This is a genomic window from Ramlibacter sp. P4_H7 (assembly GCF_056400765.1).
In genome coordinates this window covers 1-55,186 of the sequence record NZ_JBFUKP010000013.1, presented here as the reverse complement: position 1 = coordinate 55,186, position 55,186 = coordinate 1, and the positions used below count along the sequence as shown (strand labels likewise).

The following is a 55,186-nucleotide window of genomic DNA, read 5'->3' as shown; positions in this document are numbered from 1 at the left end:
GGATCGGTCCCGGGGCTGAGCAGCCACAGCGGCTCCCGGGTGCCGTTGCGCACTTCGATCCAGACCGACTGCACGCCGGTGGCATTGACGTCGGCGCCGAACATGCGCCGGCTGTCCTCGGCGCTCAGCACCGCCGCGGCGACCCGCACGTCCTCGCGCGTTTCCGTGACGGCGCGCGCACGCAGCGCGCCGTCGTCGACCTCGGCGGGCGCGTGCCAGCCGGCGCATCCGGCGACACCGAGCGCCAGCAGCGCCATCGCGAGCAGGCGATGCGCCGCACTCATCGGGCGCCGCCGCCCTGGGCCTGCGGGGCGTCGTCGTTCGTGCCGCGCTCCCACGGGAAGAAATCGATCGCGGACAGGGAAGTCGGATGGCGGTCGAACACCAGCACGCTGCGCAGGCCGTCGGTGAAGTAGGGATCGGTGGTCAGGTTTTCGCGGGGGGCGCTGCTGGGAGCCGCGCCCACGCCTTTCACGTACCCGATCTTGGCGAGGTTCTGCGAATACGCCATGTCCTGGGTCAAGGCGCTGCGCGCTTCGTCCACGTCCGGATCGATCTTGTGGGTGGTGAACGTCGCGGTGTGCCACGTCAGGCGGCTGCCGATGTCGCGGCTGATCTGGCCGATCCAAACCTGCCTGCCCTGCCAGCGCATCGGGCTCAGCCAGAGCCGCAGGTGGTTGCGCTGGTGGATGTTGTCGCGCGCCTTCTGCAGGGCGAGGTCCTGGGGGCGGCCGAACAGGTAGAGATCGCTCACCGGTGCATAGCGGTAGCGCTCGCCCGACAGCGCGGAGGTCATGATCTTCAGGATCGACCCGGTCCACTTGTCTTCCGTGGGCCGCCAGCCGCGGCGGGCGAAGGCGGGGAACGCATCGTCCAGGCCGCCCACGACCACCAGGTTGAGCGGGTCGCCGTTCTTCGAGCCGTTCTCGTTGACCACGCAGCAGGGCAAGGCCTGCAGCGCGGCGCGGAAGGCGGCCTCGTCGGTGTAGTCGACCACCTGCCCGGGCGGGTAGATGTCGCGCCGGAACACCTCGCTGACGGCGTAGTCGGCGCGGAAGCCGGGCACGGTGACGAGGATCGCGAAGGTCCGCGCCCGGCCGCTGCTGACCAGGTCGAGCTGCACGAACTTGATGCCTTCGTCGAGGTTGGTCAGCACGAAGCCCGAAGTCGTGGCGCCCGGCAGCACCGGATTGCGGAAGGCGAGCTCGCGAAAGCGCCGGTCGAGGGCGGCGGGCCGCTGCTGCCGCGACGGGTCCGCAGCCATCGTTTCGGCCGCTTCGGAAGCGGGGAAGAAGTTCGGATCGAGTCCCGGCGACAGCAGGTAGTAGGGACGGTCTTCCCGGTTCTCCACGGTGATCCACACCGGCTGGATGCCCTTGCTGGCCAGAGGCACCCCGTAGAGCGCGGCGCTTTCGTCGGCCGACAGCACGGCGGTCGCGACGCGCAGTCCGCCTTCCGTGCGTGACACGGCGCGGCTGCGGTAGTCGGGGGTCGCAGCTGGCGGCGGCGGCGCCGCGCAGCCCGCCAGCGCCGCGGCAAGGGCCGCGGCGGCCAGGCCAGCAACGGGAAGCCGGTGCATGGGGCGGATCCTTTCGGGGAAAAGCGCAGCCCGACGATAGTGCCTGGCCGCTGCGGCGTCCATCGTCCATGAGGGCCGGCGGCGCGTAATGCCGGTGCTTTGCCGTAAGCTTGCCAGCCTCCCGCAAGATTCGACCCCATGCTCACCAGATCCCTCGGCCCCTTCACCGTCCCTGCCATCGGCCTCGGCTGCATGAACCTCAGCCATGCCTACGGCGTCCCTCCCCCCGCGGAGCAGGGCGAGCAGCTCCTGCGCGCGGCGCTCGACGCCGGCGTCACGCTGTTCGACACCGCTGCGCTGTACGGCTTCGGCAAGAACGAGGAATTGGTAGGCCGCGTGCTCAAGCAGCACCGCCGCGAGATCACGCTGTGCAGCAAGGGCGGCATGGCCGGCGTGGCGGGCGACGATGGCGTCATGCGCCGCGTGATCGACGGCCGGCCGGAGGCGATCCGCCGAAATTGCGAGGACAGCCTGCGCCGTTTGCAGACGGACGTGATCGACCTGTACTACCTGCACCGCTGGGACAAGAAGGTGCCCATCGAGGAGAGCGTCGGCGCCATGGCACGGCTGGTGGAGCAGGGCAAGGTGCGCACCATCGGCCTGTCGGAAGTCTCCGCCGCCACCGTGCGCAAGGCGCATGCGGTGCATCCCCTCACGGCCGTGCAGACCGAGTATTCGCTGTGGACCCGCAATCCCGAGATCGCCGTGCTCGCGGCCTGCCGCGAACTGGGCATCACCTTCGTGGCTTTCAGCCCGGTGGCCCGCGGTTTCCTGTGCGATGCCGTGCCCGACGTCGCCGTCCTCGACGCCAAGGACATCCGCAAGACCATGCCGCGCTTCGCACCGGAGAACCACGCGCGCAATTTGCAGCTGCTGCCGCCCTACAAGGCGCTCGCCCGCGAGGCGGGCTGCACCCCGGCGCAGCTGGCCCTGGCCTGGCTGCTGCAGCAGGGCGAGCACATCGTCCCGATCCCGGGCACGACCCGCGTGGCCCACCTGAAGGAGGACCTCGCTGCGGCCGACGTGAAGCTGTCCCCCGAGCTCATCGGCAGGCTCGACGCGCTGATCAACGAAAAGACGGTCGCCGGCAACCGCTACAGCGAGCAGGCCAACCGCGAAGTGGACACGGAAGTCTTCGCCGGCTGAGACAGCTCGCCGCGCCGGCTAACTTTCGGTTGCCCGGCTCATTGAGGAAACTCCTATGTGCGTTGGCATGCCACCTCTCTAGAGTGGCCTGCTCGACGCATGCGGCGGCTGCCGCGGGAGATGGCGATGAAGCAGACCGTGCTCAAGTGGATGCTGGCAGGCGCGGCGGCGTGCGCTACGGCGGCGCCTGCGCTGGCGCAGATGCAGCCCTGGGAGAAGGCGCTGTACGACGCGGCCAAAAAGGAAAAGCCGGTCACCGTCTACACCGCGCACTACAACACCGACGAGGCCGCCGCCCTGTGCGCCGCCTTCGAGAAGAAGTACGCCGACCTCAAGTGCAACTTCGTGCGCACCACCGCGCAGGTCGCCTACCAGCGGCTGCAGCAGGACATCCAGGCCAACGCGCCGGTGGCCTCGGTGTTCAGCAGCACCGACGTCAGCCACTACCCCGAGCTGAAGAAGAAGGGCCTGCTGCTGGACTACAAGCCGCACAACGCGGCCAACATGGTCGACTCGCTCAAGGGCTACAACGACAAGGACGGCCAGTACTGGGTGACCGCCGCGGCGCTGATGCTCCTGACCTACAACACCAGCGTCATCGCTGAGAAGGACGCGCCGAAGAACTGGCCCGACCTGCTCGATCCCAAGTGGAAGGGCAAGGTCTCCATCGGCCATCCGGCCTACAGCGGCTACGTGGGCACCTGGGTCGTGCTGATGCAGAAGCTCTATGGCTGGGACTACTTCACCAAGCTGGAGAAGAACCAGCCGCAGATCGGCCGCTCGGTGAACGACACCGTGACCATGCTCAACTCCAAGGAGCGGCTGGTCGCCGCGGGGCCGGAGGCGACGACGCTGCTGTCCAAGGACAAGGGCAATCCGCTGGCCGTGGTCTACCCCACCGACGGGGCGCTGCTGATGGTCTCTCCCAGCGCCATCCCCAAGAACGCGCCCTCGCCGAACGCAGGCAAGCTCTACATGGAGTTCCTGCTGTCGAAGGAAGCGGGCGAGGTGCAGGTCAAGACACACTCGCTGGCGGTGATGAAGGGCATGGCGCCCGCGCCCGGCGCCAAGCCGCTGGAGCAGATCAAGGTGGTCCGCCCGACGGAGGACGAGATCACCAAGGGCATCCCGGAGGTCAAGGAGAAGTTCCGCGACACCTTCGGCGTCTGAGCCGCGGCCCCGGGAGTGCATGGCCTACGTCAAGACCACCCTCGAACCGGCGGCGCTGGACAGCGACGGCTTCGCGCGGCGCTGGCGGCACTGGGACAAGTCCGCGCTCGTCTGGCTCGTGGCCATCGCGGTGCTGGTGTTCCTGGTGGTCAACCCGCTGCTGCGCCTCTTCATCGTCAGCTTCCAGGACGGCAACGGCGACTTCACGCTGGCCAACTACGCCGCCGCCTACGGCCGCAGCCGGCACCTGGAGGCGTTGCTCAACTCGCTGATCCTGGGCGTCTCGGCCGGCGCGCTGTGCCTGGCGTTCGGCGTGCCGATGGCCTGGGCGCTGTCGCGCACCGACATGCCGGGCAAGTCGTTGATCTGGATCGCGATCCTGGGGACCTTCATCATCCCGCCCTACCTGGGCGCGGTGGGCTGGATCCTGCTGGCGGGACCGAACGCCGGCTGGCTGAACAAGGCGGTGGTCGCGCTGACCGGCGCGTCGCACGGGCCGTTCAACATCTATTCGATGCCGGGCCTGGTGCTGGTGGTCGCCTGCTACAGCTTTCCCTACGTGTTCGTGCTGACGAAGTCGGCGCTGGACCTGGTGTCCTCGGAGATGGAGGACGCCGCCAACATCCTGGGCGCCGGCAACCTGCGCACCACGCTGCTGATCACGCTGCCGCTGGTGCTCCCGGCGATCCTGGGCGCCTTCATCCTGGTGTTCCTGGAGGCGATCGCGCTGTTCGGCTCGCCCGCGTTGCTGGCGCTGCCGGGGCGCTTCCACGTGGTCACCACGCAGCTTTGGCAGTTCTTCGAGTTCCCGCCCAAGGTGGGGCTGGCCTCGGCCTATGCGATGCCGCTGCTGGTGATCACCGTTCTGCTGTTCTGGGTGCAGCGGCGCATCACGCACCGCAAAGGCTACGTGGCGCTGACCGGCAAGGGTGGCGAGCGCAGGCCGGTGCCGCTGGGCCCGTGGAAGTGGCCGGTGCTGGGCTGGTGCCTGTTCGTCTGCACGCTGTCCTTCTTCATGCCGCTGGTGGTGATCTGCCAGGCCGCCTTCGCCAAGGCCTGGGGCCGAGGCTTCTCATGGGACAACCTCACGCTGGGCAACATCACGGCCGTGGTGTTCGACAACGCGCTCACCCGCACGGCCACGCTGCACACCTTCCTGTACGCGGGGACCGCTTCGCTGATCGCGCTGGTGCTCGCCCTGTGCATTTCCTACGTCGTGCAACGCGAGCTGGTGAACAAGCACGTGGGCAACGTGCTGAGCTTCCTGACCATGGCGCCCTTCGTGGTGCCCGGCATCGTGCTGGCGATCGGCTTCTACGCGGCGTACACGCGGCCGCCGCTGGTGCTGTACGGAACGGCCTGGATCCTGATCCTGGCCTTCACCACGCGCTTCCTGCCGATCGCCTTCGTCAACAGCAATGCCGCCATCCGCAGCATCAACCCGGAGCTGGAAGAGGCCGTGCGCACGCTGGGCGGTTCGCGGCTGACCGCGATCCGGCACGTGGTGATGCCAGTCCTCAAGCGCAGCCTGGCCGGCGCCTTCATCCTGGTGTTCATCCCCGCCACCCGGGAGCTGAGCACGGCGATCTTCCTGTACTCGATCAACACGCAGGTGCTGTCGGTGCTGCTGTTCGACAAGAGCGACGAAGGCAACTTCGAGATGCTCGCCTCCATCGGCCTGGTGCTGGTGGTGATCACGGTGGTGCTGATCCTGGCGGGCTTCCGCCTGATGGGCCGCGACTTCATGCTGAGGAGGCAGGTGGGATGAGCGCCGCGTCGAAGACGGAGACTGGGGGAGGTCATTCATGAGCCAATTGGTGCTGCGGAACCTGACGCGCGTGTTTGGTGACTTCACCGCCGTCGATGGCCTGAGCCTGTCGCTGCGCGATGGCGAACTGGTGTCGCTGCTGGGGCCGTCCGGCTGCGGCAAGACGACCACGCTGCGCATGATCGCCGGCTTCATCACGCCCTCGCAGGGGACCATCGAGCTGAACGGCCGCGTCATCTCGTCGCCGCAGTCCAGCCTGCCGCCGGAAAAGCGCGGCATGTCCATGATCTTCCAGAGCTACGCGATCTGGCCGAACATGACGGTGGAACAGAACGTCGCCTTCGGGCTGAAGCTGCAGAAGGTCAACGCGGTGGACGCGAAGAAGCGCCTGGACCAGATCCTGGATGTGGTGCAGCTCAAGGCCCTGCGCGACCGCTACCCGGCGGAACTGAGCGGCGGCCAGCAGCAGCGCGTGGCGCTGGCCCGTGCCATCGTGGTGAACCCGGCCGTTCTGCTGCTCGACGAGCCGCTGTCCAACCTGGACGCCAACCTGCGCGAGGAGATGCGCTTCGAGATCCGGCGGCTGCACGACGAGTTCAACATGACCATGGTCTACGTCACGCACGACCAGGCCGAGGCGATGGTCACCTCCGACCGCATCGCCGTGATGAACAAGGGCCGCATCGAGCAGCTCGACGCGCCGTTCGACCTGTACCGCAATCCGCGCACGCGTTTCGTCGCCGGCTTCATTGGCCGCACCAACTTCCTCACCGGCGCCCGCCGCGACGACGCGGTGGACTTCGGCGGCTTCCAGCTGCCGGCGCGCGCATTGGCCGGCGGCGCTGCCTTGCCGCAGGAGGTGCAGATCTCCATCCGGCCGCAAGGCATCCAGCTGTCGCGCGACAAGCCGGCCGAGCGCGACCAGCGCTGCTGCGTGGAGGCCAGCATCCAGCGCCGCTCCTACCTGGGCGAATCCTGGGATTACCACATCTCCGTGGCACCATCGGCGGAACCGCTGCGGGTGAGTGCCCGCCCGGGCGACGTGTTCGAGGTCGGGCAGAGAATCTATGCCGAGATCGACACGTCCCAGATCACCGTCCTCCACTGAAAGAAAGACCGAACCTCCATGCCGCTTCCCCTCGAAGGCGTCCGCGTTCTCGACCTCACCAACGTCATGGCGGGTCCCTACTGCACGATGGTGCTGGGCGACCTGGGCGCCGAAGTGATCAAGCTGGAAAGCCTGGACGGCGACAGCACCCGCAATTTCGAGCCCAAGGTCAACGACGAGTCCTACTGCTTCGCCGTGCTCAACCGCAACAAGAAGAGCATCGCGGTGGACATGAAGGCGCCCGCCGGCAAGGACATCGTTCTCAAGCTCGCCGCGCGCAGCGACATCGTGATCGAGAACTTCCGCCCCGGCGTGGTGAAGAAGCTCGGCATCGGCTACGACGACCTGAAGAAGGTGAACCCGGGGATCATCTACGCGTCGATGTCGGGGTTCGGACAGACCGGGCCTTATGGGCGCAAGGGCGGCTTCGACATCATCGCCCAGGGCATGTCCGGCATCATGATGATGACCGGCTACCCGGGCGGACGGCCGGCCAAGGTGGGCATCGCCATGAACGACATCGCCTGCGGCGTGACCACGCTGTACGGCATCCTCGGCGCCTTCATCGGCAAGCTGCGCCACGGCGAGGGCCAGTACCTGGAGACTTCGCTGCTGGAGGCGGGGATGGCCTGGAGCATCTGGGAATTCGGCGCCTGGTTCGGCGGCGGCGAGAAGCCCACCGCCACGGGCACGCGTCATCGCCGCTCCGCGCCTTACCAGGCGTTCCGTTCCCAGGACGGCTACGTCACCGTGGGCGCCAGCGGCGACAAGCTCTGGCGCGCCTTCGTCACGCAGGTGGTGGAGCAGCCGCAATGGCTGGACGATCCGCGCTTCGAGAAGAACCCGTTGCGCGTGAAGAACGCGGACGCGCTGCAGGAACTGATCGAGGCGGTGCTCGCCACCCGGCCCACCGCGCACTGGGTGGAAAAGCTGGACGCCGCCGGCGTGCCGGGCGGGCCGGTCTACACCTACGAACAGACGCTGTCGGACCCGCAGGTGCAGCACCGGCGCATGGTCCACGACATCGACCACCCCAAGATCGGCGCCATGAAGACGCTGGGGCTGCCAATCAAGTCCAATGGTGACCTCACGCAGATCCGCAAGCCCGCGCCGCTGCACGGGCAGCACACCGAAGAAGTGCTGCGCGAGATCGGCTACCCGGACAGCGAGGTGCGCAGCCTGCTCGCCGACGGCGTGGTGCGCGCCACAGGAGTTCCCGCATGAAGCTGCAGACCGACCGCATGATCGCCCACAAGGACGGGGGGATCGGCTGGATCACCTTCAACAATCCGGCGCGCCACAACGCGGTGTCGCTGCCGATGTGGCAGGGGCTGTTCGACGCGGTCACCGCGTACGCCGAGGATCCGGAGGTGCGCGTGCTGGTGCTGCAGGGCGCGGGCGGCAAGGCCTTCGTGTCGGGTGCGGACATCTCCGAATTCGAGGAGAAGCGTTCCAGCGCGGACACCATCGCGGCGTACAACAAGGTGTCGCACGCGGCCAGCGCCGCCTTGACGGAAGTGAACAAGCCGACGATCGCGATGATCCGCGGCTACTGCGTCGGTGGCGGCGTGGCGGTGGCGCTGTGCTGCGACATGCGCATCGCCGCCGAGGGTTCCACCTTCGCGGTGCCGGCGGCCAAGCTGGGGCTGGGCTACGAGTTCGACGGCGTGCGCAAGCTGGTGGACATCGTCGGTCCCTCGTTCGCCCGCGAGATCTTCTACACGGCACGCCAGTTCACGGCCCAGGAGGCCGTGACCATGGGGCTGGTGAACCGGCTGGTGCCGGCGGAGGCGCTGGAATCCTACGTGCGCGACTACGCGGGCACCATCGCCGGCAACGCACCGCTCACGGTGGGCTCGATCAAGACGCTGGTGGCGCAGGTGATGAAGGACGAGGGCGAGCGCGACATGGCGCTGTGCAAGGCCGTGGTGGACCGCTGCTTCGCCAGCGCCGACTATGTCGAGGGCCGCACCGCCTTCATGGAGAAGCGCAAGCCGAAGTTCACCGGGAAGTGATGCCAAAGACGTAGGCCGGTGGTGAGCGGACGGACGTAGGCTGGTGGTGAGCCGCAGGCGAACCCCAGCTTGCTGCGCATCGCTGTTCGCTGGGGTTCGCATGGCTCACCACCAGCCTACGAAACCCCGCGAGCCCGCGTACGCGCCAGGGAACCGCATCAATCCGGAATCGGTTCCAGCTCCGGCCGCGCGGCCCGCGCGCGCTCGCCGTGCAGCACGTACAGGCCCGCGGCCACCAGCAGCGCGATGCCGGTCCAGGCGAGGGCGTTTGGCACGTCGCCCCAGACCAGGTAGCCGAGCACCAGCGCGAACAGCAGTCCGGCATAGCGGAAGGGTGCGATCAGGCTCATCTCGCCCCCGCGCATGGCAACGGTCAGCAGGAAGTAGCCGCCGCTGAGGAACACGCTGGCAGCCGCGAGCAGCCCCAGCTGCCCGGCGCCGAACGGCCGCCACTCGGAAAAGAGGCTCATCGCGCCGGAGAGCAGCGTCACCGCCACCGCGGTGCTCAGCGTGATCAGGATGGAGGGGATGCCGCGGGCTATCGTGCGCGTCATCAGGTCGCGGCTCGCATGCAGCACCGTCCCGCCCAGGCACAGCAGGGCATAGGCATTGAAGGCCGCGCCCGTCGGCTGCACCACCAGCAGCACGCCGGTGAAGCCGGTGGCGATGGCCAGCCAGCGGCCCGCGCCGACCTGCTCCTTGAAGGCCACCACGGCGAACAGCGTGATGAACAGCGGCGTCGCCATGTTGATGGCGGTCGCGTTGGCGATCGGCAGGTGGAACAGCGACGTGAGGTAGGTCAGGGTCGCGAACGCATCGAACAGCGCGCGCACCACGACGCGCCGGTCGAGCAGGGCGCCCAGTTGCCGGATCGCGCCCAGGCGCTGCGTGATCGCTAGCAACAGCGCCGTGGCGAACAGCCCCCGCAGGAAGATCAGTTGCGCGGCCGGCAGGGACTCGCTGACGAGTTTGACCAGCGTGTCGTTGACGACGAAGCAGCCCATGCCGCCCGCCATTGCCAGGATGCCGCGGCGGTTGGCGGCGCGGAGGGGGTCCGTGGAATGCATGCGAGGCGGCATCTTAGCGGCAGGGCGCGGCGGGATCGCAGGATGTTTGACGATCGTCAAACGCACGGGCTTCCGCCCATGCGAACTTCATGCGCGCGCCTTCTTCTTCCATCCGGCGCGACACGAGGAGACGGTCGACATGCAGCAACGCACCAGCATCCCGGGGACCATCATCTTCGACGGAGAACAGGCGCAGAAAGGCTACGCCCTGAACCGCATGTGCTTTTCCTTCAACAACAAGGACAACCGCGAAACCTTCCGCAAGGACGAGGCGGCCTACATGCGGCAGTACGGCCTGGACGCGCGACAGTCCGAGGCGATCCGCAACCGCGACGTGCTGGGCCTGCTGAAGGCCGGCGGCAACGTCTACTACCTCGCGAAATTCGCGGGCATCCTGGGGCTGGACGTGCAGGACCTCGGCTCGCTGCAGACCGGCCTGAGCAAGCAGGAATTCAAGGAGCGCCTGGTGCGCCAGAACGAGCAACCCGAGCGCTTCGGCGCCTGAGCGGAATTCCCATGGCCACGATCCTCGGTGGACTCACCACCTCCCACGTGCCCGCCATCGGCGGCGCGATCGCCAAGGGCCAGCAGGGCGAACCCTACTGGAAGCCCTTCTTCGACGGCTTCCTCCCGGTCCACGACTGGCTGGCGCAAGTGAAGCCGGACGTCGCGGTGGTCTTCTACAACGACCACGGCCTGAACTTCTTCCTGGACAAGATGCCCACCTTCGCGGTGGGCGCGGCGCCCGAGTACCGCAACGCGGACGAAGGCTGGGGCATTCCCACGCTGCCGCCGTTCAAGGGGCAGGTCGACCTGTCCTGGCACATCATCGAACACCTGGTGGACCAGGATTTCGACGTGACCACCTGCCAGGAGATGCTGGTGGACCACGCGTTCACGCTGCCGCTCAAGCTGTTCTGGCCCGGCGGCGTGCCGGTGACGACGGTCCCGATCTGCATCAACACCGTGCAGTTCCCGCTGCCCAGCGCGCGCCGCTGCTATGCGCTCGGCCAGGCCGTGGGCCAGGCCATCCAGTCATGGGACAGCGACAAGCGCGTGGTGGTGATCGGCACCGGCGGCCTGTCGCACCAGCTCGATGGCGAGCGGGCGGGCTTCATCAACAAGCCCTTCGACCTGAAGTTCATGGACAGCCTGGTGAACGATCCCGAATGGGCCACCCAGTACACGATCCACGAACTGGTCGAACAGACCGGCACGCAGGGCGTCGAGCTGCTGATGTGGCTGGCCACGCGGGGCGCGGTGCCGGGTCGCGTCCGCAAGGTGCACACGAACTACCACATCCCCATCTCCAACACCGCCGCCGGGATGATGGCGCTGGAGGCGGTCGCCTGAGCTGCGCCCGCGCTTGAAGGAGGAGGGGCGGGGGCGCATACTGCACGGGTCCTTTTTCACGAGAGGAGGACCCCATGGCCCAAGCAGTGGAACCGGGCACCCCGGGCTCGCTGAGCGTCTTCGAGAAGTCCTGCACCTACTGCGGCGCGCGCTTGCGCGTGGTCGCGACGCATGTGACCGACGACCCCCACCAGGAAGAGTACGCCTGCCCCGAATGCGGCAAGGGCTACGCCGTGGCGGCGAGCAGCGAGCCCGAGGTGCAGCTGCTGAAACCGCGCAGCGACGGCAAGGGCGACCGCTACCAGGACACGTTGTTCTGACGCTCAGCGCAGCCGCGCGGGGCTGAGCATCGCCGGCGTGAGGCCGAACTCCGCGATGTGCCGCGGCAGCGGCAGTCCGCGCGCCAGGGCGGCGCAGGCCTCGCCCATCGCCGGCGAGGTCTGGATGCCGTAGCCGCCCTGCGCGGCCAGCCAGAAGAAGCCGGGCGCATCGGGATCGAAGCCGCCGACCAGGTCGCCGTCGGGCACGAAGGAGCGCAGGCCGGCCCAGGTGCGCGCTGGGCGTCGGATCTGCAGCGTCGTCATCTGCTGGATGCGGTCGATGGCCAGCGCGATGTCCAGCTCCTCCGGCTGCACGTCCTGCGGCGGCACCGGGTCGGCGTTGGCCGGCGAGCCCAGCAGCATTCCGGCGTCTTCCTTGACGTACCAGGTCTCGTCGGCGCTGACGACGCAGGGCCAGTGGCGCACGTCGTTGCCTGCGGGCGGCGCAAAGGTGAAGGCGGAGCGGCGCTTGGGTTGCAGGCCGATCGCCGTCACGCCGGCCAGCGCCGCGATGACATCGCACCAGGCGCCGGCGGCATTGACCACGATCGGCGCGCTCCAGGTGCCGGCCCGCGAACGCACCTCCCAGCCATCGGACACGCGAGCCAGGCCGGTCACTTCCGCATCGCACACCACCGAGCCGCCGGCGCGCCGCAGGCCGCGCAGGTAGCCCTGGTGGATGGCATGCACGTCCATGTCGCTGGCGTCCGGCTCCAGCACGGCGCCGACCAGCCGATCGGGGCGCAGCACCGGCACCAATGCCATGGCCTGCGCGGGTGTGAGGAGCCGGGCGTTCGGTGCCATCGCCCGCAGCACGTCCCAGTGCGCCTGCAGCTGCGCCTCCTGGCCGGGCGCGGCCACGAACAGGCAGCCGCGCGGTCCGAGCAGCGGATGTTCGGCGAAGCCCGCCGGCGGGTGGTCGAAGAAGGTGCGGCTCGCGCCGGTCAGCGCCCGCACCTGGGCCGTCCCGTAGCTTTCCAGGAAGAGGGCGGCCGAGCGGCCGGTGGAGTGGTAGCCGGGCTGTGACTCGCGTTCGAGCAGCACGGTGCGGCCGTGCGACGCCAGGAAGTAGCCGATGGAGGCCCCGGCGATGCCGCCGCCGATGATCACGAAATCGACACCCTGTGTCATGGGGTTCCCTCTAGGTAGCATGCCAACAGTCCGGGGCGGCCCCCCGCTAAAATTGCCGGATGCGCCCGTTCCTTCCCGCGGATCTCCGGCCCCTCGTGGCCGGGCTCGCGCTGGCCCTGTTGGCCCCGGCGTCCATCGCCCAGGTGCCGCAGGCCCCGCACGATCCGCTGACCAGCATGTTGCCCGACGCGAAAGGCGCGCTGGCCTGGTCGCTGCTGGGCAAGACCGGGATCCGCAAGGTCGACGGCAAGCTGGGCCCTGATTTTCCCCCGGCACTCAAGCCCCTGAACGGCAGGACGGTGAAGGTGCAGGGCTACGTCCTGCCGCTGGAGGCCGGCCAGACCCACAAGCGCTTCCTGCTGTCGGCCTGGTCGCCCAGCTGCCCGTTCTGCCTGACCGCGGGACCGGAAGCCATGGTGGAAGTGAAGGCCCGGAGCGCCGTCGCCTACGCGCTGGAGCCCGTGGTGGTGCAAGGCCGCCTGGAGCTCCTGGACAACGATCCCTCCGGCCTGTTCTACCGCCTGGTGGATGCCGAACCCGCCACCCTGAACTGATTTCCTTTCCTCCCTGAAGACAACGACATGAAGAGACGACAGCTCGTCGCCGCGCTCGCGGTTGCGTTCCTCACCGGCACCGCCACCCCCCTGTGGGCGCAGGACCCGCCGCCGATCAATGCGGCGACCGAAGCGGCGTTCGGCCGGCTGGTCGCGGCTCCGGCGGTGAAGCAGGCGCTCGACCTCATCAAGGCCGACGACGAACGCACGCTGAAGGAGCAGATCGAACTGACCGAAATTGCCTCGCCGCCCTTCAAGGAAGCCACGCGGGCGGCGGAGTACGCCAAGCGCATGAAGGCGGTCGGACTTGCCGACGTGCGCACGGACGCCGAGGGCAACGTGATCGGCGTGCGCAAGGGCGCCGGCCGCGGCCCCGTGCTGGTGGTGTCGGCGCACCTGGACACGGTGTTCCCCGAGGGCACCGACGTGAAAGTGAAGGTCAAGGACAATCGCTACGCCGCGCCGGGCATCTACGACGACGGCCGCGGCCTCGCCTCGCTGCTGTCGATCGTGCGCGCGCTCAACCAGGCCAACATCCGCACGGTCGGCGACATCGTGTTCGTGGGCACGGTGGGCGAGGAGGAACTGGGCGACCTGCGCGGCGTGAAGGCCTTCTTCCGCGACCACAAGAACGTCGACGGCTTCATCTCCTTCGACGGCATCGACATCAGCCGCATCGTCAACCAGGCGACCGGCAGCCGCCGCTGGCGCATCGTCTACACCGGGCCCGGCGGCCACAGCTTCTCCGCGTTCGGACTGCCGTCGGCCACGCACGCGCTGGGCCGCGCCATCGCCAAGATCGCCGAGGTGCGCACGCCGGAGAATCCCCGCACCACCTTTACGGTGGGCACGCTCAAGGGCGGCACTTCGGTCAACGCGATCGCGGCGGAAGCCGAGCTGGGCCTGGACATGCGGTCCAACAGCGCGGAGGAACTGAAGAAGCTGGAGGAGAAGATCCTGCAGCTGGCGCGCGAGGCGGCGGCGGAGGAGAACGCCCGCTGGAACCAGAAGGACGTGATCAAGGTGGACTTCAAGCTGGTGGGAGACCGTCCCGCCGGCGCCGGGTCGATCGACTCGCCGATGGTGCACGCGGCGCGCCGGGGCGTCGCGGCGGTCGGCGGGGAAGTGAAGTCGATCATGGCGTCCAGCACCGACTCCAACCTGCCCATCAGCCTGGGCATCCCTGCGGTGACCCTGGGCAGCGGCGGCATCGGCGGCGGCTCGCACGGGCCGGGCGAGTGGTACTCGCCGGTGAATGCGTGGCTGGGGCCGCAAAGCGAGTTGCTGACGATCGTGTCGCTGGTGGGGCTGGAGGGAGTGACGCAGCCGCTGTTGCCGAAGCGGGCGCCGTAAGGGGCGCTGAACTCTCTGCCGGCCAAGCCGCGTGCGGGCGGGCTGGGGCGCGCTGGCAGGGCGTCCGGCGCGATGTGCCGGCAAACCTGCGATGGCCGGGCGGGCGGCCCGCGCGGCTGAACTCGCTGCGCGTTTGCCTGCGCGCAGGCAAACCCTCCGCTCGAACAGCATCCGCGAGTCAGATCTCGTACGCGCGGCTCGATACGCGCTGAAGCGCTGTCGTAGCCGCGCTGGCCGCCCGCCCGTCCATCGCAGGCGCCCTGCCTTCATGCGCGCCCCAGCCCGCCCGCACGCGGCTTTGCGGGACGCGGTGCCTCGCCAGAAGCCGTAGGACCGCCTCCGCACCTGTTGCCGAACGCAGCGCATGACTGGAAGCCGCGCACCGGCGCCGCTTTTGTTCGACGCAGCGCCCTCTTAGGAACCGCCGTACCGACGCCGCGCCCTTGCCGGATGCAGCGGTGGTGCGAGCAGTCCGGCGCGCGGCCCTGTTTCGTTGCCCCAGGCGGTGTGCGGTGTGGGTCCGCATAAAGGGGTGGCGCCTGGAAGGCCGGTCCGGGCGTCGCAGCGCGGCTACGAGAGCGCTTCAGCGCGTATCGAGCCGCGCGTACGTCTCTGGCTCGCAAAACTTGCCCGAGTCTGGAGTTTGCATGCGTGCATGCAAACTCCAGACGAGTTGTTTTGCGGGCGACGCCGGGACCGGTCTTCCAGGTTTGCCGGCGCGCTTGCGCGACGGACGCCGCCCCAGCGGGCCCGCACCGCACACCGCCTGGGGCGACGTGGGCGCGGCAACAGCGGCCATGTCAGCGTGCGACGCCAAAGCGCGGCGCCGCGACGACGAAAAAGAAAAAGGGCCCCGAGGGGCCCTTTCAGCGGGGCGCGTTGATTTACAGCGTGTCGATGAACGACCGCAGCTTGTCCGACCGCGACGGATGCTTGAGCTTGCGCAGCGCCTTCGCCTCGATCTGGCGGATCCGCTCGCGGGTGACGTCGAACTGCTTGCCGACTTCTTCCAGCGTGTGGTCCGTGCTCATCTCGATGCCGAAGCGCATGCGCAGCACCTTGGCCTCGCGCGGGGTCAGCGAGTCGAGGATGTCCTTGACCACGTCGCGCAGGCCGGCCTGCATGGCGGCTTCGATCGGCGCGGTGTTGCCGGTGTCCTCGATGAAATCGCCCAGGTGGGAATCGTCGTCGTCCCCGATCGGCGTTTCCATGGAGATCGGCTCCTTGGCGATCTTCATGATCTTGCGGATCTTGTCTTCCGGGATCTCCATCTTGGCGGCCAGGATGCTGGCGTCCGGCTCGAAGCCGAACTCCTGCAAATGCTGGCGGCTGATGCGGTTCATCTTGTTGATGGTCTCGATCATGTGCACCGGGATGCGGATCGTGCGGGCCTGGTCCGCGATCGAGCGCGTGATCGCCTGCCGGATCCACCACGTCGCATAGGTCGAGAACTTGTAGCCGCGGCGATACTCGAACTTGTCGACCGCCTTCATCAGGCCGATGTTGCCTTCCTGGATCAGGTCCAGGAACTGCAGGCCGCGGTTGGTGTACTTCTTGGCGATCGAGATCACGAGACGCAGGTTGGCCTCGATCATCTCCTTCTTCGCCTCGCGCGACGAGGCCTCGCCCTCGTTCATGCGCTTGTTGATTTCCTTCAGCTCGTGCAGGGGCACCACCACGCGCGACTGCAGTTCGGTCAGCTTCTGCTGCAGTTCCTGGATCGCAGGCACGTTGCGCGCAATGATCACGCTCCACGGCTTGCCGGCGGCGGCCTGCTTCTCCACCCACTTCAGGTTCAGCAGGTTGGGCGGGAAGTCCTTGATGAAGGTTTCCTGCGGCATGCCGCACTTGTCCACGATGATCCGGCGCAGCTCGCGCTCCTTCTTGCGGACGTCGTCGACCTGGCCGCGCACCATGTCGCACAGCTTCTCGATCGTCTTGGCCGTGAAGCGGATGGTCATCAGCTCCTCGGACAGGGCGTGCTGGGCCTTGTGGTACGAGGGCGTGCCCCAGCCTTCCTTGTCGTAGATCCTGTGCACCTTCTCGAACAGGCCGGCGATGCGGTCGAAGCGTTCCAGGGCCTGCGCCTTCAGTTCTTCCAGCTTCTTGGTCAGCGCCTTGGAGCCGCCGGAGCCGTCGTCGTCGTCGTCGGCGTCGAACTCGTCGAAGTCCTCCTCCGCCACGTAGTCGTCGGCTTCGTTCGGGTTGGAGAAGCCGTCGACGATGGTGGAGATGACGATCTTGCCTTCGCGGATGTCCGCGCCCAGTCGCAGGATCTCGGCGATGGTCGCGGGCGACGCGGAGATCGCCTCCATCATGGCCATCAGGCCGCCCTCGATGCGCTTGGCGATTTCGATTTCGCCCTCGCGCGTGAGCAGCTCCACCGTGCCCATCTCGCGCATGTACATGCGCACGGGGTCGGTAGTGCGGCCAAATTCACTGTCGACCGTGGACAGCGCGGCTTCCGCTTCCTCTTCCGCTTCCTCGACGGTGGCGGCGGTCGGGCCGGTGTTCGTCAGCAGCAGCGTCTCGGCATCGGGCGTCTGCTCGTAGACGGCCACGCCCATGTCGTTAAGCATCGACACCACGACTTCCAGCGTCTCGGCATCGACAAGCTTCTCGGGCAGGTGGTCGGTGATCTCGGCGTGCGTGAGGTAGCCGCGCGTCTTGCCCAGCGTGATCAGGCTCTTCAGGCGCTGGCGACGCTTGGCCATGTCCTCTTCGGACAGGACCGCCTCGTCCAGGCCGAATTCCTTCATCAAGGCGCGTTCCTTCGCCTTGCTGATCTTCATGCGCAGCGGCTTGACCTTTTCGGCGACGGCCGCGACTTCCTCGACGACCGGCTCGCCGTCTTCGAATTCGGCTTCGACGTCGGCCAGATCGACTTCTTCGACGGCAGCAGCCTTGCCCTCGGCGGCCTTCGGCTTGCGTCCGCGCTTGGCGCCGCCGGCGGGAGCGTCGGCCTCGGTGCCGGCCTTGGGCGGGCGACCGGGTTTCTTCTTCGCCGGTTCGTCTGCGGGGGCAGCGCTCTTGGCGGTCTTCTTCGTCTCTTCCTTGGCGGAGGCCTTTTCAGGCTTGGCGGTCGACTTCGTGGGCACGGGCTTGGCTACTTTGGTTGGGGCGGGCTTCTTGTCGTTCTTGACGACCTTCAGCTGGGCCTTGGCGGCGGATGGGGATGGGGTTTGGACTGGCTTTCGGTCGGCAGGTTTCCCGGCGGTGGACGGCTTCGCGGACTTTTGAACGGGCATACGACCTCGATAGGACAGCAGGAACGAAAAAAAGCGCCACGGCAACCCGGCGCGGGGAGGGAAGGCCGACCTGGCCTTTCAGCAGCAAGATGGGTGGGCGAACATTTGGTGTGCAGTCCTTGCGGTAATTTGGCCTGTGCCCGCTTGGGGCGTGCCGCGCAGGGTGCGGGGCTGGCCGGTCCGGAGGTGCTGCTGTCGCTCTTGCCGCTAGCAAACCCTACATTATACCGGCGGCCGCGGAATTCAAGCCTTTGCGCCCGGCTTTGGGGGTTCCTGCAACGCCTGCCGCTTACGGCTGAGGTCGTAAAGCCGTTCCATGCGAGTTGGATCGGTTCCGGGCAACTTGCCGACCCGATCGATTTCCGCCGCCACGGCGTCAAGGTGGATTGCCGTTATCGACCGACGCAGCGCGTCGCCACCGATCTCTTCCACTTCATGAGCCCGGCCACTGGGCTGCATGTCGTCCAAGGCAATGAGGCGGCCCGCGAGCTCCCCGAATGGCTGACCTTCCATCGCCAGCTGGAGCACAGCCCACGGCTCGGCGCCGTGCTCGTGGAAGCGGGTGTCGACCCACGAAAACAGGTCCCCATGGGGCGCCGGAAGCTCGCACAGCACGTGGTGGTCATCGTTCGTGAGGAAGTCCCAGGCCTCGGAGTTCCTGAGCACTGCCCGGGCGATGTGTTCCGCCATCGCGATCGTCTTGGGCTTGATGGCATGTCGCGCGCCGGCGCCATATGCCCGCTGCTTGTACGCCGAATTTGTCGCCTTGCCTTCGCGGCGAGGCTTTCTTGAGGAACTCGTGGCGATGCCCCAGAGCTCCAGCAGGTCGGATTCCCCGAGACGCGCCCTGTCGGCAATGGTGCCCAGGATCTGTCGTTTCAAGGCTCCTTCTGGCAGTTGTTTCCAAAGCGGCCCGGAATTGCTGACCATCCGGGAACGGCCTTCGACCGTACCCAGGTCGCAGCCTTCGGCGGATGCCTCCAGCATGAACTCGCTCAAAGGCACTGCCTGTCGCACGAAGCGGGCGAATGCCTCCGTCCCGTGTTCGCGGATGTAGCTGTCCGGATCGTGTTCCGGCGGCAGGAACAGGAACTTCACCGTGCGCACGTCGGTGGCGTAGGGCAGGGCGCCATCGAGCGCCTTGCGCGCGGCGCGCCGGCCGGCGGCATCGCCGTCGAAGCTGAAGACCACGCTGTCGGTGAAGCGGAACAGCTTCTGCACGTGGTCGGTGGTGCAGGCCGTGCCCAGCGTGGCCACCGCGTTCGGGAATCCGAGCTGCGCCAGGCCGATCACGTCCATGTAGCCCTCGGTCACCAGCACGTAGCCCTGCTCGCGCAGCGCATTGCGTGCCTCCCACAGGCCATACAGCTCGCGGCCCTTGCTGAAGACCGGCGTCTCTGGTGAGTTCAGGTACTTGGGCGTGCCTTCGCCGAGCACGCGGCCGCCGAAGCCGATGCACTCGCCCTTGACGTTGCGGATGGGGAACATCACGCGATCGCGGAAGCGGTCGTAGCGCTTGTCGTCCTCCTCGTTGACGATCACCAGCCCGCTCTCGGCGAGCAACGGGTCGTCGTAGTCGGGGAACACGCCGGCGAGCGTGCGCCAGCCCTCGGGCGAGTAGCCCAGGCCGAACTGCTTCGCGACCTCGCCGGACACGCCGCGTCCCTTCAGGTAGGCCACGGCCCTGGGCGATCCCTTGAGGTGCTTGCGGTAGGCGGCCCCGGCCTTCTCCAGCACGTCGTTCAGCGTCTGCTGCTTTTGCCGCTGTTCCGCCGCCTTCGCGCGGTCGGCCGGGGAGACGTCGTCCTCGGGCACCTGCAGGCCGTAGCGCCCGGCCAGGTCCTTCACCGCCTCGACGAAATTCATGCCGGCGTAATCCATGAGAAAGCCGATGGCATTACCGTTCTTGCCGCAACCGAAGCAGTGATAGAACTGCTTGGACGGGCTCACGGTGAATGACGGCGTCTTCTCCCCGTGGAAGGGACACAGGCCCATGAAATTGGCGCCCCCCTTCTTCAGCTGCACATAGCGGCCGACGACTTCCACGACGTCGGCGCGCGCGAGCAGTTCCTGGATGAAGTTCTGGGGGATGGCCACGATGCTGGGTATTCTGCACCGCCCCGAAAAAGACTACCCTTCGCCCACAACCGCCAGGAGACTCGGCATGGCCAGCATTTTCGACCAGGACCTCCCGCGCAACGACGCCAACTTCACGCCCCTGTCGCCCCTGTCGTTCATCGAGCGCGCGGCGGAGGTGTACCCGGAACGCACGGCGGTGATCCACGGCGCGCTGCGGCGCAACTGGCTGCAGACCTACGAGCGCTGCCGGCGCCTGGCGAGCGCGCTGCAGCGCGCCGGCCTGGGTCATGGCGACACGGTCGCCGTGATGCTGCCCAACACGCCGCCGATGGTGGAGGCGCACTTCGGCATCCCGATGGCCGGTGCCGTGCTGAACACGCTCAACACGCGGCTGGATCCCGAGGCCATCGCCTTCATGCTGGACCACGGCGAGGCCAGGGCGGTGATCGTCGATCCCGAGTTCGCGGGCGCGATGCAGAAGGCCATCGCCATGCGCAAGGACAGCCGGCCGCTGCTGGTGGTCGACGTCGAAGACGCGTTGTTCACCGGGACCAGCGCGCGCATCGGCAGCACCACCTACGAGGATTTACTGGCCGGCGGCGACCCGGCCTTCGCCTGGGAACTGCCCGCGGACGAGTGGGACGCCATCGCGCTGAACTACACCAGCGGCACCACCGGCAACCCCAAGGGCGTGGTCTACCACCACCGCGGCGCGACGACCAACGCGGTCTCCAACATCCTCGAATGGGACATGCCCAAGCACCCCGTCTACCTGTGGACGCTGCCCATGTTCCACTGCAACGGCTGGTGCTTCCCCTGGACCATCGCGGCCCGCGCCGGCGTCAACGTCTGCCTGCGCAAGGTCGAGGCCAAGGCGATGGCCGACGCGATCCGCGAATACGGCGTCACCCACTACTGCGGCGCGCCCATCGTGCACGGCCTGCTGGTGAACGCGCCGGACGAGGTGAAGAAGGGGCTGCCGCGCGGCGTCAAGGCGATGGTGGCGGGCGCGGCGCCGCCGGCCTCGCTGATCGAGGGCATGGAGACCATGGGCTTCGACCTCACGCACGTGTACGGCCTGACCGAGGTGTACGGACCGGCCACCGCCTGCGCCACCCACGCGTCCTGGCAGAAGCTGGACATCGCCGAGCGCGCGCGCCTGAACGCGCGCCAGGGCGTGCGCTACCACCTGCAGCGCAGCGCCCGCGTGCTGGACCCGCAGACCATGCAGCCCGTGCCCTGGGACGGCGAGACCATGGGCGAGATCATGTTCCGCGGCAACATCACGATGAAGGGCTACCTGAAGAACCCGAAGGCGACGCAGGAGGCCTTTGCCGGCGGCTGGTACCACACGGGCGACCTGGCGGTGCAGTACCCCGACGGTTACATCAAGATCAAGGACCGCAGCAAGGACATCATCATCTCCGGCGGCGAGAACATCTCGTCGATCGAGGTCGAGGACGTCCTGTATCGGCACCCGGAAGTGCTGGCCGCCGCGGTGGTCGCCAAGCCGGACGCGAAGTGGGGCGAGACGCCCTGTGCCTTCGTGGAGCTGAAGCCGGGCTCGAAGGTGACGCCCGAGGAGATCGTCGCGCACTGCAAGAAGCACCTGGCGGGCTTCAAGGTGCCGCGCGCGGTGGTGTTCGGCGAGCTGCCCAAGACCTCCACGGGCAAGATCCAGAAGTTCGAGCTGCGCAAGCAGGCGGGATCGGCCGGCGCGATCGATGTATGAGTGATTCACTTCGAAATCGCCGCGCGATTTCGAAGTGGCCTGATCGGCGGGAGGAAGCCCGGCAAAGCCGGATCTTCCTCCCGGAGGGGACCGCGCTGCATGCTATTCCGCGCTGTCCACGTGCCGCTGCGCGGCTCAAGTCTTCAGCGCGAGCCCGAGCTTTTCGATGATGTCCTTCTCCTTGACGTACTGCTCGCGGATGAACTTCTCGTAGTCCGCGCCGTTCAGGTAGATCACCGACTGGTCGTACTTCTCGAAGGTGGCGAGCACCGCGGGGTCATCGAGCGTCTTCCTGAACGCATCGTGCAGCCGGCGGGTGACGGCCGGGTCCATGCCCTTGGGGCCGCCGATGCCGAAGGGCGAATCGGCCAGCGTCTCGTAGCCCAGCTCGTGCAGCGTGGGCACGTTCGGCCAGCGCTTGGTCCGCTTGGAGCCATAGGTCGCGAGCAGACGCAGCGTGCCTGCGTCGACGTGCGACGCCCAGCCCGTCGAATCGCTGTGGCTCATCACGTGTCCGCCCAGCAGCGCCTGCATGCCTTCGGCCACGCCCTTGAAGGGCACGTGCTGCAACTTGATGCCGGCCTTGAAGGCGAATTCCTCCACGGCCAGGTGCGGGGTCGTGCCGTTGCCGGGCGAGCCGAAAGTGAACCTGCCGGGATTGGCCTTGCCGTAGTCGACGAGTTCCTGCACGGTCTTCACCGGCGAATCGGCGCGCACGACCAGACCGAAGGTGTAGCCCGTGAGGCAGGCGATGTACGTGAAGTCCTTGAGCGGATCGAACTGCATCTTCTGCATGTGCGGCAGGCGGGCCACGCCGATGGTGAGCTGCGACAGGGTGTAGCCGTCGGGCTTGGCGCTCACCAGCTCGTTGGGGCCGAGCATGCCGCTGGCGCCGGGCTTGTTCTCGACGATCATCTGGCCGCCCAGCGCCTTGCCCGCACTCTCGCCCAGAGAACGCATGACGGCATCCGTGGAGCCGCCGGCCGGCCAGGGGCAGATCAGCCGGATCGGCCGGGCGGGGAAGGCCTGGCCCAGGGCCGGCAATGCGGCGAGCGCGGGCGCGGCGAGCGCGGGCGCGGCGAGGGCGGCGCGCACGAGGCGGCGGCGGACGCGGTCGGGGCTGGACATGGTCGGGTCTCCTCGGTGGTGGCCCAATCTAGCCGAGCAGGCACGGCAGGCCATGAGGGAAAGCGTGTAACGGCCGCCCCTCGCGGCGCGCGCCGGCGGGCATACTCGCCGCATGCCTGTGCTGAGCCCCGCCAGTGCCTGGGTCCTCGAGAACCCCTGGGCCTTCACCCGCCGCGTCCTGAAGGGATTCCAGTCCAACCAGGGCCTGCTGCTTGCCGGCGCGGTGGCGTACTACGCACTGCTGTCGGTGGTGCCTCTTCTCATCCTGACCGTGATCGTGCTCTCGCACATCGTCGACCAGCGCGAGCTGCTCGTCACGCTCGGCCGCTACATGGAATGGGTGATGCCCGGACAGTCGCGCGCCATCATTGCCGAGCTGGGCAACTTCGTGGCGCACCGGGAGGTGATCGGCTGGGTGCTGCTGGGCACCATGGTGTTCTTCAGCTCGCTGGCATTCACGGTGCTGGAGAAAGCGATGTCGGTGATCTTCCTGCACCGCTTCACGGTGCGGCGACGCCACTTCCTCATCTCCGCGCTGCTGCCCTACTGCTACATCCTGTCGCTCGGCTTCGGACTGCTGGTGGTGACCTTGGCAGCGGGCAGCATCCAGGCGATGGGCGAGAACAGCCTGCACTTCCTGGGCTTCGACTGGTCGCTGGAGGGCATGTCCGGCGTGCTGCTCTACCTGCTGGGCGTCCTGGGCGAGGTGATGCTGCTCACCTCCATCTACATGGTGATGCCGGTGGGGCGCCTGTGGTGGCGGCACGCGCTCGTCGGCGGCTTCACCGCCACGCTGCTGTGGGAGGTCACGCGCCGGGTGCTGGTCTGGTACTTCGGCACGCTGTCGCAGGTGAGCGTGGTCTACGGCTCGCTCACCACCGCGATCGTCGTGCTGTTCACGCTGGAGATCGCGGCGACGCTGCTGCTGCTGGGCGCGCAGGTGATCTCGGAGTACGAGCGGATCGAGCGCAAGGCGGCCGAGGCGGCCGCCGCCTAATCGCCCAGCACGACGCCTTCCCGCCGCGGATCGGCGCCGCCGAACCAGCCGGTCGCCGTGCGCTGGATGGCCTGCAGGCCGCTGGTCATGTCCTGCTCGCGCACCTCATGGCCCCGCGCCTGCAGGGCCTGGACCACGGGCGCGGCGAAGCGCTTCTGCTCCAGCAGCGTGGGTCCATTGTTCGAGCCGAAATTGGGCAGGTCGATCGCCTGCTGGGCGTTGAGGTTCCAGTTCAGCACGCCGTACAGGGTCTTGGCCGTGTAGTGGATGATCAGCGCGCCGCCCGGACTTCCCCCGCTCATCACGAGCTGGCCGGTGGCCTTGTCGAACACCAGCGTCGGCGCCATCGAGGAGCGCGGCCGCTTGCCGGGCTGCACGCGGTTGGCGATCGGGCGGCCCTGCGCGTCGGCCGGCGCGAAGCTGAAGTCGGTCAGCTCGTTGTTCAGCATGAAGCCGCGCACCATCTGGCGGGCGCCGAACTGGTCCTCGATGGTGGTGGTCATCGCGACCGCATTGCCGTACGCGTCGACGATGCTGATGTGCGAAGTGCCGTACTCGACCTGTTCCGGGCTGGGCGCATAGCGGCTCGCCGCCTGCCCCGGCGTGCCGGGCTGCGCCGTCTTCATGCTCTGCGGGCCGATCAGTTGCGCGCGTGCGCGCAAGTAGGCCGGATCCAGCAGCCCCATCCAGCCGCCGGCGGGGGGCTGCACGAAGTCGGGATCGCCAAGGTACTGGCCGCGGTCCGCGAAGGCGAGCCGCGCCGCCTCGGTGTACAGGTGCAGCCACTCCGCCGAAGGCATGCCGTCCGCCAGCGGCAGCTTCTCGGCGTCGGTGCTGGCGAGGATGCCCAGGATCTGCCCCACGGCGATCGCGCCGGAGCTCGGCGGCGGGAAGCCGCAGATGCGGTAGTCCTTGGCACGGGCGCGGTAGTCGTGGCAGATCGGCTCGCGCTTCTTCGGCTGGTAGGCCGCCAGGTCGGCCAGCGACAGCTTGCCGGGGTTGCCGGGGTGCTTCTGCACCTTGTCGACCACCGCCTGCGCGATGTCGCCTTCGTACAGCGCGCGCGATCCTTCGCCGGCGATGCGGCGCAGGACGCGGGCGAGTTCCGGGTTGCGCAGCGTGCTGCCGACGGCGACCGGCTCGCCGTTGGCCTGGAAGAAGTAGGCCTTGGCGACCGGGTCCTTCTGCAGGTGCGCGTCGGCCTTGGCCAGGGTGTTCAGGCGCGGGCTCACCTTGAAGCCGTCCTCGGCCAGCCGGATCGCCGGCTGGAACAGCGCGGCCCAGGGCAGGCGCCCGTACTGGCGGTGCGCCATCTCCAGCACCTTGACCGTGCCCGGCACGCCCACCGAGCGGCCGCCGACCACGGCGTCGTAGAAGGGGAGGGGCTTGCCGTCGGCGCCGAGGAACAGGCGTTCGTCCGCCGCGGCCGGCGCCGTTTCGCGGCCATCGAACGCTTCCACGGCGCGGCCGTTGAAGTGCAGCAGGAAGGTGCCGCCGCCGATGCCGCTGGACTGCGGTTCCACCAGCGTCAGCACCATCTGCACCGCGATCGCCGCATCCACGGCGGAGCCGCCGGCCTTGAGCACCTGGTAGCCCGCGTCGGTGGCCAGCGGATTGGCGGCCGCGACGGCGAACTTCGTGGTCGCCCAGCCGGGCTTGGCCGTCAACCCCGAGGCGGCCTCGGGCTGTTGCGGGACGGTGTAGCTGAAGCTGGAAGGGGTGGGCGGGCTGGCGCAGGCGGCCAGCAGGCTCGCTGCGGCGAGCCAGGTGAGGATGGGGCGGCGCATGGTTTCTCCTTCGACCCTGGTTGTCGTGCCCAGGGACTATAGAGGAGCCGGGCGGCCGCCCGCGGAAGTCCTGCTTACTTCGGCGCCAGCCGGATCGCGCCGTCGAGGCGGATCACTTCGCCGTTGAGCATGTCGTTCTCGAAGATGTGCTTGGCGAGCTTCGCGTAGTCCTCGGGAGTGCCCAGGCGGGAAGGGAAGGGCACGCTGGCGGCCAGCGCGTCCTGCACTTCCTTGGGCATGCCGAACAGCATGGGCGTGCCGAAGATGCCTGGGGCGATGGTCATGTTGCGGATGCCGTTGCGCGCGAGGTCGCGCGCCACTGGCAGCGTCATGCCGACCACGCCGCCCTTGGAGGCGCTGTACGCGGCCTGGCCGATCTGGCCGTCATAGGCCGCGACGGAGGCGGTGGAGATCATGCAGCCGCGCTCGCCGGTGGCTTCCGGCTCGTTCTTCGCCATCGCTTCGGCAGCCAGGCGGATCATGTTGAAGGAGCCGACCAGGTTGACCGTGATGGTCTTGGAGAACAGGGCGAAGTTGTGCGCGCCGTTCTTGCCGACGGTCTTCTCCGCGGGGGCGATGCCGGCGCAGTTCACCAGGCCCATCAGCTTGCCCAGCGAGACGGCCTTGGCCACCACCGCCTGGCCGTCGGCTTCCTGGCTCACGTCGCACTTGACGAAGGCGCCGCCGATCTCCTTGGCGACCTGTTCGCCCTTGTCCGCCTGCATGTCCGCGATGACGACCTTGCCGCCGGCGGCCGCCAGCATGCGTGCGGTACCTTCGCCCAGCCCCGACGCGCCGCCGGTGACGATGAAGACCTTGCCCCGAATGTCCATCTCTCTGCTCCTGGTGTCTGACGTTGACGTAAACGTCAATTATGGAGCAGGAAAAAGCCCGCGCGAAGGCGGGCCGAACCGGTTGCGGGAGGGTATGCACCGGACCCTGCGTTGGTTGTTCTCGGAGTGAGCGTTGAGCCGCCGCAGGTCGGCCTCGAACGCGACCAGCGCGCAGCGGCGCTTGCGCGTCCGCTCCGCGCCTTATTTGAAGCCGACGCGGTCCAGCATCTGCTGCACCTTGACGGTGTTGGCGCCGACGGCGGCCAGCGGGATGGTCTCGCTCTTGAAGTCGCCGCCGCCGGCCATGGACGCAAGCGCGGGGTTGTTCACCTTCACGCCCTTGGCGGTGGGCCACTCGTTGTTGCCGTTGGCGAAGTAGTTCTGGGCCTCGGGACTCGCGAGGTACTCCAGGAACTTGACCGCCGCGGCGGTGTTCTTGCTGTTCTTCGCGACCGCGCCGCCGGCGATGTTGACGTGCGTGCCCCAGGACTGCTGGTTGGGGAACACGATGCCCACCTTTTCCATCAGCGCCTTGTCTTCCGGGGCGGTGGAGCGGATGAGTCGGGCGATGTAGTAGGTGTTGCTCACGGCGACCTGGCATTCGCCCGAGCCCACGGCCTTGATCTGGTCGGTGTCGCCGCCCTTGGGGTCGCGCGCCATGTTGGCGACGATGCCCTTGAGCCACGCCTCGGCCTTCTGCTCGCCCAGGTGCTCGGTCACGGCGCCGAACAGCGACAGGTTGTACGGGTGCGAACCCGAGCGCAGGCAGACCTTGCCCTTGTTCTTGGGATCGGCCAGTTCCTCGTAGGTGTCCACGTCCTCGCGCTTGACCTTCACCTTGTCGTAGACGACGACGCGCGCGCGGGTCGAGAACCCGTACCAGGTGGTGCCCTCGGGGCCGGAGGCGGCGCGGTACTGCGCGGGGATGGCGTCGTCCAGGACCTTGGACTTGACCGGCTTGAACAGGCCGTCCACGTCGCCCTTGTAGAGGCGGGCGGCATCCACCAGCAGGATCACGTCGGCCGGGGAGGCGGCGCCTTCGGCCTTGAGCCGGGCCAGAATACCGGCGTCGTCGGCATCCACGCGGTTGATCTTGATGCCGGTGGCCTTGGTGAAGTTGCTGTACAGCGCCTCGTCGGTCGAATAGTGGCGGGCGGAGTAGAGGTTCAGCACCTGGTCCTGGGCGGTGACCGAGGTCACGGTGGCGACGAGGAGGGTCGCGATGCCGGCGGCCTTGAAGAGCATGGGGTTCCTGTCCTTGTGAAAGCGGTTAACGTTGGGCGCGATGATAAAACAAACGCGAATCATTCTCAATAAACTTCCCGACCGGGGTTTGACCCAGGTCATGGTCCTGGCACTCTCGGCCGCGCTCGCGGCGTGCACGATGCCGCCGACCCGCCCGCAGCCCGACGTGGTTGCGCCGCCGCCCGTGGCCGTGGCCAAGGTGCCACCCAAGGTCGGGCTGGCCCTGGGCGGCGGCGCGGCCCGCGGATTTGCGCACGTGGGCGTGATCCAGGTGCTGGAGGAGGCCGGCATCAAGCCGCAGCTGGTGGTGGGCACTTCGGCCGGCAGCCTGGTGGCCGCGCTCTACGCCAGCGGCCGCAACGGCCAGCAGTTGCAGGCGGTGGCGACCAGCATGGACGAGGCCGCGTTCGCCGACTGGACGCTGCCGATCTTCAGCCGCGGCGTGCTGCGCGGCGAGGCCCTGGGCCGCTACGTCAACACGCAGGTCGCGAACCGGCTGATCGAGAACATGCCGGTGCCGCTCGGCATCGTCGCGACCGACCTCAACTCCGGGCAGGGCGTGCTGTTCCGCCGCGGCGACACCGGCACCGCGGTGCGCGCCTCCAGCGCGGTGCCGGCGGTGTTCCTGCCGGTGAAGATCGGCAGCCAGGAATTCGTCGATGGCGGACTGGTTTCGCCGGTGCCCGTGCGCTACGCGCGCCAGATGGGAGCCGAACTGGTGATCGCCGTGGACATCTCCAGCGCGCCGGAAGGCAATCCTTCGGCCGATCCGCTGCAGATCCTGCTGCAGACCTTCGCCATCATGGGCAAGAGCATCAATGGCTGGGAGCTCAAGGATGCGGACATCGTGGTGCGGCCCGCGCTCAACGGCATGGGTGGCGGCGACTTCGCCGGCAAGCGCCGCGCGATCGAGGCCGGCCGCGCGGCGATGCAGTCGCTGCTGCCGCAGCTGCGCGCGGCGCTGGAAGCCAAGGCGCACGCCCCCTGAGGTCCGCCCAGGAACGTCGCCCAAGAAAAAAGCCACCAGTGTTGCCACTGGTGGCTGGAAGGGATCCCTGAACCTGTGAAGGTGTCGAAAGGACCCGAGGAGACAACCTGAAGAACCCGCGGTTCGCACCGCAAGTATCTGATAGGGTCGAATCTATTCGCAGAGTTCCCGCTCCAGCGAGCTGGTGTCAGGAACCCTCAAATCAAGTCTCAGGCGCGCTTGGCCTTGGTCGTCTTGGAAGCGTTCACGGCGGTGTTGGCCACCGCGTTGAAGTTGGCTTCGGCCACGTCGGTGGCTTGCTTGACGGCCTTCTGCACGGATTCCAGGGCGTTGTTGCCGGCGGCAACGGCGCTCTTGAACACGGCGACGGCGGTTTCGGAACCGGCGGGCGCGTTCTTGGCGGCGTTGTCCACGACGGCCAGGAACTTCTTCTGCACGTCGGCCACCTGGCCTTCGAACTGCTTGTTGAACTCGGCACCGGTCACGGTGGCGATGTCATACAGGTGACGGCTGTAGGCAGCGGTTTTCTCGGCCAGGGGCTGGAACAGGGCGGCTTGCAGGGCCAGCAGTTCCTGCGCGTCCTTGACGCTCAGCAGGCTCTGGGTGGTTTCGGCGGCTTCGACCAGGGCGGCCTTGGAAGCGGTGACGTTCAGCTCGACGAGCTTCTCGACGCCTTCGAAGGCCTTGGTGGTCAGGCCGAACAGGGTTTCGACATTGGCTTTTTGGGCGGCCAGCATTTGCTCAGCAGTCAGCATGGAATTCTCCAGGTAGGTGAAAAGGGTTGCGAATCAGGACTTCTTCAACTGCCCTGACTGTGTTGCAGTGCAGCATGGACGAAGTATAAGGGTGCCACCCGTCATTGCAAGCGCTTTTTGTTGCGCTGCAACAATCTAGAACAGGTTCCCTAGTTCCGGCAGCCCGGACAATCGTCCCCATGCAGGTCTTCTATGCGGACCAGTTCGTGCTGCCCCTGCCCGCCGGGCATCGCTTCCCGATGGGCAAGTACCGCCTGTTGCGGGACCGGCTGGCGGCCGAGCTGCCCGAGATCCGGCTGATGCAGGCGCAGCCCGCTTCCGACGGCGAACTCGCCCTGGTCCACACCCCGGCCTACATCCAGGGGATCGGCGACGGCTCGGTGGACCCGAAGATCCTGCGCGAGATCGGCTTTCCCTGGAGCAGCGCCATGGCCGAGCGCGCCCGGCGCTCGGTGGGCGCGACCATCGCCGCCTGCCGCACGGCTTTCCTGGAAGGCGTGGCGGCCAACATCGCCGGAGGCACGCACCATGCCTACCCGGAGCGGGGCGGTGGCTTCTGCGTGTTCAACGATGCGGCCGTGGCGGCCCGCCTGATGCAGGCGGAGCAGGCCCGGCGCAGCCGCACGCCCCTGCGGGTGGCGATCGTCGACCTCGACGTGCACCAGGGCAATGGCACGGCTCGCATCTTCCAGGGCGACCCCACGGTGTTCACGCTGTCGCTGCACGGGCAGAAGAACTTCCCCTTTCGCAAGGAGGCCAGCGACCTGGACGTGGACCTGCCTGACGGCACCGGCGACGACGCCTACCTGCAGGCGCTGGAGCGGGCGCTGGACGAACTGGCGCACCGCTTCGATCCCGGCCTGGTGATCTACCTGGCCGGCGCCGATCCGCACGAGGGCGACCGGCTCGGCCGCCTGAAGCTCACCTGGGACGGGCTGGAGGCGCGCGATCGCCGAGTGTTCGACTGGGCCTGGCAGCGCGGCGTGCCGCTCGCCTTCGCCATGGCCGGGGGCTACGGCCACCGGCTGGAGGACACGGTGCAGGTGCAGGTGAACACCTTCGCCGTCGCGATGGCCTACGCGCGGCGCTGGCACAATCGCCCGCGATGAGCGAACCGACTCCCGCGAAGCCGCAGCCCGAGGGACGTGCCGGCTACCAGGCCTTCCGCACGATCAGCACCCGCTGGATGGACAACGACGCCTACGGTCACGTGAACAACGTCGTGTACTACAGCTGGTTCGACACGGTGGTGAACGCGCACCTGATCGAGCAGGGCGCGCTGGACATCCAGCACGGCGAGACCATCGGCCTGGTGATCGAGACCCAGTGCAACTACTTCGCGCCGGTGGAGTTTCCGCAGACCGTGGAAGCGGGCCTGCGGGTGGCCAGGATCGGCAAGTCCAGCGTCCGCTACGAGGTGGGCCTGTTCCTCCAGGGCGAGCCGCTCACCGCGGCCAAGGGCCACTTCGTCCACGTCTACGTCGACCGCGCCACCCGGCGTCCCACCCATTTGCCGCAACGCCTGAAGAGCGTGCTGGAGGCCCTGCAGTGACGACCAACCAGGTGGCCACGCTGGTGGCCGATTCCGCGAGCGTCGATGCCGCCATCGAGAGCCGCTTTTCCTGCCGTGCCTTCCAGCGCGAACGGGCCGTCCCGCGCGAGGTCATCGAGCACATCCTGTCGGTCGCCAGGCGCGCGCCTTCCGGCACCAACACGCAGCCCTGGAAGGTCTACGTGCTGCAGGGCGCCAGCCGCGACACGCTGGTGGACCAGGTCTGCGCCGCGCACGACGCGGTGTACGCCGATCCCGCGCTCGCCGAGCAATACCGGGAGGAGTACGACTACTACCCGACCCGATGGGTCTCGCCCTACATCGACCGGCGGCGCGAGAACGGCTGGAGCCTGTACGGCCTGCTGGGCATCGCCAAGGGCGAGAAGGAGAAGATGCATGCGCAGCACCAGCGCAACTTCCGCTTCTTCGACGCGCCGGTGGGGCTGATGTTCACGATCGACCGCATCCTGGGCCGCGGCTCGCTGATGGACTACGGCATGTTCCTGGAGAACGTCATGGTTGCTGCCCGCGGCCAGGGCCTGCACACCTGCCCGCAGGCGGCCTGGAACGGCTTCGCGAAGATCATCCTGCCGCACATCGGCGCCGGCGCCGACGAGATGCTGGTCTGCGGCATGTCCCTGGGCTATGCCGACCTGGACGCGAAGGTGAACGGCTTCCACACGCCGCGCGAACCGGTGGCGTCCTTCACCCACTGGCTGGAGTAACCAGGACGGGGCGTCAGGACGGGCCGAAGCGCCGCTTCGCCTCGCCCATGCAGGCTTGCTGGGCCTCGATGGGCAGCATGTCGCAGCGCTCGCGGGCCGCTGCGAACTGCGCGGCGGCAATCCGGTCGGGCTGCGCGCTGCGCTCGCGCGCGGCGTTCTGGGCATGCAGGGCCTGCGCGGCCCGCGCGTTCGGTTGCTGCGCCTCCGCCTTGGCGGCATCCAGCGCCGCGGTGGCGTCTTCGCGGCACACGGTGCGCGCCGGACCGAGTTCGGCCTTGCATCGCACCATCGCTGCTTCGTAGGCCGCCTCGGCCTTCGCCAGCCGCAGCTTGCGGTCGTTCTCCGCGGTGGGACGGGCCTGCAGCTGCAGCGCCGACAACTGGACATCGCGCTCGCCCTGCGCCTTTTCCTCGCACAGTTCGCGCGCGTGGCCTTCCACGCGCAGGCAGCTGACATGGGCCTGGTTGTACTGGGCGGCGATGCGGGCCTTCTGCGCATCGAGCGGGCTGGCGGGGGCCATCGGTTCGGCGTGCGCCCCGACAGCGCTCGCGAGGGCCGTGACGAGGATGGCGAGGGGAAGCTTCACGGTGCGGTCCTTCTCAGCGGCTCTTGTCGGTGCTGTGCGCGTCGTCGAAGCAGAAGCCGGCATGCGTCTGCTCGAAGCCGCGCACCTGGCGGTCGGCCTCCTCCCGGGCGAGCCCGTGCCGCTGCTGGATGCGCCCGAGCAGCTGGTCGCGCCGGCCGGCGATGACGTCGAGGTCGTCGTCGGTCAGCTTGCCCCACTGCTCCTTGACCTTGCCCTTCAGCTGCTTCCATCGACCCTGGACTCGGTCGTTGTTCATAGGTTCTCCCGAGAGCGCCCCCACGGGCGCTCCTGCATGCAAAGAGTGGCGCGAACGACATGCTCAACCGGTAGGAAGCCGGCCGCAGGTGGGGTAGGTTGGGGCCGATTGGCCGGGCCGGACCCCGCCGGCGATTGGTTATGCTCGGCGCCGCTGCAAGAAAAACCACGCCGGCCACCGCCGGCCGAAGAGGAGATCCGATGACCAAGCTCCGGCCGTTGCTGCTGGCCTGCCTTCTGTTGTGTCCCGCTTGGGCGGGCGCCGCGGAATTCGATGCCAGCCGGCTGTCGCCGCTATGGGGCGTGCCCTTCGCCGGCATCCTGTTGTCGATCGCTCTGTGCCCACTGCTGACTCCCCGGTTCTGGCACCACCATTACGGCAAGATCGCCGCCGGCTGGGCTCTCGCCTTCATGGTGCCCTTCGCGCTGCTGCACGGCCTGCCCAACGCGGGTTCAGAGCTCGCACACGTACTGGTGGGCGAGTACATCCCCTTCGTGATCCTGCTGACCGCGCTGTTCTCGGTGGCAGGCGGCATCTACATCCGCGGCAACCTGCACGGCAATCCGGCGCTGAACACCGCCATCCTTGGCACCGGCGCGGTACTGGCGAGCCTGATGGGCACGACGGGGGCGTCGATGCTGCTGATCCGGCCGCTGATCCGCGCCAACGACAACCGCAAGCACGTCGCCCACACGGTGGTGTTTTTCATCTTCATCGTGTCGAATGCCGGGGGCTCCCTCACGCCGCTGGGCGATCCGCCTCTGTTCCTGGGCTTCCTGCAGGGCGTGGACTTCTTCTGGACGGTCAGCCATATCTTTCCGGAGACGCTGTTCCTGGTCGGTGCGTTGCTGCTGCTGTTCTATCTACTCGACTCGTATTACTTCCACAAGCGGGAGGAAATCCAGCCGGTCGACCCGACGCCGGACACGCGAGGCATCGGCTTCGACGGGGCCCGCAACTTCTGGCTGCTGGGCGCCATCGTGGGCCTGGTGCTGCTCAGCGGGTTCTGGAAATCGTCGGTGGCGTTCCACGTCCTCGGCGCCGAGGTGAAGTTGCCTGGGCTGGTGCGTGACATCGGCCTGATCCTGGTGACTCTCCTGTCCCTCAAGATCACGCCCGCCTCGGTGCACAAGGCCAACCAGTTCTCCTGGGCGCCCATGCAGGAGGTCGCCAAGCTGTTCGCCGGCATCTTCATCACGATCGTGCCGGTGATCGCGATGCTGCGGGCCGGCATCGACGGTCCCTTCGGTGCGATCATCGCCCTGGTGACGCGGCCGGACGGTTCACCCGACCCGGCGATGTACTTCTGGGCGAGCGGCACGCTCAGCTCCTTCCTGGACAACGCCCCCACTTACCTGGTGTTCTTCAACACCGCCGGCGGCGACCCGCAGGTGCTGATGAACCAGCTGGCCCCCGTCCTGGCCGCGATATCGGCAGGCTCGGTGTTCATGGGCGCCAACAGCTACATTGGCAACGCGCCCAACCTGATGGTCAAGTCCATCGCCGAGGACCGCGGGGTCAAGATGCCCAGCTTCTTCGGCTACATGGCCTGGTCCGTGGGCATCCTCGTTCCTCTGTTCCTCATCATGACCTTCATCTGGTTCCGCTAGACACCATGAGCAAACCCCGCATCCTCGTCGCCCGGGCCGTGTTCCCGGAGACCATCGCGCGCCTCGAACAGCATTTCGAGGTGGAAAGCAACCAGTCCGACGCCGCCTGGAGCAAGCAGGACCTGATCGCCCGGCTGCAGGGCAAGGTCGGCGCCTTCACCACCGGCACCGAGCGCATCGATGCCGATCTGCTGGCGGCCTGCCCCGATTTGAAGATCTGCGCCAACATGGCCGTGGGCTTCAACAACTTCGACATCCCGGCCATGACGGCGCGCAAGGTGCTGGGCACCAACACGCCGGACGTGCTGACCGAGACCACGGCCGATTTCGGCTTCGCGCTGCTGATGGCCACGGCGCGCCGCATCACCGAGAGCGAGCATTACCTGCGCGCGGGGAAATGGACGAAGTGGAGCTTCGACATGTTCGCCGGCGCGGAGGTGAACGGCAGCACGCTGGGCATCCTGGGCATGGGCCGCATCGGCCAGGGCATCGCCCGCCGCGGCGCCCTGGGCTTCGGCATGAACGTGATCTACCACAACCGTTCGCGGCTGACCCCCGATCTCGAAGCGGCCTGCAAGGCGCGCTACGTAAGCAAGGAAGAACTGCTGAAGACCGCCGACCACCTGGTGCTGGTGTTGCCGTACTCGGCGGAATCGCACCACACGATCGCGGCGAAGGAGCTGGCACTGATGAAGCCGACGGCCACGCTGGTGAACATCGCGCGCGGCGGCATCGTCGACGACGCCGCGCTGGCGCAGGCCCTGCGCGACAAGCGCATCGCCGCCGCCGGCCTCGACGTGTTCGAGGGCGAGCCCAAGGTGCATCCGGACCTGCTCACCGTGCCCAACGTGGTGCTCACGCCCCACATCGCGAGCGCCACGGTGCCGACGCGCCGGGCCATGGCCGACCTCGCCGCCGACAACCTGGTCGGTTTCCTGGTGAACGGCAAGGCGCTCACCCCCCTGAACCCCGAAGCCCTGAAGTAATCGCAAGTGGAAATCTGGATCGTGATGGCGCTGGCGTTCGCCAGCGTCGTGCTGCTGGTGGCCTTGCTGATGCGCAAGCCCCCGGTGATGGACACCGGCCGCGCCGAACTGATGGCGGCCAACGAACGCCTGGAGCGCGAACTGCGCCGGGAGATCAGCGAGAGCTCGCGCGGCCTGCGCGGCGAGCTCACGCAGACGCTGGCGAGCTTCCAGCAGGGGCTGATGCAGCAGGGCCAGGAGGCCGCCCGCACGCAGAACGCGCACGCTGACGCCTACGCGCAGCAGCTGACGCAGACGCTGTCGACCTTCCAGCAGACGCTGATGCAGCAGTCGCAGGAGGCCACCCGGACGCAGAACGCGCAGATCGACGCCTTCGCCCAGCAGCTCGCGTTGACGCAAAAGACCATCACCGACTCGCTGCGCGACCTGAGCGAGGCCAATGCGCGCCGCATCGCCGAAGTGCGCGAGACGCTGGAGACGCAGCTCACTGCCATGCAGCAGACCAACGCCGCCAAGCTGGAAGAGATGCGCAAGACGGTCGACGAGAAGCTGCAGACCACGCTGGAAACCCGGCTGGGCGAGAGCTTCAAGCAGGTGGCCGAGCGGCTGGAGCAGGTGCACCACGGCCTGGGACAGATGCAGTCGCTGGCGCAGGGCGTGGGCGACCTGCAGCGCGTGCTGACCAACGTCAAGACCCGCGGCATGTTCGGCGAGGTGCAGCTGGAGGCGCTGCTGGAACAGGTGCTCACCACCGAGCAGTACGGCAAGCAGGTCGAGACCAAGCCGCGCAGCAACCAGCGCGTGGACTTCGCGGTGCGCTTCCCGGGCCGCAGCTCGGACGGCACGCCGGTCTGGCTGCCGATCGATGCCAAGTTCCCGCGCGACGACTACGAGCGCCTGCTGGAGGCCCACGACCGCGCCGATGCGGCGGGCGTGGAGAGCGCCGGGCGCGCGCTGGAAGTCCGCATCCGGGAAGAGGCCAAGTCGATCTGCGAGTCCTACCTGTGCCCGCCGTACACCACCGACTTCGCCATCCTGTTCCTGCCGATCGAGAGCCTGTACGCGGAAGTGCTGCGCCGGCCCGGCCTGATGGACAAGATCCAGCGCGATTACCGCGTGACGCTGGCGGGGCCGACGACCCTGCTGGCGATGCTGAACAGCCTGCACATGGGCTTCCGCACGCTGGCCCTGGAGCAGCAGGCCTCGGAAGTGTGGAAGGTATTGGGTGCGGTCAAGACCGAGTTCGACCGCTACGGCGAATGGGTCGCCCGCATCCGGGAGCAGGTGCAGAAGGCCGCGGACACGGTCGACAAGGCCGAGACCCGGACCAAGATGATGCGGCGTGCGCTGAAGGACGTGGAGGCGCTGCCCGAGGGCCAGGCCCAGGTCCTGCTGCCGCTGGCCGACGACAACGGTGACGACGCCGACGCCTGAATCCGGCGGCCTGACGCGGGAGCTCGCGCGGCTGATCACCGGCCACGTGTTCCTGCACGCGTGCATGGCGGGCATGCGCATGGCCGCGCCGCTGCTGGCGCTGCGCGAGGGCTACAGCGAGGCGGCCGTCGGCGTGCTGCTCGCGCTCTACGCGCTCACGCAGGTGTTCCTCGCGCTGCCGGCGGGCCGCTTCGCCGACCGGCATGGGCTCAAGCGCCCGGTGGCCCTGAGCGTCGCCGCGGCCACGTTCGGCGCCGGGCTGGCCGTGGCCTTCCCGGTCTTCCCCGTCCTGTGCCTCAGCGCGCTGCTCACCGGTGGCGCCACCGGCGCGGCGGTGATTGCGCTGCAGCGCCACGTAGGGCGAGCCGCCCAGACCCCCACCCAGTTGAAGCAGGTGTTCTCCTGGCTGGCCATCGGGCCGGCGTTCTCCAATTTCCTGGGTCCATTCGTGGCCGGGCTGGTGATCGACCACGCGGGCTTCCGCTGGGCCTTCTTCGTGATGGCAGCCTTGCCGCTCGTGGCCTGGGCCTGGATCCGGCGGGTGCACGAGGCGCCGCTGCCCGAGCGACCGGCCCGCGCCGCGAGTGCCCGCGCCTGGGACCTGGTGCGCGAGCCGATGTTCCGCCGCCTGCTGATCGTCAACTGGTTCCTGTCCTCGGCCTGGGACGTGCACACCTTCGTCGTGCCGGTGCTGGGCCACGAGCGTGGCCTGTCCGCCTCGGTGATCGGCTCCATCCTCGGCGCCTTCGCGATCGCGGCCGCCGCGGTGCGGGTGCTGCTGCCGATGCTGGCGGCGCGCCTGCACGAATGGGCGCTGGTGGCGGGAGCGATGGTCGCCACCGCCTTGATCTATGCGGTGTACCCGCTGATGCACACGGCTCTGACCATGGGCCTGTGCTCGGTCCTGCTGGGCCTGGCGCTGGGCTGCGTGCAGCCCATGATCATGAGCATGCTGCACCAGATCACGCCGCACCACCGCCAGGGCGAGGCCGTGGGGATGCGGCTGATGGTGATCAATGCCTCCAGCGTGGCGATGCCCATGCTGTTCGGCGCCGCCGGCTCGGTGGTGGGCATCAGCGCCGTGTTCTGGACCATGGCGGCCATGGTCGGCGCCGGCTCGCGGCTGGCGCTGAAGCTCAAAGGCGATAGAACGTCTTGATCGCTTCCCAGGCGGCTTCGGGTGCGTCCGCGAAGGTGAACAGGTCGAGGTCCGCCGGCGAGATCACGCCTTCCTCGACCAGCAGGTCGAAGTTGATCAGCCGCTTCCAGTAGTCGGAGCCGAACAGCACGATCGGCACCTGGCGCGCCTTGCGCGTCTGCACGAGGGTGATCACCTCGAACAGCTCGTCCAGCGTGCCGAAGCCGCCCGGGAAGGCCACAAGCGCCTTCGCGCGCATCATGAAATGCATCTTGCGCAGCGCGAAGTAGTGGAACTTGAAGGACAGGGCCGGCGTGACGTACAGGTTGGCGGCTTCCTCCATCGGCAGCGCGATCGACAGGCCGACGCTGATGCCGTCGGCTTCATGGGCGCCTCGGTTGGCCGCCTCCATGATGCCGGGGCCGCCGCCGGTGCAGACGAACAGCATGTCGCGCGGCTCCTTGCCGGCGCTGTACTCGGCGACCAGCCGGCCGAAGGCTCGGGACTTCTCGTAGTAATGGGCGTTGCGGGCGAGCGCGCGCGCGCGGCGGGCGGCCGCCTCGTCGCCGGATTTCTCGGCGGCCTGGACCATGGTGGCGGAGCCCTCGGTGTCGCGGAAGCGGGCGCTGCCGAACACGACGATCGTGTTCTCGATGCCGTGGGCCTGCTGCTCCAGGTCGGGTTTGAGCAGCTCGAGCTGGAAGCGGATGCCGCGGGTCTCGCGGCGAAGCAGGAATTCGGGGTCGGCGAAGGCCAGGCGGCCGGCGTCGGGGTCCAGCGGCAGGCCGGCGTCCGAGTGGGCCTTGAGGGTGGCCCAGGCATCGGCCAGCCGCCGGTCGTGAATGTTGCGGGTCGAAGACATGGCAGCCATTGTGGCCGGAATCGTGGCGCCCCCGGGCTTCACGACAGTCGAGGAATCCCCTTATCCTGTCGGCAAGACCAGGGGACCAGGTGGACAACACGGTGTACCACGTGCTGCTCGAAGGCCGCAGGATCGGGCCCTACGACCGCCGCACCATCGTCGGCATGCGGGTGAAGAAGGCGCTGACCAGCGAACACGTACTGGTCGCTGCCGACGGCGTGCAGCTCACCGTGGCCGACCTCGTCCGCCAGGGCCAGGCCGACAGCGGCTTCGGGCCCAGCGAGAACAGCCGGCTTTCCAGCAGCTACTCCGTCGTGCAGGGCATCCACGCGGGCCACCTGCTGGAGACCGAAGGCAAGGGACACGCCATCCCGCCGTTCAAGGGGGAACTCGAAGTGCGCGTGCAGACCAAGGTGCTGCGCATCTCCGGCCGCTTCCGCGAAGGGCTCGCCTGGAAAGAGGATCGCGTCAAGTTCCCGCTGCAGGACATCGCGCACGCGCGGCTGCGCGGCACGGTGGTGGACCTGTGGATCCGGGTTGCCGATCGTGCCGGCATGCAGCGAGTCACCCTGGACCTGCTCACGCCCGAGGCCGCGGGCGACCTGGCGGAGAGCCTGCCCTTCGCCGTCCCCTGGCCCGGGAGCGAACCGCTGGCCGGACGGCCCCAGGCCGGCGCCAGCGCCGTGCATCCCCTGCTGTGGGCCCTGCTGGCCGCAGTCGCGATCCTGGTCGGCAGCCTGCTCGTGTGGGTGCTGGCCCGCCGCTTCTAGCGCTGCACGGCGCCAGGCGAGCCCGGCGGGACCAAGGGCACCGCCAGCGCATTCCCTGGCAGGACGATGACCTGAGCCATGACGACCAGCCGTTCCATCAGCGGGCACGCGCCGCCAGCCAAGTGAGCAGGGGAGCGCGCGCCGCGGCCAGGTTTTTGTAGGCGAGGACGGCTTCGCTCATGGAGGCAAGCGCATCGTGCAGGCGCTTTGCGTCGTCGTGGGTGCGCACGACCTCCACCAGGGGCCGCAGCACCACCCGGATGGTGAACACGGCCTGCCGGCCGCCCGGAATCGGAAAGAACGTCTGTCGCTCCCAGCGCAGGAAGCACTGGCAGGCGAAGGCATCCGGATCGATCGGGTCGGGCCAGGGCGCACGGGGCCGCCGGCGTGGGTGCTGGTCGTAGCGGCCGCTGGGCGTCAGCGTCCAGACGAAGCGCTCGAAGCGGTCGCCGCCCGTGACGAGCTGCACCAGCTGGCGGCCGGCTGCGAGGAGGGCCGCGTTGTCCGCCACCGGCGCGTGCACAGCCGCGAAGGCCTGCCCGAGCTTGTCTTCGGGCGCCCAGTGCGAGGGGACGCAGACACAGAGCCAGGGCAGGGTGGCACTGTCGCCGTCCAGCACGGCGAAGTCTTCCTCGAAGGCCAGCTCCACCGGTTCCGCGGCCGGCAGGCCCTCTGCCCGGGCCTGCTGCAGGATCGCTCCGATCGCGGGGCCGGCATCGAAGCCGGGTACGGCGATGCGGCTCGCACCGCTGTCCACCACGCGCTTCTTTTCCTGCCACAGCGGACTGCCCGGCGCGAGCGGCGTCAGGTGCCGCGCGCCAGGGTCCAGCCGCTGCAGGCCGGGCTGCATGCGGAAGGGGACGGCGATGCGGGAGAAGTCGAAGTCCATGTGAAAAAGGCTCCTTGCGGAGCCTTCGTTCGGAGCCTGCGGAGCTTACACGCGGCGGCGGTATTCGCCGGTGCGCGTGTCGATCTCGACCTTGTCGCCCTGCGCCACGAAGATCGGCACGCCGATCTCGAAGCCGGTGGCGAGCTTTGCGGGCTTGAGCACCTTGCCCGAGGTGTCGCCCTTGACGGCCGGCTCGGTCCAGGTGATCTCGCGCTCGAGGCTGGTGGGGATTTCCACCGAGATCGCCTTGCCTTCGTAGAACACCACTTCGGCGGGCATGCCGTCCTGCAGGTAGTTCAGCGCGTCGCCCATGTTGTCGGCTTCGACTTCGTACTGGTTGTATTCGGCGTCCATCCAGACGTACATCGGGTCGGCAAAGTAGGAGTACGTGCAGTCCTTCTTCTCCAGCACGATCTGGTCCATCTTGTCGTCGGCCTTGAACACGGTTTCCGTGCCCTGGTTGTTCAGCAGCGACTTGAGCTTCATGCGCACGGTGGCCGCGTTGCGGCCGCCGCGGGAGTATTCGGTCTTCAGCACGACCCAGGGGTTGCCGGTGTGCATGATCACGTTGCCGGCGCGGATTTCTTGAGCGATTTTCATGACGGTGTCTTCGGTGAGAGAGGCCGCTGCGCGCGCAAGGTCCTGCGGGTGGCGGCAATGAGGGCGCTCCCGGGATGGGCCGGGGCGCAAAGCTCTAGATTCTACCCCGGTCGGCGGCGAAGCGCACCAGCTCGGATGCCAGCTCGGGCAATGCTTGCGCCCGGTCAAAGGCCGTGCGTGCCGATGGGCGCCAGGCCTCGACATCGAGCGGCGGCAGGGCTGCCGGCCGGATGCCGTTCCACGCCAGGAAAAGATCACGCAGGTCCGGCGGGGGCTGCAGCCAGTCGAGGAAAGCCACGAGCTTGGCATGGTGGGCCTGGTCGTCCTGCGGGTAGATCTGCCACACCAAGGGGACGCCCGCCAGGAGGCCGCGGACCAGGGAATCCTCGCCCCGGACGAAGTTCAGGTCGCAGGACCACAGCAGATGGTCGTAGTCGCGCTGGCTCAGCCGGGGCAACTGGTGCAGGCGCAACGCCCCTGCCGACCGGCCGCCGGCCGCCTCCACCGCGGCGGCGGCGCGTCCCGCGGTCACCAGCAGCTCGGTTGGCTGCGCCGAGTCGGCCAGCTGCCTCAGCAGATCCGGCAAGGCCGGCGGCTCGTAGCAGAACAGGCTGACGACCCGCGCCCCTTCGAGCAGGCCGTGGGCCGCGCGCCAGCCGCTTCGATCGAAGGCGGCGCGGCGAGCCGGCAGATCCTGCTCCCGCAGCAGCCCGCCGGTGCGTTGCGTGAAGCCGGGATAGCAGAAGAACTTGGTCAGGCCCGCGCCGGGGCCCTGCATCACCGGTGACGGCAGGCCGTGGCTGCGTTCGACGTAGGCCTCGGCGGAGAGGTACTCCAGGTTCAACCACACCGGCGGCAGCGCCGCGGCGGCCATGCGCGCGACGAAGGCGGGCGGCGGGTCGCAGCCGAAGGCTTCCACCACCACTTCGCCCGGCTCTAGTGGCGGGACGTCCCCGGTCCACGGCACGACCTGCACGCCCGGCGCGCCGTCGGGCGCCATCCAGCGCAGCGCCGAGCGATCGTCCATCCACAGGCGCACCGCGTGCCCGCGGGCGGCCAGTTCCGCGGAAAGGCGCCAGCAGACGCCCACGTCCCCGTGGTTGTCGATGACCTTGCAGAAGATGTCCCAGCGCATGCGCCTCGGATAATAGGCCCATGCATCCGGAAGAACTCCTCGCGCAGGTGGCCGCATTGCCGGCGCTGCCCGGCGTGTACCGCTACTACGACGAGGACGGCGCCGTCCTCTACGTGGGCAAGGCGCGCAACCTGAAGAAGCGGGTCTCCAGCTATTTCCAGAAGAACCACGGCGGCACCCGCATCGGCCACATGGTCGGCAAGATCGTCCGTCTCGACACCACGGTCGTGCGCTCGGAAGCCGAGGCGCTCCTGCTCGAGAACAACCTGATCAAGACGCTCGCGCCGCGCTACAACATCCTGTTCCGCGACGACAAGAGCTATCCGTACCTGAAGATCACCGGCACGCCGGACCGGCAAGCAGCCGCTGCGTCCCCTGGGGCAGCACCGTCCGCGACGGTGTTCCCGCGCGTGGCGTACTACCGCGGCGCCGTCGACCGCAAGCACCGCTACTTCGGGCCCTATCCCAGCGCGTGGGCGGTGAAGGAATCGATCCAGCTGCTGCAGAAGGTGTTCCGCCTGCGCACCTGCGAAGACACGGTGTTCGCCAACCGCACGCGGCCCTGCCTGCTGTACCAGATCAAGCGCTGCTCGGGGCCCTGCGTGGGCCTCGTGGGCCCGGAGGATTACTGGCACGACGTGGAGAACGCCGAGGCGTTCCTGCGCGGCGACACCCAGGCCGTGCTGCACACGCTGGAGCAGCGAATGATGGGCCACGCGGAGAAGCTGGAGTTCGAGCAGGCCGCGGAACTGCGCAACCAGATGGGCGCGCTGTCCAAGGTGCTGCACCAGCAGTCGGTGGAGACCGCTTCCGACAAGGACGTGGACATCCTGGTGGTGGTGGTGCAGGGCGGCAAGGCCTGCGTCAACCTGGCGATGGTGCGCGGCGGCCGCCACCTGGGCGACCGCGCCTACTTCCCCAGCCACGTGGAGGACGCGGCCGCGGTGCAGGACTTCGACGACGCGGCCGATGCGGTGCAGGCGCAGCCGGTGGAACTGCAGGTGCTGGAGGCGTTCATTGCGCAGCACTACATCGGCGTGCCGGTGCCCCCGGCGCTGATCACCAGCCATCCGGTCGACCCCGCGCTGTCCGAAGCGCTGTCGCAGCAGGCGGGCTTTCGCATTGCCTCGGTCCACAATCCGCGCGGTCAACGCCGGCTGTGGCTGGAGATGGCGGAGAAGAACGCGCAGATCCAGCTGGCGCGCCTGCTGGCGGAAGAAGGCTCGCAGCAGGCGCGCACGCGCGCCCTGGTGGAGGCCCTGGACCTGGAGCCCGATCACCTGGACACCTTCCGCATCGAGTGCTTCGACATCTCGCACACGGCGGGCGAGGCGACGCAGGCGTCCTGCGTGGTGTTCCACCACCACCAGATGCAGAACCGCGAGTACCGCCGCTACAACATCGACGACATCACGCCCGGCGACGACTATGCGGCGATGCGCCAGGTGCTCACCCGCCGCTACGCCAAGCTGGCCCAGGCGGGACGCGACACGCCCGATGCCACCCCGGCCGAGGAGCCGCTCGCGGAGCCCCTGCCGGAGTCCGTGCCGGAATCTCCCGTGGAAGTCGCGGCGCCGCCGGCGGCTGCGGAAGAGGGCGTGCCTCCTCCGACTGCCAAGCGGGACAAGCCCGGTGGCGGGGGCAGCGCGCAACGCCTGCCGGACCTGGTGCTGGTGGACGGCGGTCGCGGGCAGGTGAGCATGGCGCGCGAGGTGTTCGCGGAGCTGGGGCTGGATCTCTCGGTGATCGTCGGGGTCGAGAAGGGCGAAGGCCGCAAGGTGGGCCTGGAGGAACTGGTGTTCGCCGACGGGCGCGAGAAGGTGTACCTGGGCCGGGAGTCGGCGGCGCTGATGCTGGTTGCGCAGATCCGCGACGAAGCGCACCGCTTCGCCATCACGGGGATGCGGGCGCGCCGCGCCCGCGTCCGCGTGGGCGGCGGCCAGCTGGAGGAGATCCCGGGCGTGGGCTCGAAGAAGCGGGCCCGGCTGCTGCAACGTTTCGGCGGCGTGCGCGGCGTGGCGGCGGCCAGCGTGGAGGACATCGCCAAGGTGGAGGGCATTTCGCGGGAACTGGCCGAAGAGATCTACCGCGCCCTGCACTGAAGGGAAGCCTTTTGCGCTCATGCCAGAATCGGACCATGTTCTTCACGGTCCCGACCCTCCTCACCTGGACGCGCATCATTGCCATCCCGCTGCTGGTGGGGGTCTTCTACCTCGGGTTGGAGCACCGGCTGCAGAACCTGATCGCCACGGTGATGTTCGTCGTGTTCGCGCTCACCGACTGGCTGGACGGGTACCTGGCGCGCAAGCTGAACCAGTCGTCCGCCTTCGGCGCCTTCCTGGACCCGGTGGCCGACAAGTTCCTGGTGTGCGCCTCGCTGCTGGTGCTGGTGCACCTGAAGCGCGCCGACGTGTTCGTGGCGCTGATCATCATCGGCCGCGAGATCGCCATTTCCGCGCTGCGCGAGTGGATGGCGCAGATCGGCGCCGCCAAGAGCGTGGCCGTGCACATGCTGGGCAAGATCAAGACCACCGTGCAGATGATCGCCATCCCCTTCCTGCTGTTCGATGGCCACCTGTTCGAGGTCATCGACACCTTGCTGTGGGGCACCTGGCTGATCTGGCTGTCGGCGATCCTGACGGTCTGGTCGATGATCTACTACCTGCAGAAGGCGCTGCCGGAGATCCGGCGCCGGGTGAAGTAGCCGCATGAACGCCGCCCCGCGGCAGGACCCGCTGGTGCGGGCGATGCCCGCCGTCTTCGTCCTGATCTGGAGCACCGGCTTCATCGTCGCGCGCTACGGCATGCCGCATGCGCCGCCCCTGAAGTTCCTGGCGGTGCGCTACGCCTTGTCGGTGGCCGCCTTCCTGCTGTGGGCCTTCCTCGCGCGCGCCGCGTGGCCGCGCAACGGCCGCCAGTACGCGCACCTGGCCATCACCGGCGTCTTCATGCACGCGGGCTATCTCGGCGGCGTGTGGGCCGCCGTGAAGGCGGGCATGGGGGCGGGCCTGGCAGCGCTGCTGGTGGGCCTGCAGCCGGTGCTCACGGCCGTGTGGATCTCCACGCGCGGCGGGCAGGTGGCGGCACGCCAGTGGGCCGGCCTGGCGCTGGGGCTCGCCGGCCTGGTGCTGGTGGTCTGGCAGAAGCTGGGGCTGGGCGAAGTAGGACCGCTGAACCTCACGTTCGCGTTCATCGCCCTGGTGTCGATCACCGCCGGCACGCTGTACCAGAAGCATTTCGTGCAGCCCTGCGACGTGCGCACGGCCAACCTCGTGCAGCTTGCCGCGGCCCTGGCGGTCACGCTGCCGCTGGCCGCCCTCGAAAGCGAATCGATGCGCTGGGTGCTGCCCGATGGTGCAGTGAATGCGCAGCTGGCGGGGGCGGTGGCCTGGTCGGTGCTGGGCCTGACGCTGGGGGGCAGTTCGCTGCTGTACCTGCTGATCCAGCGCGGCGCGGCGACCAGCGTCACCAGCCTGATGTACCTGGTGCCGCCCTCCACGGCGGTCATGGCCTGGGTGCTGTTCGGCGAGCCGATCACCGTGCTGATCGTCGCCGGCATGGCGCTCACCGCCGCGGGCGTGAGCCTGGTCGTGCGCTCGCCGAGGGCGTGAGCTTCCAGGGCTCGCCGCGGAAGCGCTCGGCCAGGAAGTCCACCAGCAGCCGGATGCGCTTGGGCGTGGCCGGCGTGTGCGGCGCCAGCCAGTGGATGTCCGCGTCGGCCATGGCATGGCCGGGCAGCACGCGCACCAGTTCCCCGCTGGCCAGGGCGCTGGCGATGTCCCACAGGCTGCGCAGCATGATGCCGCGGCCGGCCAGGCACCAGTCGCGCACCAGCTCGCCCGAGTTGCTCGAAAGCGGCCCGCCCACGCGCACGCGCACTTCGGCGCGGTCGCGCTCGCGCTGCAGCCGCCAGACGTCGAAGCGCTCGTTCTCGCGCACGACCAGGCAGTCGTGCTGCGCCAGGTCCTCCAGCGAAGAGGGCGTGCCGCGCCTGCGCAGGTAGTCCGGCGAGGCGACCAGCACCCGCTGGTTGCGCGCCAGCCGCCGGCCGGTCCACTCGCTGGCGCGCTGCCCGCGCACGGCCCACAGCCACACCGCGCCGTCGAAGCCATCCACCGCCAGGTCGGGCAGTTGTTCGGTGAGCTGCAGCTGGATCGCCAGCTGGGGATGACGCTCCTGGAAGTCGGCCAGCGCCGGGCCCAGCCAGGCGCGGCCGAAGCCGAAGGTGGCGGCGAGGCGGATGCGCCCCACCGGCTCGCGCTGGCGCTCCTGCAGTTCCGCCTCCATCGCCTGGAAGCCGGCGAGCAGGCCGATGGCGCGTTCGCACAGCGCTTCGCCCTCGGCCGTGGGCACCACCCGTCGCGTCGTACGCTGGAACAGCTTGAGCCCCAGCCGCGCTTCCAGCGCCGCCAGCCGCTTGGTGATCACCGAGGGCACCACGTCGGCCGCGGCTGCCGCACCGGCCAGGCTGCCGTGCTCGCGGATGGCCAGCAGGAGGTCCAGGTCGGCGCGGTCGAGTCGGGGATGCATTGCTGCTGTTTGGGAAAGAATGGCTTGCCGGATTATTGCTTGTTCGCGGGGGACGGGCGGTGCCAGAATCCGTCCCATGTTCGAAGGCTTCGCATCCCTGCGCATCGCGCGCAACGGCGTCACGCTGAACGTGCGCCGCGCGGGCCAGGGAATGCCCTTGCTGCTGCTGCACGGACATCCGCAGACCCACGCGATGTGGCACCGGGTCGCGCCGCGGCTGGCGCAGCAGTTCGAAATCGTCCTCATGGACCTGCGCGGCTATGGCGACTCGGACCGTCCCGAAGCGGGCGTGGAGTCCGCGAACTACGCGAAACGCGAGATGGCGGCGGACGCGCTGGAGGTGATGCGCCAGCTGGGCCACGCGCGCTTCCAGGTGCTGGCGCACGACCGGGGCGCGCGCGTCGCGCACCGGCTGGCGCTGGACCATCCCGGCGCGGTCGAGCGGCTCCTGCTGCTGGACATCGCACCGACGCTCGCGATGTACCGCGCGACCGGCGAAGCCTTTGCCCGCGCCTACTGGCACTGGTTCTTCCTGATCCAGCCGCCACCGCTGCCCGAGGCGCTGATCGCTTCGGACCCGGTGCGCTACGTGCGCAGCGTCATGGGCGCGCGGCACGCGGGACTCGCCGCCTTCGCACCCGAGGCGCTGGCCGAGTACGAGCGCTGTGCCCGCATTCCCGGCACGGCCGAGGCGATCTGCGCCGACTACCGCGCCAGTGCCGGGATCGACCTGGCGCACGACCAGGCGGACCACGACGCGGGCCGCAGGCTCGCGCAGCCGCTGCGCGTGCTGTGGGGCCAGCACGGCGCCGTGGGCCGCTGCTTCGACGTGCCGGCGCTCTGGCGTGCGGCCGCCGACGATTTCACCGGCCGCAGACTGCCGTGCGGCCATTACATCGCGGAAGAGGCGCCCGCCCTTCTGCTGGACGAAGCCCTCTCATTTTTCAGGAGCAAACCTTGAGCAAGAAAAGAATCGCAGTCATCCCCGGCGACGGCATCGGCAAGGAAGTCATGCCCGAGGGCATGCGCGTGGTGGACGCCGCCGCCCGCAAGTTCGGCATCGACCTCACGTTCGACGAGTTCGACTTCTCCAGCTGGGACTACTACGAGAAGCACGGCAAGATGATGCCGGACGACTGGAAGGACCAGGTCGGCGGCCACGACGCGCTGTTCTTCGGCGCCGTGGGCTGGCCCGAGAAGATCCCCGACCACGTCTCCCTGTGGGGCTCGCTGCTGCTGTTCCGGCGCGAATTCGACCAGTACGTGAACCTGCGTCCCGCGCGCCTGATGCCCGGCATCATCGCGCCGGTGGTGCGCCGCGACGGCAGCCCGCGCCAGCCGGGCGAGATCGACATGTACATCGTGCGCGAGAACACCGAGGGCGAGTACTCCGCCGTCGGCGGCCGGATGTACCCCGGCACCGAGCGCGAGATCGTGATGCAGGAGACCATCATGTCCCGCGTGGGCGTCGACCGCGTGCTGAAGTTCGCCTATGAACTCGCCAATTCGCGGCCCAAGAAGCACCTGACCAGCGCCACCAAGTCGAACGGCATCGCGATCACCATGCCGTACTGGGACGAGCGCGTCGCGGAGATGGCCGCCAAGTACCCGGGCGTCAAGACCGACAAGTTCCACATCGACATCCTGACCGCGCACTTCGTGCAGCGGCCGGACTTCTTCGACGTGGTGGTGGCCAGCAACCTGTTCGGCGACATCCTGAGCGACCTCGGTCCCGCCTGCACCGGGACCATCGGCATCGCGCCCAGCGCCAACCTGAACCCGGACCGCAAGTTCCCCTCGCTGTTCGAGCCGGTGCACGGTTCCGCGCCGGACATCTACGGCAAGAACATCGCCAACCCGATCGGCCAGATCTGGTGCGGCGCGATGATGCTGGAATTCCTGGGCCACAAGGAAGCGCACGACGCGATCCTGAGGGCGATCGAGAAGGTGCTGGACCCGAAGTCCGGCGCCCCGCGCACGGGCGACATCGGCGGCAAGGCGAGCACCACCGACGTGGGCAAGGCGATCGCCGAGGCGCTGTAAGGCTTGTTGCTGCGCACCATGGCGCGGCGACGTTCCGGTTCCCTGCCGGCGGAGGCGCGCGGCGCGCCGTGCCCTCCGTCAATGAAGCTGCAGAATCGCCGCCCCCTGTTGTATTGCCGCAGGCCGTATTGACACCCCTCGCGGCGCTGTTTCTAATCGGGCGCCAGTGGCCGCGAGGCCGCCGACACTGTCTCCCCTTCCCGCAGCGCACCTCCGAAGCGTCCGCGGGAACGGGAGACAAATTTTTGAAGAGACAAACGTCCAAAACTCATTCCAGCACGAGGGGCCCCTGTGAACAAGACTGAACTGATCGAGCACATCGCCAAGCACGCCGACATTTCCAAGGCCGCGGCCACGCGCGCGCTGGAGTCGATGATCGGTGCGGTGAAGACCACGCTGAAGAAAGGCGGTTCGGTTTCGCTCGTCGGATTCGGTACGTTCGCGGTGGGCAAAAGGGCCGCGCGAAGCGGCCGAAATCCCCGGACCGGCGCACAGATTAAAATCAAGGCCGCCAAGGTGCCCAAGTTCCGACCCGGCAAGGCGCTCAAGGATGCGCTGAACTGAGTCGGCTTTCCCCGGTGGGGGTGCTTAGCTCAGCTGGTAGAGCGGCGCCCTTACAAGGCGTAGGTCGGCGGTTCGAACCCGTCAGCACCCACCAACCACTGAAAGGCGAACCGAGGTTCGCCTTTTTGTTTCCCAGACCGCGAGTCCCCAAGAACCATGTTCGATTTCGTCCGCAAGCACACGAAGGTCATGCAGTTCGTCCTGTTCCTGCTGATCGTTCCCTCCTTCGTGCTGTTCGGCCTCCAGGGCTACAACCGCATGCACGAGCGGGGCGAGACGGTGGCGAAGGTCGACGGCCACGAGATCACCCAGCAGGACTGGGACAACGCGCACAAGGCGGACGTCGACCGCATGCGCCAGCAGATGCCCGGCATCGACCCCAAGCTGCTCGACTCCCCGGAGGCGCGCTACGGCACCCTGGAGCGCCTCGTGCGCGAGCGCGTGCTGGTCGCCGCCGTGGAGCACTCCAACCTGCTGGTGGCCGACCAGCGCGTGGGCCGTGAACTGCAGAACAACGAGCTGATCGCCGCGCTGCGCGGCCCGGACGGCAAGCTGAACATGGAACGCTACCGCGACATCCTCGCGCAGCGCGGCATGTCGCCCGAGACGTTCGAGAACCAGGTGCGCAACGACCTGGCGATGCGCCAGGTGCTGGCGGGCGTCACGCAGTCCGGCTTCGCGCCGCCGGCGCAGGCGGGCGTGGCCGTCAACAGCTACTTCGAGCGGCGCGAGGTGCAGGTCGCGCGCGTCAACGCGGCCGACTTCAAGTCGCGCGTGACCCCCACGGACGCCGAGCTCCAGGCCTTCTACAAGGACAACACCAAGCTGTTCCAGGCGGCCGAGCAGGCGACGATCGAATACGTGGTGCTCGACCTGGCGGCCGCCCAGAAGGGCGTCACGGTCAACGAAGCGGACCTCAAGACCTACTACGACCAGAACGCCTCGCGCATCGGCGGCCAGGAAGAGCGCCGCGCGAGCCACATCCTGGTGGCCGTGCCCAAGGGCGCGCCCGAGGCCGAGAAGGCGAAGGCGAAAGCCAAGGCGGAGGAACTGCTCGCGCAGGTGAAGAAGAATCCGGACAGCTTCGCCGAAGTGGCGAAGAAGAACTCGCAGGATCCGGGCTCCGCGGCGCAAGGCGGCGACCTCGACTTCTTCACCCGGGGCGCGATGACCAAGCCGTTCGAGGATGCGGTCTTCGGCATGAAGAACAAGGGCGAGATCGTCGGCCCCGTGGAGTCGGAATTCGGCTACCACGTGATCAAGCTCACCGACCTCAAGGTGCCCAAGCAGCGCACGTTCGAGGAAATGAAGCCCGAACTGGAGACGGAGCTGCGCAAGCAGCAGGCGCAGAAGAAGTACGCGGAATCCGCGGAAACCTTCACCAATACGGTCTACGAGCAGCCGGACTCCCTCAAGCCGGTCGCCGACAAGCTGAAGCTGGAGATCCGCACGGCCCAGGGCGTGATGCGCGCCCCGCTGCCCGGCGCCGCCGGTCCGCTGGCCAACGCCCGCTTCCTCGAAGCGCTGTTCGCGCCGGACGCGGTCGAGCGCAAGCGCAACACCGAGGCCGTCGAGGTCGGGCCCAACCAGATGGTGTCCGGGCGCATCGTGCAGTACGCGCCGGCGCGCGCGCGGCCGTTCGAGGAAGTGAAGGACCAGGTGCGCGAGCGCGTCGTCGCGGCGCGCGCGGCGGAACTCGCGCGCAAGGAAGGCGAGGCCAAGCTCGCGGCCTGGAAGGCCAATCCGGCCGCGGCCGAACTGCCGGCCGCGGTGGCGCTGTCACGCCAGGACCAGGGCAAGCAGCCGCGCCCCTTGATCGAGGCCGCGCTGCGGGCCGATCCCGCCAAGCTGCCCGCGCTGGTCGGTGTGGACCTCGGTGCCGAAGGCTATGCGGTGGTGCGCGTGAACAAGCTGCTGCCGCGCGACACGGTCGCCCCGCAACAGGCGCAGCAGGAACTGCAGCAGTACAACCGCGCCTGGGGCACGGCCGAGGCGATGGCGTACTACGACATGCTCAAGGGCCGCTTCAAGGTGCAGGTCAACGTGCCGCGTCCCACCGGCACGGCAACGCAGTAAGCCGGCGGGCGCACGGCCGCGGCGCGTCGCGGCAGGACGTGCCCGCTGCCCCGAACGCCATCCAGGGGCCACCCGGCGTAACCGTGCGCGCCGAGCGGGAGCTCGGAGAGCAAGCCGCGGCCAGGCTACGGGGTGCCAGGCTTGCCGGCATCCGTCGTCTTGCGGACGTCGGTCTGCAGCCTCGCGGCGGCCTCCGCGGTGTTCGTACGCACCGTGAAGAGGCAGCGTGCTTCCTGGCAGGCCAGCTTGATGTGGACGCCATCGGCCGCCCAACCGGCCCAAGCGGCGGAGCCTTCGTCACCCGCGTTCCTCGGTGTGCCGAATCGCGCCGAGATGGAGCGAACGACCGCCGATCGCTCGTGGGAGGCCACGTTGGGGAGCTTCAGCTCTTGCACCGTGCCGTCCTTGGCCAGGGTGACCATGAAAGGCTGGTTGGCCGCCCATGCAGGGCGCCCCTCCGTTCCGGGCAGGCGAACCGCCCCGAGCCTTGAACCATCCCGCGCGACCGCTGGGCGGCCGACCCAGCAGATCTGCGCGGCGGGTTCCTTCTTCGAAGGGCAGGCCGGTGGTTGCAGCTTCTCGCCCATCGGAACGCCGAGGACGGTCACTGCGAGGCACGGTGCGCACCAGCACGCCAGCGCGCTGCCGAGAAGGAAACCCGAGGATGGTGACATGCTGCCCCCTGCTACGAGCGCGGTTGGCCACGAAGATCCTTCCGTGCCAAAGCGCTACACGGTCATCGATCCCATCGTGTCGAGGAACCCGTGGCGCTGTCAAGTCGACAAGGGGCCGGCAGCTGGGCAGCACGAAGGGCGGCCCGACGGGTGTTCCCGCGAAGAACGCGACGCCGCCGTGCAAAAAAGCGAAAGGCCCCGAAGGGCCTTGTGCGTCCAGCACGCGCGTGCAGGTGGAAAACTGGGGTGGCTGATGGGACTCGAACCCACGACAACAGGAATCACAATCCTGGACTCTACCAACTGAGCTACAGCCACCGTGAGCCGGCGATTATAGCCGGGGCGGCGGGCGCGTCAGGGATTGACGAGCACCAGCTTGCCCATGACCCCGCGGGAACCCATGTGGGCATAGGCCTGCTTCAGCTCGGCCATCGGCATGGCGCGGTCGATGACCGGCTTGACCTTGCCCTGCGCGTACCACTGCGCCAGCTCCTGCATCATCGCCGCGTTGGCCTTGGGCTCGCGGCGGGAGTAGTCGCCCCAGAACACGCCGACGATGGACGCGCCCTTGAGCAGGGCGAGGTTCAGCGGCAGGCTGGGGATCGGGCCGGCGGCGAAGCCCACCACCAGGTAGCGGCCGCGCCAGGCGATGGAGCGGAATGCCGGTTCGGCGAAATCGCCGCCGACCGGATCGTAGATCACGTCCGGGCCCTTGCCGCCCGTGGCGGCCTTGACCGCCTCGCGGAACGCATTGGGCACGGCGTGCTGCGTGTAGTTGATGGTCGCATCCGCGCCGATCGACTTGCACAGCGCGCATTTCTCATCGGTGGAAGCCGCGGCGATCACGCGCGCGCCTGCCGCCTTCGCGATCTGGATCGCGGCGGTGCCCACGCCGCCGGCGGCGCCCAGCACCAGCACCGTTTCGCCGGCGCGCAGCTGCGCGCGATCGATCAGCGCGTGGTGGGAAGTGGCGTAGATCATGATGAAGGCCGCCGCGTCCACGAAGGGGAAGCCGGGGGGCAGCGGCATGCACAGCTGCGCCGGCGCGATGGCGTGGGTGCCGAAGCCGCCGGTGCCGGAGAGGCAGGCAACGGCCTGTCCCACCTTCAGGTGCGTGACGCCTTCACCGACCGCGGCGACTGTGCCCGCGTACTCGGACCCCGGCACGAAGGGCAGGGGCGGCTTGTGCTGGTACTTGTTCTGCACGATCAGCAGGTCGGGGAAGTTCAGGCTGGCCGCCTTGATCTCCACCAGCACTTCGCCCGCCTTGGGCTGCGGCGTCGGCAGTTCCTTCCATTGCAGCGCATCGACGCCGACGGGGTTCTCGCAAAGCCAGGCATGCATGGTGGGGGCGACTCCAGTTCGTGATGCGCGCATGATAGGCAAGTCGCGGCCGGACGCGATGTCCCTGCGGTGACGGACCCCTACAATCGCGACCAGAATGAAGATCCTGCTCTCCAACGACGACGGCTACCAGGCGCCCGGCATCGTCGCGCTGTACGAGGCGATCCGCGACCTCGGCGAGGTGGAGGTGGTCGCGCCGGAACACAACAACAGCGCGAAGTCGAACGCACTCACGCTGCATGCGCCGCTGTACGTGAACGAGGCGGCCAACGGTTTTCGCTACGTGAACGGCACGCCGGCGGACTGCGTGCACATCGCGCTGACGGGGCTGCTCGGCTACCGGCCCGACCTCGTGGTGAGCGGCATCAACAACGGCGCCAACATGGGCGACGACACGATCTATTCCGGCACCGTCGGTGCCGCGATGGAGGGCTACCTGTTCGGCGTTCCGGCGATCGCCTTCTCGCAGACCGAGAAGGGCTGGGCCCACCTGGACGCCGCCGCCCGCAAGGCGCGCGAGCTGGTGCAGTTCCTGACCGGGCCGCACCGCGCCGAGCCCGCGCACTGGCTGCTCAACGTCAACATCCCGAACAAGCCGTACGCGGAGCTGCAGTCCTTCAAGGTATGCCGCCTGGGACGCCGCCACGCGGCCGAGAAGGTGATCGCGCAGACCAGCCCGCACGGCCAGGTCATGTACTGGATCGGCGGCGCCGGCGCGGCCAAGGACGATGCCGAAGGCACCGACTTCCACGCCGCGCTGCAAGGCCATCCGACCATCACGCCGCTGAAGGTGGACCTGACGGACCACGACGTGCTGCGCTACTGGTCGCAGGCGGCCGCGCAGATCCCTGCCACCGGGGACGACGCATGACGCGGCGGCCCGGCTTCCCGGCGCGGCTGCCCGGCGCGCCCGCGCCGCAGCCTGCGCGCCAGGCCATGGCGCCCGCTGCGCCCACCCTGGTGCGTGCATCGCCCACCGGCGTCGGGCTCGACTCGCAGGCCGTGCGCGCACGCATGGTGCAGCGGCTCGCCGCGGACGGGATCGGCGATGCACGCGTACTCTCGGCGATGAACGCCGTGGAGCGGCATCGCTTCGTCGACAGCGCGCTGGTGAACCAGGCCTACGAAGACACCAGCCTGCCGATCGGCCTGGGGCAGACGATCTCCAAGCCCAGCGTGGTGGCGCGCATGATCGAATTGCTGCTGGCCGGCCGCACCTTGCCGAACGGGCGCCTGGGCCGCGTGCTGGAAGTCGGCACGGGCTGCGGCTACCAGGCCGCCGTGCTGAGCCAGGTGGCAACGGAGGTCTACAGCATCGAACGCCTGCGGGGCCTGCACGACCGCGCCCGCGAGAACCTGCGCGCCTTTCGCCTTGCCAACGTGCACCTGCTGTTCGGCGACGGCATGGCGGGATTCGCCAAGGGCGCCCCCTATGCGGGCATCATTGCAGCGGCGGGCGGCGAATCCGTGCCGGCCGCATGGACGGACCAGCTGGGAGAAGGCGGACGCATCGTCGCGCCCATGCAGATGCCCCAGGGGCAGCAAGCCCTGGTCATCATCGAAAAAATCGCGGGACGCCTGAAGCAGACGGTCCTTGAGACCGTTCACTTTGTCCCCCTAAAATCAGGCATCGCATGAGGATCAACACCAAACAATCGCGCGCTCTCGCGCACAAGTGGCTCGGCATCGCGCTGGCATGCGCGCTGCTGGCCGCCTGCGCCGCGCCGCGCCGCGCGCCCGCCCCGGTCGAGGACCGCAACGCCGCTCGCCAGACCGCTCCGTCGACGCCCGTCGATCCCGCGCGCGCTCCCGCCACCACCTTGCCGGGCGTCGAGAACGCCGGCAAGCCCGGCTACTACACGGTGCGTCCCGGCGACACGCTGATCCGCATCTCCCTGGAGACCGGGCAGAACTGGCGCGACATCGCCCGCTGGAACAACCTGGACAACCCGAACGTGATCGAGGTGGGCCAGGTGCTGCGTGTGATCGCGCCGCTCACGCCGGGCGCGCCGCCGCCGGCAACGACGGCCGCGGCCGTGCCGGTGGCGCCCGCGAC

General features: G+C 68.5%; 52 protein-coding genes and 2 tRNA genes (1 of these 54 cut by a window edge). 33 read left to right on the top strand and 21 right to left on the bottom strand.

Annotated features, from left to right (window positions below; translation table 11 throughout):
• Positions 1 to 284, bottom strand: partial view of an LssY C-terminal domain-containing protein gene (locus AC1DSA_RS17610; protein WP_477891502.1) — the beginning only. The gene continues 901 nt to the left of window position 1, outside the view; 284 of the gene's 1,185 nt are visible here — the first part of the coding sequence; it begins with the start codon at positions 282 to 284; its stop codon lies off the left edge, out of view.
• Positions 281 to 1,579 (bottom strand): LssY C-terminal domain-containing protein, encoded by a 1,299-nt coding sequence (locus tag AC1DSA_RS17605; RefSeq protein ID WP_477891500.1) that lies wholly within the window; start codon positions 1,577 to 1,579, stop codon positions 281 to 283. The genes AC1DSA_RS17610 and AC1DSA_RS17605 overlap by 4 nt, the downstream gene beginning before the upstream one ends.
• Positions 1,580 to 1,717: 138 nt before the next feature.
• On the opposite strand from AC1DSA_RS17605, the gene AC1DSA_RS17600 reads away from it, so the two are divergent.
• The 6 genes from AC1DSA_RS17600 to AC1DSA_RS17575 all read left to right on the top strand — a co-directional run bounded on the left by AC1DSA_RS17600 (position 1,718) and on the right by AC1DSA_RS17575 (position 8,786).
• A complete protein-coding gene (locus AC1DSA_RS17600) occupies positions 1,718 to 2,725 on the top strand; it encodes an aldo/keto reductase (protein WP_477891498.1) in 1,008 nt (335 codons plus the stop codon).
• A 126-nt stretch (positions 2,726 to 2,851) separates the two neighbouring features.
• A complete protein-coding gene (locus AC1DSA_RS17595; RefSeq protein WP_477891496.1) occupies positions 2,852 to 3,895 on the top strand; it encodes an ABC transporter substrate-binding protein in 1,044 nt (347 codons plus the stop codon).
• A gap of 19 nt (positions 3,896 to 3,914) precedes the next feature.
• Entirely contained in the window at positions 3,915 to 5,663 is a 1,749-nt protein-coding gene (locus tag AC1DSA_RS17590; protein ID WP_477891494.1) for an ABC transporter permease, read from the top strand.
• Between the two features lie 37 nt (positions 5,664 to 5,700).
• Entirely contained in the window at positions 5,701 to 6,771 is a 1,071-nt protein-coding gene (locus AC1DSA_RS17585) for an ABC transporter ATP-binding protein (protein ID WP_477891493.1), read from the top strand.
• An 18-nt stretch (positions 6,772 to 6,789) separates the two neighbouring features.
• Positions 6,790 to 7,995 carry a CaiB/BaiF CoA transferase family protein gene (locus AC1DSA_RS17580; RefSeq protein WP_477891491.1) on the top strand — a complete coding sequence of 402 codons (1,206 nt, stop codon included), beginning with the start codon at positions 6,790 to 6,792 and terminating at the stop codon, positions 7,993 to 7,995.
• Positions 7,992 to 8,786 carry an enoyl-CoA hydratase gene (locus AC1DSA_RS17575; protein ID WP_477891489.1) on the top strand — a complete coding sequence of 265 codons (795 nt, stop codon included), beginning with the start codon at positions 7,992 to 7,994 and terminating at the stop codon, positions 8,784 to 8,786. Before AC1DSA_RS17580 ends, AC1DSA_RS17575 begins: the two co-directional genes overlap by 4 nt.
• A 158-nt stretch (positions 8,787 to 8,944) precedes the next feature.
• Here AC1DSA_RS17575 and AC1DSA_RS17570 read toward each other — a convergent pair whose 3' ends face one another.
• Entirely contained in the window at positions 8,945 to 9,853 is a 909-nt protein-coding gene (locus tag AC1DSA_RS17570) for a DMT family transporter (RefSeq protein WP_477891487.1), read from the bottom strand.
• 139 nt (positions 9,854 to 9,992) lie between these two features.
• On the opposite strand from AC1DSA_RS17570, the gene AC1DSA_RS17565 reads away from it, so the two are divergent.
• The 3 genes from AC1DSA_RS17565 to AC1DSA_RS17555 all read left to right on the top strand — a co-directional run bounded on the left by AC1DSA_RS17565 (position 9,993) and on the right by AC1DSA_RS17555 (position 11,526).
• Positions 9,993 to 10,358, top strand: a complete 366-nt coding sequence (locus tag AC1DSA_RS17565) for a protocatechuate 4,5-dioxygenase subunit alpha (RefSeq protein ID WP_477891485.1) — start codon at positions 9,993 to 9,995, stop codon at positions 10,356 to 10,358.
• An 11-nt stretch (positions 10,359 to 10,369) separates the two neighbouring features.
• Positions 10,370 to 11,206 carry a class III extradiol dioxygenase family protein gene (locus AC1DSA_RS17560; protein ID WP_477891483.1) on the top strand — a complete coding sequence of 279 codons (837 nt, stop codon included), beginning with the start codon at positions 10,370 to 10,372 and terminating at the stop codon, positions 11,204 to 11,206.
• 74 nt (positions 11,207 to 11,280) lie between these two features.
• The gene (locus AC1DSA_RS17555) at positions 11,281 to 11,526 is read left to right on the top strand and encodes a hypothetical protein (protein WP_477891481.1); all 246 of its coding nucleotides are present in this window, start codon (positions 11,281 to 11,283) and stop codon (positions 11,524 to 11,526) included.
• A gap of 3 nt (positions 11,527 to 11,529) precedes the next feature.
• Here AC1DSA_RS17555 and AC1DSA_RS17550 read toward each other — a convergent pair whose 3' ends face one another.
• On the bottom strand, positions 11,530 to 12,657 hold the full coding sequence (locus AC1DSA_RS17550) for an NAD(P)/FAD-dependent oxidoreductase (RefSeq protein ID WP_477891479.1): 1,128 nt from the start codon (positions 12,655 to 12,657) through the stop codon (positions 11,530 to 11,532).
• Positions 12,658 to 12,716: 59 nt separating this feature from the next.
• Between AC1DSA_RS17550 and AC1DSA_RS17545 the strand changes: the two genes are divergently transcribed.
• Both AC1DSA_RS17545 and AC1DSA_RS17540 read left to right on the top strand, forming a co-directional pair.
• A complete protein-coding gene (locus AC1DSA_RS17545; RefSeq protein WP_477891477.1) occupies positions 12,717 to 13,211 on the top strand; it encodes a DUF3299 domain-containing protein in 495 nt (164 codons plus the stop codon).
• A gap of 27 nt (positions 13,212 to 13,238) precedes the next feature.
• Entirely contained in the window at positions 13,239 to 14,564 is a 1,326-nt protein-coding gene (locus AC1DSA_RS17540) for a M20/M25/M40 family metallo-hydrolase (RefSeq protein WP_477891475.1), read from the top strand.
• An 884-nt stretch (positions 14,565 to 15,448) separates the two neighbouring features.
• Here AC1DSA_RS17540 and rpoD read toward each other — a convergent pair.
• Together rpoD and dnaG are read right to left on the bottom strand one after the other, a co-directional pair.
• Positions 15,449 to 17,812, bottom strand: a complete 2,364-nt coding sequence (gene rpoD, locus AC1DSA_RS17535) for an RNA polymerase sigma factor RpoD (protein WP_477891474.1) — start codon at positions 17,810 to 17,812, stop codon at positions 15,449 to 15,451.
• 243 nt (positions 17,813 to 18,055) lie between these two features.
• On the bottom strand, positions 18,056 to 19,909 hold the full coding sequence (dnaG, locus tag AC1DSA_RS17530) for a DNA primase (protein ID WP_477891472.1): 1,854 nt from the start codon (positions 19,907 to 19,909) through the stop codon (positions 18,056 to 18,058).
• 67 nt (positions 19,910 to 19,976) lie between these two features.
• Between dnaG and AC1DSA_RS17525 the strand changes: the two genes are divergently transcribed.
• A complete protein-coding gene (locus AC1DSA_RS17525; RefSeq protein WP_477891470.1) occupies positions 19,977 to 21,623 on the top strand; it encodes an acyl-CoA synthetase in 1,647 nt (548 codons plus the stop codon).
• Positions 21,624 to 21,758: 135 nt separating this feature from the next.
• On the opposite strand, the gene AC1DSA_RS17520 is transcribed toward AC1DSA_RS17525, so the two are convergent.
• Entirely contained in the window at positions 21,759 to 22,751 is a 993-nt protein-coding gene (locus AC1DSA_RS17520; RefSeq protein ID WP_477891468.1) for a tripartite tricarboxylate transporter substrate binding protein, read from the bottom strand.
• 112 nt (positions 22,752 to 22,863) lie between these two features.
• Between AC1DSA_RS17520 and AC1DSA_RS17515 the strand changes: the two genes are divergently transcribed.
• Entirely contained in the window at positions 22,864 to 23,748 is an 885-nt protein-coding gene (locus AC1DSA_RS17515; RefSeq protein WP_477891466.1) for a YihY/virulence factor BrkB family protein, read from the top strand.
• On the opposite strand, the gene ggt is transcribed toward AC1DSA_RS17515, so the two are convergent.
• The 3 genes from ggt to AC1DSA_RS17500 form a co-directional block, all read right to left on the bottom strand.
• Positions 23,745 to 25,535, bottom strand: a complete 1,791-nt coding sequence (ggt, locus tag AC1DSA_RS17510) for a gamma-glutamyltransferase (RefSeq protein ID WP_477891464.1) — start codon at positions 25,533 to 25,535, stop codon at positions 23,745 to 23,747. The two genes, AC1DSA_RS17515 and ggt, sit on opposite strands and share 4 nt — an antisense overlap.
• 74 nt (positions 25,536 to 25,609) lie before the next feature.
• A complete protein-coding gene (locus AC1DSA_RS17505; RefSeq protein ID WP_477891462.1) occupies positions 25,610 to 26,368 on the bottom strand; it encodes a 3-hydroxyacyl-CoA dehydrogenase in 759 nt (252 codons plus the stop codon).
• Between the two features lie 201 nt (positions 26,369 to 26,569).
• Entirely contained in the window at positions 26,570 to 27,613 is a 1,044-nt protein-coding gene (locus tag AC1DSA_RS17500) for an extracellular solute-binding protein (protein WP_477891460.1), read from the bottom strand.
• A gap of 100 nt (positions 27,614 to 27,713) precedes the next feature.
• Here AC1DSA_RS17500 and AC1DSA_RS17495 point away from each other — a divergent pair, with 100 nt between their 5' ends.
• On the top strand, positions 27,714 to 28,601 hold the full coding sequence (locus AC1DSA_RS17495) for a patatin-like phospholipase family protein (RefSeq protein WP_477891687.1): 888 nt from the start codon (positions 27,714 to 27,716) through the stop codon (positions 28,599 to 28,601).
• Between the two features lie 209 nt (positions 28,602 to 28,810).
• Here AC1DSA_RS17495 and AC1DSA_RS17490 read toward each other — a convergent pair whose 3' ends face one another.
• Positions 28,811 to 29,356: a phasin family protein gene (locus AC1DSA_RS17490; RefSeq protein WP_477891458.1), complete on the bottom strand. Its 546-nt coding sequence runs from the start codon at positions 29,354 to 29,356 to the stop codon at positions 28,811 to 28,813.
• Positions 29,357 to 29,535: 179 nt separating this feature from the next.
• Here AC1DSA_RS17490 and AC1DSA_RS17485 point away from each other — a divergent pair, with 179 nt between their 5' ends.
• From AC1DSA_RS17485 to AC1DSA_RS17475, 3 genes are read left to right on the top strand one after another with little or no spacing between them, the layout of a single operon-like run.
• Positions 29,536 to 30,465 carry a histone deacetylase family protein gene (locus AC1DSA_RS17485; protein ID WP_477891456.1) on the top strand — a complete coding sequence of 310 codons (930 nt, stop codon included), beginning with the start codon at positions 29,536 to 29,538 and terminating at the stop codon, positions 30,463 to 30,465.
• Positions 30,462 to 30,908, top strand: coding sequence for an acyl-CoA thioesterase (locus tag AC1DSA_RS17480; protein WP_477891454.1), 447 nt, complete (start codon positions 30,462 to 30,464; stop codon positions 30,906 to 30,908). Before AC1DSA_RS17485 ends, AC1DSA_RS17480 begins: the two co-directional genes overlap by 4 nt.
• Positions 30,905 to 31,633: a nitroreductase gene (locus tag AC1DSA_RS17475; protein WP_477891452.1), complete on the top strand. Its 729-nt coding sequence runs from the start codon at positions 30,905 to 30,907 to the stop codon at positions 31,631 to 31,633. The genes AC1DSA_RS17480 and AC1DSA_RS17475 overlap by 4 nt, the downstream gene beginning before the upstream one ends.
• A gap of 13 nt (positions 31,634 to 31,646) precedes the next feature.
• Here AC1DSA_RS17475 and AC1DSA_RS17470 read toward each other — a convergent pair whose 3' ends face one another.
• Both AC1DSA_RS17470 and AC1DSA_RS17465 read right to left on the bottom strand, forming a co-directional pair.
• Positions 31,647 to 32,219 carry a hypothetical protein gene (locus AC1DSA_RS17470; protein ID WP_477891450.1) on the bottom strand — a complete coding sequence of 191 codons (573 nt, stop codon included), beginning with the start codon at positions 32,217 to 32,219 and terminating at the stop codon, positions 31,647 to 31,649.
• Between the two features lie 13 nt (positions 32,220 to 32,232).
• The gene (locus tag AC1DSA_RS17465; protein WP_477891449.1) at positions 32,233 to 32,475 is read right to left on the bottom strand and encodes a CsbD family protein; all 243 of its coding nucleotides are present in this window, start codon (positions 32,473 to 32,475) and stop codon (positions 32,233 to 32,235) included.
• 200 nt (positions 32,476 to 32,675) lie between these two features.
• Between AC1DSA_RS17465 and AC1DSA_RS17460 the strand changes: the two genes are divergently transcribed.
• Genes AC1DSA_RS17460 through AC1DSA_RS17445 form a run of 4 tightly spaced genes read left to right on the top strand, consistent with a single transcriptional unit; the run spans position 32,676 to position 37,664 of the window.
• Positions 32,676 to 34,085 (top strand): sodium:proton antiporter, encoded by a 1,410-nt coding sequence (locus tag AC1DSA_RS17460; protein WP_477891447.1) that lies wholly within the window; start codon positions 32,676 to 32,678, stop codon positions 34,083 to 34,085.
• A 5-nt stretch (positions 34,086 to 34,090) separates the two neighbouring features.
• Positions 34,091 to 35,071: a 2-hydroxyacid dehydrogenase gene (locus tag AC1DSA_RS17455; protein WP_477891445.1), complete on the top strand. Its 981-nt coding sequence runs from the start codon at positions 34,091 to 34,093 to the stop codon at positions 35,069 to 35,071.
• A gap of 24 nt (positions 35,072 to 35,095) precedes the next feature.
• Positions 35,096 to 36,505: a DNA recombination protein RmuC gene (locus AC1DSA_RS17450; RefSeq protein ID WP_477891686.1), complete on the top strand. Its 1,410-nt coding sequence runs from the start codon at positions 35,096 to 35,098 to the stop codon at positions 36,503 to 36,505.
• Between the two features lie 10 nt (positions 36,506 to 36,515).
• Positions 36,516 to 37,664 (top strand): MFS transporter, encoded by a 1,149-nt coding sequence (locus AC1DSA_RS17445; protein ID WP_477891684.1) that lies wholly within the window; start codon positions 36,516 to 36,518, stop codon positions 37,662 to 37,664.
• Here AC1DSA_RS17445 and AC1DSA_RS17440 read toward each other — a convergent pair.
• On the bottom strand, positions 37,642 to 38,505 hold the full coding sequence (locus AC1DSA_RS17440) for an LOG family protein (protein WP_477891443.1): 864 nt from the start codon (positions 38,503 to 38,505) through the stop codon (positions 37,642 to 37,644). The two genes, AC1DSA_RS17445 and AC1DSA_RS17440, sit on opposite strands and share 23 nt — an antisense overlap.
• Positions 38,506 to 38,594: 89 nt before the next feature.
• Between AC1DSA_RS17440 and AC1DSA_RS17435 the strand changes: the two genes are divergently transcribed.
• Entirely contained in the window at positions 38,595 to 39,275 is a 681-nt protein-coding gene (locus AC1DSA_RS17435) for a hypothetical protein (protein WP_477891441.1), read from the top strand.
• 97 nt (positions 39,276 to 39,372) lie between these two features.
• Here AC1DSA_RS17435 and AC1DSA_RS17430 read toward each other — a convergent pair whose 3' ends face one another.
• The 3 genes from AC1DSA_RS17430 to earP form a co-directional block, all read right to left on the bottom strand.
• Positions 39,373 to 40,164, bottom strand: a complete 792-nt coding sequence (locus AC1DSA_RS17430) for a heme-dependent oxidative N-demethylase subunit alpha family protein (protein WP_477891439.1) — start codon at positions 40,162 to 40,164, stop codon at positions 39,373 to 39,375.
• A 45-nt stretch (positions 40,165 to 40,209) separates the two neighbouring features.
• Positions 40,210 to 40,764, bottom strand: a complete 555-nt coding sequence (gene efp / locus AC1DSA_RS17425) for an elongation factor P (RefSeq protein WP_477891437.1) — start codon at positions 40,762 to 40,764, stop codon at positions 40,210 to 40,212.
• Positions 40,765 to 40,858: 94 nt separating this feature from the next.
• Positions 40,859 to 41,899: an elongation factor P maturation arginine rhamnosyltransferase EarP gene (gene earP / locus AC1DSA_RS17420; RefSeq protein ID WP_477891435.1), complete on the bottom strand. Its 1,041-nt coding sequence runs from the start codon at positions 41,897 to 41,899 to the stop codon at positions 40,859 to 40,861.
• Positions 41,900 to 41,919: 20 nt separating this feature from the next.
• Between earP and uvrC the strand changes: the two genes are divergently transcribed.
• Genes uvrC through AC1DSA_RS17405 form a run of 3 tightly spaced genes read left to right on the top strand, consistent with a single transcriptional unit; the run spans position 41,920 to position 45,510 of the window.
• The gene (uvrC, locus tag AC1DSA_RS17415; RefSeq protein ID WP_477891433.1) at positions 41,920 to 44,001 is read left to right on the top strand and encodes an excinuclease ABC subunit UvrC; all 2,082 of its coding nucleotides are present in this window, start codon (positions 41,920 to 41,922) and stop codon (positions 43,999 to 44,001) included.
• 35 nt (positions 44,002 to 44,036) lie between these two features.
• Positions 44,037 to 44,603: a CDP-diacylglycerol--glycerol-3-phosphate 3-phosphatidyltransferase gene (gene pgsA / locus AC1DSA_RS17410; RefSeq protein ID WP_477891431.1), complete on the top strand. Its 567-nt coding sequence runs from the start codon at positions 44,037 to 44,039 to the stop codon at positions 44,601 to 44,603.
• Between the two features lie 4 nt (positions 44,604 to 44,607).
• Positions 44,608 to 45,510: a DMT family transporter gene (locus tag AC1DSA_RS17405; protein ID WP_477891429.1), complete on the top strand. Its 903-nt coding sequence runs from the start codon at positions 44,608 to 44,610 to the stop codon at positions 45,508 to 45,510.
• Here AC1DSA_RS17405 and AC1DSA_RS17400 read toward each other — a convergent pair.
• Positions 45,464 to 46,429, bottom strand: coding sequence for a LysR family transcriptional regulator (locus AC1DSA_RS17400; RefSeq protein WP_477891427.1), 966 nt, complete (start codon positions 46,427 to 46,429; stop codon positions 45,464 to 45,466). The two genes, AC1DSA_RS17405 and AC1DSA_RS17400, sit on opposite strands and share 47 nt — an antisense overlap.
• Before the next feature lie 76 nt (positions 46,430 to 46,505).
• Between AC1DSA_RS17400 and AC1DSA_RS17395 the strand changes: the two genes are divergently transcribed.
• The 5 genes from AC1DSA_RS17395 to AC1DSA_RS17375 all read left to right on the top strand — a co-directional run bounded on the left by AC1DSA_RS17395 (position 46,506) and on the right by AC1DSA_RS17375 (position 51,112).
• Positions 46,506 to 47,390 carry an alpha/beta fold hydrolase gene (locus tag AC1DSA_RS17395; protein WP_477891425.1) on the top strand — a complete coding sequence of 295 codons (885 nt, stop codon included), beginning with the start codon at positions 46,506 to 46,508 and terminating at the stop codon, positions 47,388 to 47,390.
• A complete protein-coding gene (locus AC1DSA_RS17390) occupies positions 47,387 to 48,472 on the top strand; it encodes a tartrate dehydrogenase (protein ID WP_477891423.1) in 1,086 nt (361 codons plus the stop codon). Before AC1DSA_RS17395 ends, AC1DSA_RS17390 begins: the two co-directional genes overlap by 4 nt.
• Positions 48,473 to 48,763: 291 nt before the next feature.
• Positions 48,764 to 49,036 (top strand): HU family DNA-binding protein, encoded by a 273-nt coding sequence (locus AC1DSA_RS17385; protein ID WP_013901776.1) that lies wholly within the window; start codon positions 48,764 to 48,766, stop codon positions 49,034 to 49,036.
• Between the two features lie 18 nt (positions 49,037 to 49,054).
• A tRNA-Val gene (locus AC1DSA_RS17380) sits at positions 49,055 to 49,130 on the top strand.
• A 62-nt stretch (positions 49,131 to 49,192) separates the two neighbouring features.
• Positions 49,193 to 51,112 carry a SurA N-terminal domain-containing protein gene (locus AC1DSA_RS17375; RefSeq protein WP_477891421.1) on the top strand — a complete coding sequence of 640 codons (1,920 nt, stop codon included), beginning with the start codon at positions 49,193 to 49,195 and terminating at the stop codon, positions 51,110 to 51,112.
• Positions 51,113 to 51,237: 125 nt separating this feature from the next.
• Here the strand turns inward: AC1DSA_RS17375 and AC1DSA_RS17370 are convergent, their stop codons facing one another.
• From AC1DSA_RS17370 to AC1DSA_RS17360, 3 genes are all read right to left on the bottom strand, one after another.
• Complete coding sequence (locus tag AC1DSA_RS17370) at positions 51,238 to 51,720, bottom strand: hypothetical protein (protein ID WP_477891420.1); 483 nt, start codon at positions 51,718 to 51,720, stop codon at positions 51,238 to 51,240.
• A 308-nt stretch (positions 51,721 to 52,028) separates the two neighbouring features.
• Positions 52,029 to 52,104, bottom strand: a tRNA-His gene (locus tag AC1DSA_RS17365).
• A gap of 36 nt (positions 52,105 to 52,140) precedes the next feature.
• Positions 52,141 to 53,130, bottom strand: coding sequence for an NADPH:quinone oxidoreductase family protein (locus AC1DSA_RS17360; RefSeq protein WP_477891418.1), 990 nt, complete (start codon positions 53,128 to 53,130; stop codon positions 52,141 to 52,143).
• A gap of 97 nt (positions 53,131 to 53,227) precedes the next feature.
• On the opposite strand from AC1DSA_RS17360, the gene surE reads away from it, so the two are divergent.
• The 3 genes from surE to AC1DSA_RS17345 all read left to right on the top strand — a co-directional run.
• Positions 53,228 to 54,001 (top strand): 5'/3'-nucleotidase SurE, encoded by a 774-nt coding sequence (surE, locus tag AC1DSA_RS17355; RefSeq protein ID WP_477891416.1) that lies wholly within the window; start codon positions 53,228 to 53,230, stop codon positions 53,999 to 54,001.
• On the top strand, positions 53,998 to 54,768 hold the full coding sequence (locus AC1DSA_RS17350; protein ID WP_477891414.1) for a protein-L-isoaspartate(D-aspartate) O-methyltransferase: 771 nt from the start codon (positions 53,998 to 54,000) through the stop codon (positions 54,766 to 54,768). The genes surE and AC1DSA_RS17350 overlap by 4 nt, the downstream gene beginning before the upstream one ends.
• On the top strand, positions 54,765 to 55,186 hold a 422-nt coding region (locus AC1DSA_RS17345; protein WP_477891412.1), incomplete at its 3' end, for a LysM peptidoglycan-binding domain-containing protein. The genes AC1DSA_RS17350 and AC1DSA_RS17345, both read left to right, overlap by 4 nt.

Coding starts and splice junctions, on each gene's coding strand:
- AC1DSA_RS17605 (WP_477891500.1), bottom strand. CDS start 1,579: ATGCACCGGCTTCCCGTTGCTGGCCTGGCCGCCGCGGCCCTTGCCGCG.
- AC1DSA_RS17600 (WP_477891498.1), top strand. CDS start 1,718: ATGCTCACCAGATCCCTCGGCCCCTTCACCGTCCCTGCCATCGGCCTC.
- AC1DSA_RS17595 (WP_477891496.1), top strand. CDS start 2,852: ATGAAGCAGACCGTGCTCAAGTGGATGCTGGCAGGCGCGGCGGCGTGC.
- AC1DSA_RS17590 (WP_477891494.1), top strand. CDS start 3,915: ATGGCCTACGTCAAGACCACCCTCGAACCGGCGGCGCTGGACAGCGAC.
- AC1DSA_RS17585 (WP_477891493.1), top strand. CDS start 5,701: ATGAGCCAATTGGTGCTGCGGAACCTGACGCGCGTGTTTGGTGACTTC.
- AC1DSA_RS17580 (WP_477891491.1), top strand. CDS start 6,790: ATGCCGCTTCCCCTCGAAGGCGTCCGCGTTCTCGACCTCACCAACGTC.
- AC1DSA_RS17575 (WP_477891489.1), top strand. CDS start 7,992: ATGAAGCTGCAGACCGACCGCATGATCGCCCACAAGGACGGGGGGATC.
- AC1DSA_RS17570 (WP_477891487.1), bottom strand. CDS start 9,853: ATGCATTCCACGGACCCCCTCCGCGCCGCCAACCGCCGCGGCATCCTG.
- AC1DSA_RS17565 (WP_477891485.1), top strand. CDS start 9,993: ATGCAGCAACGCACCAGCATCCCGGGGACCATCATCTTCGACGGAGAA.
- AC1DSA_RS17560 (WP_477891483.1), top strand. CDS start 10,370: ATGGCCACGATCCTCGGTGGACTCACCACCTCCCACGTGCCCGCCATC.
- AC1DSA_RS17555 (WP_477891481.1), top strand. CDS start 11,281: ATGGCCCAAGCAGTGGAACCGGGCACCCCGGGCTCGCTGAGCGTCTTC.
- AC1DSA_RS17550 (WP_477891479.1), bottom strand. CDS start 12,657: ATGACACAGGGTGTCGATTTCGTGATCATCGGCGGCGGCATCGCCGGG.
- AC1DSA_RS17545 (WP_477891477.1), top strand. CDS start 12,717: ATGCGCCCGTTCCTTCCCGCGGATCTCCGGCCCCTCGTGGCCGGGCTC.
- AC1DSA_RS17540 (WP_477891475.1), top strand. CDS start 13,239: ATGAAGAGACGACAGCTCGTCGCCGCGCTCGCGGTTGCGTTCCTCACC.
- rpoD (WP_477891474.1), bottom strand. CDS start 17,812: ATGCCCGTTCAAAAGTCCGCGAAGCCGTCCACCGCCGGGAAACCTGCC.
- AC1DSA_RS17525 (WP_477891470.1), top strand. CDS start 19,977: ATGGCCAGCATTTTCGACCAGGACCTCCCGCGCAACGACGCCAACTTC.
- AC1DSA_RS17520 (WP_477891468.1), bottom strand. CDS start 22,751: ATGTCCAGCCCCGACCGCGTCCGCCGCCGCCTCGTGCGCGCCGCCCTC.
- AC1DSA_RS17515 (WP_477891466.1), top strand. CDS start 22,864: ATGCCTGTGCTGAGCCCCGCCAGTGCCTGGGTCCTCGAGAACCCCTGG.
- ggt (WP_477891464.1), bottom strand. CDS start 25,535: ATGCGCCGCCCCATCCTCACCTGGCTCGCCGCAGCGAGCCTGCTGGCC.
- AC1DSA_RS17505 (WP_477891462.1), bottom strand. CDS start 26,368: ATGGACATTCGGGGCAAGGTCTTCATCGTCACCGGCGGCGCGTCGGGG.
- AC1DSA_RS17500 (WP_477891460.1), bottom strand. CDS start 27,613: ATGCTCTTCAAGGCCGCCGGCATCGCGACCCTCCTCGTCGCCACCGTG.
- AC1DSA_RS17495 (WP_477891687.1), top strand. CDS start 27,714: ATGGTCCTGGCACTCTCGGCCGCGCTCGCGGCGTGCACGATGCCGCCG.
- AC1DSA_RS17490 (WP_477891458.1), bottom strand. CDS start 29,356: ATGCTGACTGCTGAGCAAATGCTGGCCGCCCAAAAAGCCAATGTCGAA.
- AC1DSA_RS17485 (WP_477891456.1), top strand. CDS start 29,536: ATGCAGGTCTTCTATGCGGACCAGTTCGTGCTGCCCCTGCCCGCCGGG.
- AC1DSA_RS17480 (WP_477891454.1), top strand. CDS start 30,462: ATGAGCGAACCGACTCCCGCGAAGCCGCAGCCCGAGGGACGTGCCGGC.
- AC1DSA_RS17465 (WP_477891449.1), bottom strand. CDS start 32,475: ATGAACAACGACCGAGTCCAGGGTCGATGGAAGCAGCTGAAGGGCAAG.
- AC1DSA_RS17460 (WP_477891447.1), top strand. CDS start 32,676: ATGACCAAGCTCCGGCCGTTGCTGCTGGCCTGCCTTCTGTTGTGTCCC.
- AC1DSA_RS17455 (WP_477891445.1), top strand. CDS start 34,091: ATGAGCAAACCCCGCATCCTCGTCGCCCGGGCCGTGTTCCCGGAGACC.
- AC1DSA_RS17450 (WP_477891686.1), top strand. CDS start 35,096: ATGGCGCTGGCGTTCGCCAGCGTCGTGCTGCTGGTGGCCTTGCTGATG.
- AC1DSA_RS17440 (WP_477891443.1), bottom strand. CDS start 38,505: ATGTCTTCGACCCGCAACATTCACGACCGGCGGCTGGCCGATGCCTGG.
- AC1DSA_RS17430 (WP_477891439.1), bottom strand. CDS start 40,164: ATGGACTTCGACTTCTCCCGCATCGCCGTCCCCTTCCGCATGCAGCCC.
- efp (WP_477891437.1), bottom strand. CDS start 40,764: ATGAAAATCGCTCAAGAAATCCGCGCCGGCAACGTGATCATGCACACC.
- earP (WP_477891435.1), bottom strand. CDS start 41,899: ATGCGCTGGGACATCTTCTGCAAGGTCATCGACAACCACGGGGACGTG.
- uvrC (WP_477891433.1), top strand. CDS start 41,920: ATGCATCCGGAAGAACTCCTCGCGCAGGTGGCCGCATTGCCGGCGCTG.
- pgsA (WP_477891431.1), top strand. CDS start 44,037: ATGTTCTTCACGGTCCCGACCCTCCTCACCTGGACGCGCATCATTGCC.
- AC1DSA_RS17405 (WP_477891429.1), top strand. CDS start 44,608: ATGAACGCCGCCCCGCGGCAGGACCCGCTGGTGCGGGCGATGCCCGCC.
- AC1DSA_RS17400 (WP_477891427.1), bottom strand. CDS start 46,429: ATGCATCCCCGACTCGACCGCGCCGACCTGGACCTCCTGCTGGCCATC.
- AC1DSA_RS17395 (WP_477891425.1), top strand. CDS start 46,506: ATGTTCGAAGGCTTCGCATCCCTGCGCATCGCGCGCAACGGCGTCACG.
- AC1DSA_RS17375 (WP_477891421.1), top strand. CDS start 49,193: ATGTTCGATTTCGTCCGCAAGCACACGAAGGTCATGCAGTTCGTCCTG.
- AC1DSA_RS17360 (WP_477891418.1), bottom strand. CDS start 53,130: ATGCATGCCTGGCTTTGCGAGAACCCCGTCGGCGTCGATGCGCTGCAA.
- surE (WP_477891416.1), top strand. CDS start 53,228: ATGAAGATCCTGCTCTCCAACGACGACGGCTACCAGGCGCCCGGCATC.
- AC1DSA_RS17350 (WP_477891414.1), top strand. CDS start 53,998: ATGACGCGGCGGCCCGGCTTCCCGGCGCGGCTGCCCGGCGCGCCCGCG.